This is a genomic window from Caballeronia sp. ATUFL_F1_KS39 (genome assembly GCF_023630985.1).
GTDB classification, from domain to species: Bacteria; Pseudomonadota; Gammaproteobacteria; order Burkholderiales; family Burkholderiaceae; genus Caballeronia; species Caballeronia zhejiangensis.
The window spans coordinates 111,395-166,147 of sequence record NZ_JALQDZ010000045.1; the positions used below are offsets into that span (position 1 = coordinate 111,395).

55 protein-coding genes and 1 riboswitch (1 of these 56 running past the window's edge) are annotated in these 54,753 nt (G+C 63.2%); of the genes, 35 read left to right on the forward strand and 20 right to left on the reverse strand.

Translation table 11 applies throughout. From position 1 onward, the window contains the following. A protein-coding gene (locus tag NCR93_RS24210) for a porin (protein ID WP_175982025.1) crosses the window boundary here: on the forward strand, positions 1-50 show its 3' end. It extends 1,063 nt beyond the left edge of the window; 50 of the gene's 1,113 nt are visible here — the last part of the coding sequence; its start codon lies beyond the left edge, outside the window; it ends in the stop codon at positions 48-50. A gap of 106 nt (positions 51-156) precedes the next feature. After that, positions 157-525, forward strand: a complete 369-nt coding sequence (locus NCR93_RS24215; protein ID WP_239294986.1) for a BON domain-containing protein — start codon at positions 157-159, stop codon at positions 523-525. Positions 526-585: 60 nt separating this feature from the next. Here the strand turns inward: NCR93_RS24215 and NCR93_RS24220 are convergent, their stop codons facing one another. Together NCR93_RS24220 and NCR93_RS24225 are read right to left on the reverse strand one after the other, a co-directional pair. Next, entirely contained in the window at positions 586-2,013 is a 1,428-nt protein-coding gene (locus tag NCR93_RS24220) for an aldehyde dehydrogenase family protein (protein WP_175982023.1), read from the reverse strand. Between the two features lie 26 nt (positions 2,014-2,039). After that, positions 2,040-2,948, reverse strand: a complete 909-nt coding sequence (locus NCR93_RS24225; RefSeq protein WP_250532294.1) for a TauD/TfdA dioxygenase family protein — start codon at positions 2,946-2,948, stop codon at positions 2,040-2,042. Positions 2,949-3,119: 171 nt separating this feature from the next. On the opposite strand from NCR93_RS24225, the gene NCR93_RS24230 reads away from it, so the two are divergent. Beyond that, positions 3,120-3,830, forward strand: coding sequence for a GntR family transcriptional regulator (locus NCR93_RS24230; RefSeq protein WP_008347350.1), 711 nt, complete (start codon positions 3,120-3,122; stop codon positions 3,828-3,830). Positions 3,831-3,836: 6 nt separating this feature from the next. Here the strand turns inward: NCR93_RS24230 and NCR93_RS24235 are convergent, their stop codons facing one another. Then, the gene (locus NCR93_RS24235; RefSeq protein WP_008347351.1) at positions 3,837-5,129 is read right to left on the reverse strand and encodes an MFS transporter; all 1,293 of its coding nucleotides are present in this window, start codon (positions 5,127-5,129) and stop codon (positions 3,837-3,839) included. A 316-nt stretch (positions 5,130-5,445) separates the two neighbouring features. On the opposite strand from NCR93_RS24235, the gene fae reads away from it, so the two are divergent. Further along, the gene (fae, locus tag NCR93_RS24240; protein ID WP_008347352.1) at positions 5,446-5,979 is read left to right on the forward strand and encodes a formaldehyde-activating enzyme; all 534 of its coding nucleotides are present in this window, start codon (positions 5,446-5,448) and stop codon (positions 5,977-5,979) included. Between the two features lie 10 nt (positions 5,980-5,989). Here fae and NCR93_RS24245 read toward each other — a convergent pair whose 3' ends face one another. Next, the gene (locus NCR93_RS24245; protein WP_239294984.1) at positions 5,990-6,469 is read right to left on the reverse strand and encodes an HVO_A0114 family putative DNA-binding protein; all 480 of its coding nucleotides are present in this window, start codon (positions 6,467-6,469) and stop codon (positions 5,990-5,992) included. After that, positions 6,466-6,825: a toxin-antitoxin system TumE family protein gene (locus tag NCR93_RS24250; RefSeq protein WP_239294982.1), complete on the reverse strand. Its 360-nt coding sequence runs from the start codon at positions 6,823-6,825 to the stop codon at positions 6,466-6,468. Before NCR93_RS24250 ends, NCR93_RS24245 begins: the two co-directional genes overlap by 4 nt. A gap of 396 nt (positions 6,826-7,221) precedes the next feature. Between NCR93_RS24250 and katG the strand changes: the two genes are divergently transcribed. Next, positions 7,222-9,486: a catalase/peroxidase HPI gene (gene katG / locus NCR93_RS24255; protein WP_175982019.1), complete on the forward strand. Its 2,265-nt coding sequence runs from the start codon at positions 7,222-7,224 to the stop codon at positions 9,484-9,486. Positions 9,487-9,558: 72 nt separating this feature from the next. On the opposite strand, the gene NCR93_RS24260 is transcribed toward katG, so the two are convergent. Beyond that, positions 9,559-10,314 (reverse strand): COG4705 family protein, encoded by a 756-nt coding sequence (locus NCR93_RS24260; protein ID WP_175982016.1) that lies wholly within the window; start codon positions 10,312-10,314, stop codon positions 9,559-9,561. A gap of 128 nt (positions 10,315-10,442) precedes the next feature. On the opposite strand from NCR93_RS24260, the gene NCR93_RS24265 reads away from it, so the two are divergent. Then, positions 10,443-11,267, forward strand: a complete 825-nt coding sequence (locus NCR93_RS24265) for an isocitrate lyase/PEP mutase family protein (protein WP_175982014.1) — start codon at positions 10,443-10,445, stop codon at positions 11,265-11,267. Between the two features lie 9 nt (positions 11,268-11,276). Here the strand turns inward: NCR93_RS24265 and NCR93_RS24270 are convergent, their stop codons facing one another. Beyond that, positions 11,277-12,092, reverse strand: coding sequence for a cytochrome c (locus tag NCR93_RS24270; protein ID WP_008347363.1), 816 nt, complete (start codon positions 12,090-12,092; stop codon positions 11,277-11,279). 161 nt (positions 12,093-12,253) lie between these two features. Here NCR93_RS24270 and pssA point away from each other — a divergent pair, with 161 nt between their 5' ends. Continuing rightward, positions 12,254-12,868, forward strand: a complete 615-nt coding sequence (gene pssA, locus NCR93_RS24275) for a CDP-diacylglycerol--serine O-phosphatidyltransferase (protein ID WP_033535860.1) — start codon at positions 12,254-12,256, stop codon at positions 12,866-12,868. A gap of 3 nt (positions 12,869-12,871) precedes the next feature. Here the strand turns inward: pssA and NCR93_RS24280 are convergent, their stop codons facing one another. After that, entirely contained in the window at positions 12,872-14,089 is a 1,218-nt protein-coding gene (locus tag NCR93_RS24280) for an MFS transporter (RefSeq protein WP_175982012.1), read from the reverse strand. 202 nt (positions 14,090-14,291) lie between these two features. On the opposite strand from NCR93_RS24280, the gene NCR93_RS24285 reads away from it, so the two are divergent. The 3 genes from NCR93_RS24285 to NCR93_RS24295 are packed head-to-tail and all read left to right on the forward strand — an operon-like array spanning position 14,292 to position 16,884. Then, positions 14,292-14,672 carry a response regulator transcription factor gene (locus NCR93_RS24285; protein ID WP_033535859.1) on the forward strand — a complete coding sequence of 127 codons (381 nt, stop codon included), beginning with the start codon at positions 14,292-14,294 and terminating at the stop codon, positions 14,670-14,672. 60 nt (positions 14,673-14,732) lie between these two features. Continuing rightward, positions 14,733-16,241: a sensor histidine kinase gene (locus NCR93_RS24290; RefSeq protein WP_175982010.1), complete on the forward strand. Its 1,509-nt coding sequence runs from the start codon at positions 14,733-14,735 to the stop codon at positions 16,239-16,241. Further along, entirely contained in the window at positions 16,231-16,884 is a 654-nt protein-coding gene (locus NCR93_RS24295) for a response regulator transcription factor (RefSeq protein ID WP_008347372.1), read from the forward strand. Before NCR93_RS24290 ends, NCR93_RS24295 begins: the two co-directional genes overlap by 11 nt. Here the strand turns inward: NCR93_RS24295 and NCR93_RS24300 are convergent. Beyond that, positions 16,881-17,093 (reverse strand): hypothetical protein, encoded by a 213-nt coding sequence (locus NCR93_RS24300; protein WP_175982008.1) that lies wholly within the window; start codon positions 17,091-17,093, stop codon positions 16,881-16,883. The two genes, NCR93_RS24295 and NCR93_RS24300, sit on opposite strands and share 4 nt — an antisense overlap. 411 nt (positions 17,094-17,504) lie before the next feature. Here NCR93_RS24300 and NCR93_RS24305 point away from each other — a divergent pair, with 411 nt between their 5' ends. From NCR93_RS24305 to NCR93_RS24355, 11 genes are all read left to right on the forward strand, one after another. Beyond that, entirely contained in the window at positions 17,505-18,191 is a 687-nt protein-coding gene (locus NCR93_RS24305; protein WP_008347376.1) for a response regulator transcription factor, read from the forward strand. A gap of 5 nt (positions 18,192-18,196) precedes the next feature. Then, positions 18,197-18,886, forward strand: a complete 690-nt coding sequence (locus tag NCR93_RS24310) for a response regulator transcription factor (protein WP_175982006.1) — start codon at positions 18,197-18,199, stop codon at positions 18,884-18,886. 457 nt (positions 18,887-19,343) lie between these two features. Further along, positions 19,344-21,764: a two-partner secretion domain-containing protein gene (locus NCR93_RS24315; RefSeq protein WP_250497425.1), complete on the forward strand. Its 2,421-nt coding sequence runs from the start codon at positions 19,344-19,346 to the stop codon at positions 21,762-21,764. Positions 21,765-21,820: 56 nt separating this feature from the next. Further along, a complete protein-coding gene (locus NCR93_RS24320; RefSeq protein WP_250532295.1) occupies positions 21,821-22,333 on the forward strand; it encodes a glycosyltransferase family 9 protein in 513 nt (170 codons plus the stop codon). 392 nt (positions 22,334-22,725) lie between these two features. After that, positions 22,726-23,160: a hypothetical protein gene (locus NCR93_RS24325; RefSeq protein WP_175982002.1), complete on the forward strand. Its 435-nt coding sequence runs from the start codon at positions 22,726-22,728 to the stop codon at positions 23,158-23,160. A 167-nt stretch (positions 23,161-23,327) separates the two neighbouring features. Further along, positions 23,328-23,966, forward strand: coding sequence for a response regulator (locus NCR93_RS24330; RefSeq protein WP_008347384.1), 639 nt, complete (start codon positions 23,328-23,330; stop codon positions 23,964-23,966). A 50-nt stretch (positions 23,967-24,016) separates the two neighbouring features. Further along, entirely contained in the window at positions 24,017-27,232 is a 3,216-nt protein-coding gene (locus NCR93_RS24335; protein WP_175982000.1) for a hybrid sensor histidine kinase/response regulator, read from the forward strand. A gap of 215 nt (positions 27,233-27,447) precedes the next feature. After that, on the forward strand, positions 27,448-28,350 hold the full coding sequence (locus tag NCR93_RS24340; RefSeq protein ID WP_008347389.1) for a DUF3034 family protein: 903 nt from the start codon (positions 27,448-27,450) through the stop codon (positions 28,348-28,350). Positions 28,351-28,352: 2 nt separating this feature from the next. Beyond that, entirely contained in the window at positions 28,353-28,772 is a 420-nt protein-coding gene (locus NCR93_RS24345) for a group I truncated hemoglobin (RefSeq protein ID WP_175981998.1), read from the forward strand. A gap of 2 nt (positions 28,773-28,774) precedes the next feature. Continuing rightward, positions 28,775-29,365: a methylamine utilization protein gene (locus NCR93_RS24350; RefSeq protein ID WP_239294978.1), complete on the forward strand. Its 591-nt coding sequence runs from the start codon at positions 28,775-28,777 to the stop codon at positions 29,363-29,365. Between the two features lie 13 nt (positions 29,366-29,378). Next, complete coding sequence (locus NCR93_RS24355; protein ID WP_175981994.1) at positions 29,379-31,721, forward strand: bifunctional diguanylate cyclase/phosphodiesterase; 2,343 nt, start codon at positions 29,379-29,381, stop codon at positions 31,719-31,721. A gap of 6 nt (positions 31,722-31,727) precedes the next feature. Here NCR93_RS24355 and NCR93_RS24360 read toward each other — a convergent pair whose 3' ends face one another. After that, on the reverse strand, positions 31,728-33,296 hold the full coding sequence (locus tag NCR93_RS24360; protein WP_175981991.1) for a sensor domain-containing diguanylate cyclase: 1,569 nt from the start codon (positions 33,294-33,296) through the stop codon (positions 31,728-31,730). 390 nt (positions 33,297-33,686) lie between these two features. On the opposite strand from NCR93_RS24360, the gene NCR93_RS24365 reads away from it, so the two are divergent. The 3 genes from NCR93_RS24365 (at position 33,687) to aroQ (ending at position 36,723) form a co-directional block, all read left to right on the forward strand. Continuing rightward, a complete protein-coding gene (locus NCR93_RS24365) occupies positions 33,687-35,105 on the forward strand; it encodes an MFS transporter (protein WP_175981989.1) in 1,419 nt (472 codons plus the stop codon). Positions 35,106-35,190: 85 nt separating this feature from the next. Then, the gene (locus NCR93_RS24370) at positions 35,191-36,249 is read left to right on the forward strand and encodes a Gfo/Idh/MocA family protein (RefSeq protein WP_279613052.1); all 1,059 of its coding nucleotides are present in this window, start codon (positions 35,191-35,193) and stop codon (positions 36,247-36,249) included. A gap of 36 nt (positions 36,250-36,285) precedes the next feature. Next, a complete protein-coding gene (gene aroQ, locus NCR93_RS24375) occupies positions 36,286-36,723 on the forward strand; it encodes a type II 3-dehydroquinate dehydratase (protein ID WP_175981987.1) in 438 nt (145 codons plus the stop codon). Between the two features lie 50 nt (positions 36,724-36,773). Here aroQ and NCR93_RS24380 read toward each other — a convergent pair whose 3' ends face one another. Both NCR93_RS24380 and NCR93_RS24385 read right to left on the reverse strand, forming a co-directional pair. Beyond that, positions 36,774-36,935, reverse strand: a complete 162-nt coding sequence (locus tag NCR93_RS24380; protein ID WP_250488321.1) for a hypothetical protein — start codon at positions 36,933-36,935, stop codon at positions 36,774-36,776. Between the two features lie 77 nt (positions 36,936-37,012). Further along, positions 37,013-37,273 (reverse strand): hypothetical protein, encoded by a 261-nt coding sequence (locus NCR93_RS24385; RefSeq protein WP_175981985.1) that lies wholly within the window; start codon positions 37,271-37,273, stop codon positions 37,013-37,015. Positions 37,274-37,615: 342 nt separating this feature from the next. Between NCR93_RS24385 and NCR93_RS24390 the strand changes: the two genes are divergently transcribed. Together NCR93_RS24390 and NCR93_RS24395 are read left to right on the forward strand one after the other, a co-directional pair. Next, complete coding sequence (locus NCR93_RS24390; protein ID WP_175981983.1) at positions 37,616-38,992, forward strand: amino acid permease; 1,377 nt, start codon at positions 37,616-37,618, stop codon at positions 38,990-38,992. A 49-nt stretch (positions 38,993-39,041) separates the two neighbouring features. Beyond that, positions 39,042-40,241 carry an amino acid aminotransferase gene (locus NCR93_RS24395; protein WP_175981981.1) on the forward strand — a complete coding sequence of 400 codons (1,200 nt, stop codon included), beginning with the start codon at positions 39,042-39,044 and terminating at the stop codon, positions 40,239-40,241. A gap of 4 nt (positions 40,242-40,245) precedes the next feature. Here the strand turns inward: NCR93_RS24395 and NCR93_RS24400 are convergent, their stop codons facing one another. Next, positions 40,246-40,617, reverse strand: a complete 372-nt coding sequence (locus tag NCR93_RS24400) for a hypothetical protein (protein ID WP_008347405.1) — start codon at positions 40,615-40,617, stop codon at positions 40,246-40,248. A gap of 121 nt (positions 40,618-40,738) precedes the next feature. Here NCR93_RS24400 and NCR93_RS24405 point away from each other — a divergent pair, with 121 nt between their 5' ends. From NCR93_RS24405 to NCR93_RS24415, 3 genes are all read left to right on the forward strand, one after another. Next, complete coding sequence (locus tag NCR93_RS24405; protein WP_175981979.1) at positions 40,739-40,987, forward strand: hypothetical protein; 249 nt, start codon at positions 40,739-40,741, stop codon at positions 40,985-40,987. A 52-nt stretch (positions 40,988-41,039) separates the two neighbouring features. Then, positions 41,040-41,363, forward strand: coding sequence for a hypothetical protein (locus NCR93_RS24410; RefSeq protein ID WP_175981977.1), 324 nt, complete (start codon positions 41,040-41,042; stop codon positions 41,361-41,363). A 158-nt stretch (positions 41,364-41,521) separates the two neighbouring features. Further along, positions 41,522-44,023, forward strand: a complete 2,502-nt coding sequence (locus NCR93_RS24415; RefSeq protein WP_175981975.1) for a glucose/quinate/shikimate family membrane-bound PQQ-dependent dehydrogenase — start codon at positions 41,522-41,524, stop codon at positions 44,021-44,023. Positions 44,024-44,063: 40 nt separating this feature from the next. On the opposite strand, the gene NCR93_RS31945 is transcribed toward NCR93_RS24415, so the two are convergent. Continuing rightward, positions 44,064-44,186: a hypothetical protein gene (locus tag NCR93_RS31945; RefSeq protein WP_268811544.1), complete on the reverse strand. Its 123-nt coding sequence runs from the start codon at positions 44,184-44,186 to the stop codon at positions 44,064-44,066. A gap of 129 nt (positions 44,187-44,315) precedes the next feature. Here NCR93_RS31945 and NCR93_RS24420 point away from each other — a divergent pair, with 129 nt between their 5' ends. Both NCR93_RS24420 and mntP read left to right on the forward strand, forming a co-directional pair. Further along, a complete protein-coding gene (locus NCR93_RS24420) occupies positions 44,316-46,016 on the forward strand; it encodes an outer membrane protein assembly factor BamB family protein (protein WP_175981973.1) in 1,701 nt (566 codons plus the stop codon). A 100-nt stretch (positions 46,017-46,116) separates the two neighbouring features. After that, positions 46,117-46,283: riboswitch (yybP-ykoY riboswitch) on the forward strand. Positions 46,284-46,291: 8 nt separating this feature from the next. Further along, positions 46,292-46,861, forward strand: coding sequence for a manganese efflux pump MntP (gene mntP, locus NCR93_RS24425; protein ID WP_008347414.1), 570 nt, complete (start codon positions 46,292-46,294; stop codon positions 46,859-46,861). Here the strand turns inward: mntP and NCR93_RS24430 are convergent. Continuing rightward, on the reverse strand, positions 46,827-47,258 hold the full coding sequence (locus tag NCR93_RS24430; RefSeq protein WP_008347415.1) for a DUF6632 domain-containing protein: 432 nt from the start codon (positions 47,256-47,258) through the stop codon (positions 46,827-46,829). The two genes, mntP and NCR93_RS24430, sit on opposite strands and share 35 nt — an antisense overlap. Positions 47,259-47,432: 174 nt before the next feature. Between NCR93_RS24430 and alr the strand changes: the two genes are divergently transcribed. Further along, positions 47,433-48,536, forward strand: a complete 1,104-nt coding sequence (gene alr / locus NCR93_RS24435; protein ID WP_175981971.1) for an alanine racemase — start codon at positions 47,433-47,435, stop codon at positions 48,534-48,536. A 31-nt stretch (positions 48,537-48,567) separates the two neighbouring features. On the opposite strand, the gene pdxR is transcribed toward alr, so the two are convergent. After that, the gene (gene pdxR, locus NCR93_RS24440) at positions 48,568-50,025 is read right to left on the reverse strand and encodes a MocR-like pyridoxine biosynthesis transcription factor PdxR (RefSeq protein ID WP_175981970.1); all 1,458 of its coding nucleotides are present in this window, start codon (positions 50,023-50,025) and stop codon (positions 48,568-48,570) included. An 86-nt stretch (positions 50,026-50,111) separates the two neighbouring features. Between pdxR and NCR93_RS24445 the strand changes: the two genes are divergently transcribed. After that, positions 50,112-50,738 carry an FMN-binding negative transcriptional regulator gene (locus NCR93_RS24445; protein WP_175981968.1) on the forward strand — a complete coding sequence of 209 codons (627 nt, stop codon included), beginning with the start codon at positions 50,112-50,114 and terminating at the stop codon, positions 50,736-50,738. Positions 50,739-50,741: 3 nt separating this feature from the next. After that, positions 50,742-51,365, forward strand: a complete 624-nt coding sequence (locus NCR93_RS24450) for a LysE family translocator (protein WP_175981966.1) — start codon at positions 50,742-50,744, stop codon at positions 51,363-51,365. 56 nt (positions 51,366-51,421) lie between these two features. On the opposite strand, the gene NCR93_RS24455 is transcribed toward NCR93_RS24450, so the two are convergent. Further along, positions 51,422-51,682 (reverse strand): PAAR domain-containing protein, encoded by a 261-nt coding sequence (locus tag NCR93_RS24455; protein ID WP_175981964.1) that lies wholly within the window; start codon positions 51,680-51,682, stop codon positions 51,422-51,424. A 16-nt stretch (positions 51,683-51,698) separates the two neighbouring features. After that, a complete protein-coding gene (locus tag NCR93_RS24460) occupies positions 51,699-52,013 on the reverse strand; it encodes a hypothetical protein (RefSeq protein ID WP_008347423.1) in 315 nt (104 codons plus the stop codon). 749 nt (positions 52,014-52,762) lie between these two features. Between NCR93_RS24460 and NCR93_RS24465 the strand changes: the two genes are divergently transcribed. Next, positions 52,763-52,945 (forward strand): SymE family type I addiction module toxin, encoded by a 183-nt coding sequence (locus NCR93_RS24465; protein ID WP_239295583.1) that lies wholly within the window; start codon positions 52,763-52,765, stop codon positions 52,943-52,945. Between the two features lie 36 nt (positions 52,946-52,981). Here NCR93_RS24465 and NCR93_RS24470 read toward each other — a convergent pair whose 3' ends face one another. Together NCR93_RS24470 and NCR93_RS24475 are read right to left on the reverse strand one after the other, a co-directional pair. Then, complete coding sequence (locus tag NCR93_RS24470) at positions 52,982-53,377, reverse strand: hypothetical protein (RefSeq protein WP_175981960.1); 396 nt, start codon at positions 53,375-53,377, stop codon at positions 52,982-52,984. Further along, the coding region (locus NCR93_RS24475) for an RHS repeat-associated core domain-containing protein (RefSeq protein WP_250532296.1) at positions 53,374-54,753 on the reverse strand (1,380 nt) is incomplete at its 5' end. The genes NCR93_RS24475 and NCR93_RS24470, both read right to left, overlap by 4 nt.

The following is a 54,753-nucleotide window of genomic DNA, read 5'->3' on the forward strand; positions in this document are numbered from 1 at the left end:
CGGGCGAGAATCAGACGCTCGTCGGCGTCGGCATGTCGCATCGCTTCTGATTGACAGCGGGCGCGCTTCGTCCGAACCTGCGGGCGCGGCGGAGTGCGCCGTTCGGCATTCATCGCATCGAGCATCGTTACAACAAACATGGCGGCAAATCACACTATGAAATTACTTCGAACTGCAAAGCTGATGATCGGCGTCGCCGCCGTCAGCGCATCGTTTTATGGCTACGCGCAGAGCGGCGCGTCGGCGCCCGTGAGCGCGTCCGCGCCGGCGATGGCATCAGCGGCGAATGGCGGCAAGACTTCGTCGAAAGCGGCGGATCGCGCGCTGCGCCGGAAGATCCTCACCGCGCTCGCCGACGCAAAGGGAATGCGCGCGGCCGGCATCACTGTGCGCGCCACCGACGGCGACGTGCTGCTCGAAGGCTGGGTTCCCGAAGTCGCGCAGATCGAGCAGGCGACGCGCGTGGCGCAGGGCGTGCCGGGCGTGAAAACGGTGCGCAACACGCTGACGCTCTCGACATTCTGATAGCGCTTGAACGTTCCTTCATGGCCCCGCGCCGGTTTGCGCCGACGCGGGGCGTTTGCATTACGCGCAGCCGGCGATCGACTTCGTTTCGAGGAACTCGGACAAACCGTGCTCGCCGAACTCGCGACCGTTGCCGGATGTCTTGTAGCCGCCGAAAGGCGCGTTCAGGTCGAGCGTCGCGCCGTTGAGCATCACCGCCCCCGCGCGCAGATGATCCGCGACGCGACGCGCGCGCGCCGCGTCGGATGACGACACGTAGGCGGCGAGACCGAAGTCGGTATCGTTGGCGATGTCGATGGCTTCGTCTTCGCTCGAATACGGAATCATCACGACGACCGGACCGAAAATTTCCTCGCGCGCAATGCTCATGTCGTTGCGCACGTTGGCGAACACGGTCGGGCGCGCGTAGAAGCCGCGCGTGAGCGTATCGGGCCGGCCGGGGCCGCCGGCTGCGAGCGTCGCGCCTTCGTCGATGCCGCGCTGGATCATCTGCTGCACGCGCTCGTACTGACGCCGATTCGAGATCGGGCCGAGTTTGGTATCGGGATGCGCCGGATCGCCGACCGTCAGCGCGTTCGCGGTCGCGGCAGCGATTGCAACGGCGTGGTCGTGCAGACGCTTCGGCACCAGCATGCGCGTCGGCGCGATGCACGTCTGGCCGGAGTTGAGCATGCAGAAGATCACGCCGTTCGATACGGCGCTCTTCAGATCGGCGTCGTCGAGGATCAGGTTCGGCGACTTGCCGCCCAGCTCCTGCGTGACGCGCTTCACGGTCGGCGCCGCTTTCATCGCGACATCGACACCCGCGCGCGTCGATCCGGTGATCGACACCATATCGACACCGCGATGGCTCGCGAGCGCCCCGCCGATGTCGGCGCCATCGCCGTAAATCATGTTGAACACGCCGGCTGGCACGCCCGCGTCGTGGAGAATCTGCGCGAAAAGTTCGGCGTCGAGCGGCGTGATTTCCGATGGCTTCAACACGATGGTGCAGCCCGCCGCAAGCGCGGGCGCGACTTTCGCCGCGATCTGATTGAGCGGCCAGTTCCACGGCGTGATGAGCGCCGCCACGCCGATCGCCTCGCGCACGATCTGCGTGCGTCCGCGCGTGGCGACGAACGGGAAGTCCTGCAGCGCGGTCAGCGTGCCGTGAAACTGGCCGAGTCCGGCGGGCGCCTGCTTCTCGCGCGCGAGCCATGCGGGCGCGCCCATTTCCGTGGTGATCGCGTCGGCGAGCGCGCCCATGCGTTCCTTGTACAGCGTCATGACGCGGCTCAGCAACGCCGCGCGCGTCGCGACGCTCGTGCGCGACCACGCGGGAAACGCGGCGCGCGCCGCTGCGACCGCGGCGTCGACGTCGGCGCTCGTGCCCATCGCCACGCGGCCGATGACGTCTTCCGTCGCGGGATTGACGATGTCGGCGAAATGCGCGCCAGCGGCCGGCTCGACCCAACGTCCGCCGATATAGAACTTGTTCAACTCTTTCACGGTTTCTCCATTGCGTGATGACGCGCTCAGACCGGGCGCTCACCGATGATCGTCGCGCGCATCATGCGGCGCGCGGCGGGATAGTAGTCCTGAACGGCATAGTGCTGCGTGGCGCGGTTGTCCCAGAAGGCGATCGTGTGCGGCTCCCATTTCAGGCGCACTTGATATTCCGGCGCGGCCGCTTGCCGGAACAGATAGTGAAGGAGGTCCATTTCGGCCAGCTTGAGATCGAAGCCGAAGCGATAGCCCGCGATCTCCGCGTAGTTGGAGAAATGCGTCGTGAATGCCTCGTTGACGAAGAGCAGCTTCTCGCCGGATTCGGGATGCGTGCGGACCACCGGATGCGTGACGGCCGGGTTTTGCGCGCGCACGGTGATGCGCTGTTCGGGCGGCAGCATCGAGCCGAAGAGCGGCATCAGATCGTGCACGGCGATGAGGCCCTCGAGACGCGCTTTGACTTCGGCGGGCAGGTTCTCGTAGGCGAGCGCCATGTTCACCCAGATGGTGTCGCCGCCGGTTGGCGGACATTCGACGCAACGCAGGATCGAGCCCATCGACGGCACTTCGCGCCACGAAACATCGCTGTGATAGATGTTTTCGCGGCCGCGCTTCTTGTCGGACTTGTCGAAGACGACGAGCTCCGGATGATCGGGATGATGCGCGATGACGGGATGCACTTCCAGGTTGCCGAACCGCTGCCCGAGCGCGACATGCTGCGCGGGCGTAATGTCCTGATCGCGGAAGAACAGCACCTTGTAGCGGATCAGCGCGCGGCGCAGCGCGAGATACGTCGGCTCGTCGAGCGGCTGGCGCAGGTCGATGTCGCTCACGTAAGCGCCGATCGCGGGCGTGGCCTGCGTGACGGTGAACGGCCAGATTTCGCCTGGAGCCGAATCGGAAGTGCGTGCTTCGATGGTCGAACCGGCTTGCTGCATGTCGATCTCCCGTTGATGCGGCGTCGCCAAAACAGGCGCCCGAGCCGCGATGCTCGCGAGCATGGTCGCACAACCTGTCATAACAGGTGTACCGGTTAAAACCCGTAGCCTGTCATGACAGCTACAATCGCCGTCAGTGTTTCGATCCACCGGACAAGATAAAAGGGCGCCATGACACAAACTCGTTTCAGGCAGATCGAAGAAGCGTTGCGGCAGCAGATCATCGCCAACGATCTCGCGCCGGGCGTCAAGCTGCCGTCGGAAGCGGAACTCGTCGAACAATATGGCGCGAGCCGCATCACGATCCGGCAGGCGCTCGCCGGGCTGCATGCGAGCGGGTTGATCGAGAAGATCAACGGGAAGGGAAGTTTCGTCACGCGTCCGTCGGAGCGCTCGGATCTCGGACAACTGACCGGTTTCTACGAAGCGGCGCGCAAGCGCGGCCAGACGGCCAACGGCGAACTGCTGTCGGTGCGGACGATCACGCCGCCGCCGTTCGCGATGGAAGCGCTCGGCTTAAGCGAAGGCGACACGCTCGTCTGCGCGACGACCTTGCGTCTGTGGGACGCCGCGCCTGTCGCCATGTTCATGGTGATGGCCGACCCGGCGCTCATGGACGCACTCGTCGCCGAAGACCTCGAAACGAACGACGTCACGAGCATTCTCGAAGAACGCCTCGGTTATCGGCTGAAGCATTTGGAAACCGAGAGCGCCGCGATCGCCGCCACGAAAGAGCACGCGCGGCGGCTGAAGGTGGATCCGGGCGCGCCGCTTCTGCGCGTCCGGTGCACGCCTTTCGACATTCAGGGCAAGGCGCTGTGCTGCGCCGAACTGCTGTTTCGCGGCGACCGCTTCGCGTACAAGGCGAAGGTGTCGCGCTAGCCGCGCTCAGGCGGCGCTCGTCGCGACCGGCTCGGTCGAAGCGCGCGGCGCGCGATCCGGATGCATCCAGCGCAGCGCGATGAGCGTGGCGACGATCAGCATGGCGGCGGTCGTCGCGAAGCCCAGTTCGTAGGCGTGGGCACTCGTGCTGCCGTGCGCCTGCACGATGCGGCCGATGACCATCGGCGCGATCGCCGCGCCCGTGCTCGCGAGCGCGGTGTGGATGCCGATGAGCGCGCCGCGCTGCGCATCCGGCACGACTTCGGACAGCACGGCGGGCGCGAGCGCGAAACACACGGCCGGCAGCGCGCCGGCCACCGCGAACACGGCGACCTTCTGCGCGGAGCTGAGGCCCGGCAGCATCAGCGCGAAGAAAAGGCACGCGGATATCGCGAACGCGGCGCACAGCAAACGCACGCGTGCGCTGCGAGACGACGCCCCGCGAGCGAGCATGCGCTGCGACAGCCAACTGAGCCCGAGGCTGAACGGCGCCGCGGTGGCGATCACGAGCGCGAAGCAGCGTCCGGACGCGATGCCGGAGAAGCCGAGCGCTTTTTCGAGGTAACTCATCAGCCAGGTCGTGTTGGCGCCGAGCATCCAGTAAGCGGCGAAACCGAGCATGAACACGCTGAGGACGGTCGGATTGCTCAGGAGCTTGCGATACGGCACTTTCTGAGGCGCGGCGTCGGCACTGGCGTTGCCGCGCGGACGCCGCGCAAGATTGCCCTCGCGTCCGACGAACAGCCACACGACGCTCCACAACGCGCCGACGATGCCGAGCAGGATGAAGTTCATGCGCCAGCCCCAGTGATGCGTGATCACCGGAATGAGCAGGCCCGCGAGCAGCAGGCCGACCATCGCGCCCTGATTGAGCAAGGCGACCGGCATGTTGCGCTTTTCGTCGGGAAACCATTTGTAGAGCGCGTGTACGGAAACGGGATAGAACGGGCCTTCCGCCGCGCCGAGCACCATGCGGCTCAGGAGAAACGCGGCCATGCTGCTGAAGAGCGCCTGCGGAATCTGCAGCACGGCCCACATGACGCCCATCGCGAGCAGCAGCCAGCGGGTCTGGATGCGGTTCGACAGAAAGCCGACCAGCACCGTCGATACGGCGAACAGCCAGAAGAAGCTTCCCGCGACGACGCCGAATTGCGCCGGCGACAGGTTCAGATCGCGCATCAGCGGCACGGCCACCATGCCGAGCACGATCTTGTCGAGGAAATTGATGAGGGCAAGCGCCGTCAGCATCAGCGTCGTCAACCACGCCGCGCGTGGCCTGTAACCGTCGAGTGAGTTCATGGGTCGGATCGGCTCAAAAATGCGGCGCCCGTTCGGGCCGCGGGGTGCGTTGTAGGTTTCGCCGCGCGCGCTCGCGCGGAGTGCAAGCTGCACGTCGCCACGTTAAGTGCGCGTGACGAACCGCACCCCCACCCGAAACAGGGAGGACAGGGAAAACGCCGTCCCGCACAGTGTGTCACGCGGCGGGCGCAGACTGTTCGCCGCCTCGTTGCCTGGATTGCCGGCGCGCCTGGCATCACGCGGATGGCATCGTCCTTGCAAACGGTTCTTCCTCCGGACTATCGAACCATCGTTCAGCCCTGAAAGGAGAGTGCTCATGAGTCTGGATCTGACCTTCCGCGCAGGCGAAGCAACCGTGCTGGCGGCGCCGGGACAAGCGACCGACGCGATGCCCGAAATTCTCATCGGCCGCGTCGACGGGCCGGTCGGCCACGCGTTCGCCAACATGATGGCGCAATCGAAAGGACACACGGCGATGTTCGCGATACGCGCGTGCAATCAGATGGTGCGCCCGGCGACGATGATCGTGCCGAAAGTGACGCTGAAGGACATGGCGAACATCGATCTGTTCGGCGGCGTGGTGCAGTCGGCAACCGCCGATGCGGTCGTCGATTGCCTGATAGAAGGCATCCTGCCGAAGGATCAGGCGAACGATTTGTGCATCATCAGTCTGGTGTGGATCGATCCGCGTTGCGCGACGGACGCGAACATCGACAAGAAGGACATGTACCGCACGAATTACGAAGCGACCAAGCTCGCCATTCAGCGCGCCATGAGCAACGAGCCGAGCGTGGAGGAACTCATCGCGAATCGCCACACGATCAAGCACGACATGGACGACTGGAGCTGAATTCCACGGTTCAGCGGTTTCCCGCCGGACGCGGCTCGCGCTTTCGTGGCGCCGCTCGCCGACGCGGGCTGCGCGGCGACGGTGCGCAATCTTCGCCGATGGCGGTGCCGGCGGATTTGTGCTGCGCGGCGGGCGGCGCGAGATCGGCCGCTTTCAAGGTGAAGTTGACGCGCACGGTGTCGTACGGAAACACGATGGCGCCGTGCTCGTCGTGTTCCAGCAAGCCGGCTTCGAGAAGCGCTTGCACGTCGCGATGCACGCCTTTCACGTCGCGTTCGAGCCGGCGCGACAGCTCGCGGATCGACATCGGGCCGGCGCCGGTCATCGCGCGGATGATTTGCCAGCGGGGCGTGGTGAAGGTGCGGAAGAGGAGTTCGGGCGTGGCGTAGGAGAAGAACCTTCCTGGGAACTTGCCGCTCTTGACCGTGGCAAGAACGCGCTCGCTGAACTCTTCCAGCGACGCGATGCCGATCGTGACGGTCTTCATCATCCTGACCTCCATCTGTTCCAGACTTGCACATTCGTGAAGAAGTCGGCGCATAACTGCTCGACCGACGTAAATTCATAAAGTGTCTCGACTTTCGCGAAGTGACGGTGATCGCCTTTGCCTCGCTCGTTGTCGTAACGCAGCACGCACTCGCCAGCGACGACATACGCAAGCCTGTATTTATATGAATGTGTGCATCCCGGAACAGGCTCAGGGACATGCCATATCGTTAGTTCGACGAAACCACCGGAAGGCAGCTCCTCTCGCGCACCCAGGACGAGCGGAGCTTTTCTGTTGGACACTCTGACAACGCCATAGTGTGTTGTCAAATGCTCCAACACCCGGCCGCCGCCCGCCATTCCCCGAACGGACGACTTGACACACCTTCGCTGCCAAGCTCGCGAGACGCTGCTAGACTGACACGCGCGTCGAGCTGCGCGCTTTCATGACGAAAAGAAGTCAGACGCGCCGCCCGCGATTCCGCACTGCAACATGCCCGCGCGACAAGAACGCGCCACCACCTTATAGCCGTCACCTATCGGCGGCATTGCAAAAATCGCATTCTATTGAGCGCCGCTCTCACGTATTTTTTAAGTTGCACAAGGCTGTCGGGATGAACCACGCATCGCCCGATGCACGCCGCGAAATCCCTTATCGGACCAGGTTCGTGCAGCGCCTCGCATGGATCTGACGCCATGGTAGTCAGTAGCACAAGAACTAGTACTAGTGGGTACGTCCTCGCAAGGAGATAACGCATGTCAAACGAATCGAAGTGCCCGTTTACGCATGCCGCCGGCACCGGAACGACCATCCGTGACTGGTGGCCGCGGCAACTGCGGGTAGATCTGCTGAGTCAGCATTCCGACAAGTCGAATCCGCTCGGCTCGGGTTTCGACTATGCCGAAGCATTCAAGAGCCTCGACCTCGCCGCGGTCAAGAAAGATCTCGCGGAGCTCATGACCGATTCGCAGGAATGGTGGCCTGCCGACTTCGGCCACTACGGTCCGTTGTTCATCCGGATGGCGTGGCATAGCGCGGGCACGTATCGCATCGGCGATGGCAGGGGAGGCGGCGGACGCGGCCAGCAACGTTTCGCGCCGCTCAATAGCTGGCCGGACAACGTCAGCCTCGACAAGGCGCGCCGCCTGCTCTGGCCCGTCAAGCAGAAATACGGACAGAATCTTTCATGGGCCGATCTGATCATCCTCGCCGGCAACGTCGCGCTAGAAACGATGGGCTTCAAGACGTTCGGCTTCGCGGGCGGACGCGAAGACACATGGGAGCCGGATCAGGATGTCTACTGGGGCAATGAAAAGACCTGGCTCGGCGGCGATGTCCGCTACGGCAAGGGCGCGGCCGGCAACGATGAAGATCAGGGCGTCATCACCGCCGACGAACAGAAGCACGGCGAGGAAGTCAGCCGCACCGACGGCGGCCGCAATCTGGAGAATCCGCTGGGCGCGGTGCAGATGGGCCTGATCTATGTCAATCCGGAAGGCCCGGACGGCAATCCCGATCCGCTCGCGGCGGCGCATGACATCCGCGAGACTTTCGCCCGCATGGCGATGAACGACGAAGAAACCGTCGCGCTGATCGCCGGCGGCCATACGTTCGGCAAGACGCACGGCGCGGGGCCTTCCGATAACGTCGGTCCGGAGCCGGAATCGGCGGATCTGGAAAACATGGGCCTCGGCTGGAAGAACAGCTACGGCAGCGGGAAGGGCGCGGACACGATCACGAGCGGCCTCGAAGTCACCTGGACCACGACGCCGACGAAGTGGGGCCAGGGATTCTGGGAGAACCTTTTCGGTTACGAGTGGGAACTGACGAAGAGTCCCGCGGGCGCGAATCAGTGGATCGCGAAGGATTCGACGGAAACCATCCCGCACGCGCACGACCCGTCGAAGAAGATCAGACCGACGATGCTGACGACGGACCTGTCGCTGCGCTTCGATCCGGAATACGCGAAGATTTCCAAGCGCTTCTGGGAGAATCCAGACCAGTTCGCCGACGCCTTCGCCCGCGCGTGGTTCAAGCTGACGCATCGCGACATGGGTCCGAAGGCTCGCTATCTCGGGCCGGAAGTGCCGGAGGAAGAACTGCTGTGGCAAGACCCGATTCCGGCGGTGGATCATCCGCTCGTCGGCGATCAGGATGTCGCGGGGCTCAAGCAGAAGGTGCTGGCGTCGGGGTTGTCGATTACCGATCTGGTGTCGGCGGCGTGGGCATCGGCATCGACGTTCCGGGGCTCCGACAAGCGCGGCGGCGCGAACGGTGCGCGCATTCGTCTCGCTCCGCAGAAGGACTGGGAGGCGAACAGGCCTGAACAGCTCGGCAAGGTCTTGTCGACGCTCGAAGGCATCCAGAAAGAATTCAACGGCGCGCAAGTGGGCGGCAAGAAGATCTCGATGGCCGATCTGATCGTGCTGGCGGGCAACGCGGCGATCGAGAAGGCGGCGGAGAAGGCGGGCCACACGGTCACGGTGCCGTTCACGCCGGGCCGCATGGACGCGTCGCAGGACAAGACAGACGTGCTCTCGGTCTCGGCGCTCGAACCGGTCGCCGATGGCTTCCGCAACTTCGTCAAGTCGAACGTGCGCGTGCCTGTCGAGACGCTTTTGATCGACAAGGCGCAATTGCTGACGCTGACCGCGCCGGAGATGACAGCGCTCATCGGCGGTTTGCGCGCGCTCAACGTGACCGCCGCAGACAACGCGCACGGCGTCTTCACCGACAAGCCCGAAACGTTGACGAACGACTTCTTTGTCAACCTGCTCGACATGAATACGGAGTGGTTGCCGATGTCGTCGCGCCGCGATGTGTTCGAAGGGCGCGATCGCAAGTCGGGGCAGCGCAAGTGGACCGCCAGCCGCGTCGATCTGATCTTCGGCTCGCATTCGGTGCTGCGCGCGCTCGCCGAAGTCTATGCGAGCAGCGATGCGAAGGAGAAGTTCGTCAGCGACTTCGTCGCGGCGTGGACGAAGGTGATGAACCTCGACCGCTTCGATCTGAAGAAGTAAGCGGCCAGGCTCGTAGAAGCTGCAGGCAACGCGGCGGTCCTTCGGGGCCGCCGTTTCTTCTTGCAACGCGCTTCAATGCGCGACGCGCGCGGGCCGCTGCTTGAAGAGAAATCCGCACACGACGATGAACATCGCGAGCGCGATCGACGCGCCGTAGCGGCTCATCGCGAGACCGCCGTTCGCGACCGGCTTGTCGAGAAAATCGCCGACTACGGCGCCGAGCGGCCGCGTCAGGATGAACGCGCTCCAGAACAGCAGGGTGCGCGAAACGTTCGTGAAGCCATACGCGAGCACGATCAGCAACAGCGCGCCGCCGAAGATCGTCGCGGCGCCCGTGTAGCCGAAGCCCACGGTGTCGGCGGTCCAGTCGCCGAGCGCGGTGCCGAGGGTCTGCGAGAACATGATCGTGACCCAGTAGAAGGCTTCCGCTTTCGGCGATGCGATCGTCGATACCGAGACCGATCCCATCGCACGATGCCACACCGCGAGCGATGCGATCAGCAACGCGAGCAAGATCGCGCCTCCGCCTGCATAGCCGATGCCGAGCGAGCGGTCCGCGAAGTCGGCGAGCGTGGTGCCGACGGTCGTCGTCGCGATGATCGTGATCCAGTAGAGCGCGGGCTGGAATCGCTCCGCCTTGACTTGCGCAATCACCGCGACGACGAACACGGCCGCGAAGATGAACGTGCTCACCAGATAGCCGAGGTTCATCGACATCGAGAGTGCGTCGCCGCCGGTTTCGCCGAGCGTCGTCGCCGCTATCTTGATGATCCAGAACGCCAGGGTCAGTTCGGGGACCTTGGCGAGTGCATTTTCTGTTCGCTCCATGTCGTCTCTCATGCGAGGAAAGACTCGAGCGTAGGGGTAGGGGCTTAGGAGAGGCTTAGTACGAGCACCATTTCGCCCCTTCGCGTATCGTCGACGTTCCGACCCGTTCATCCACAAGGAGCCACGCCATGCCCCGCACCGTCGCCGAGAAACGCGCCGCTTTTCGCGCGCTGCACGAATCCGGCTGCTTCATGTTGCCGAATCCCTGGGACGTCGGTTCCGCCCGCTATCTCGCGACGCTCGGCTTCAAGGCGCTCGCGACGACGAGCTCGGGCTTCGCATGGTCCAAAGGTCACGCGGACAATCACATGCAGCGCGACGCCGTGCTCGCTCATCTGCGCGAAATCGTCGAGGCGACGGATTTGCCCGTGAACGCCGACTTCGAAAGCGGCTTCGGCGCGACGCCCGACGAAGTGGCTCAAAGCGTGATGCTCGCGGTGGAGGCGGGCGTCGCGGGCTTGTCGATCGAGGATTCGACCGGCGACGCATCCGCGCCGCTCTTTGCGCTCGATGTCGCCGTGGCGCGCATGAAGGCGGCGCGGCGCGCGATCGACGCAAGCGGCGGCGACACCTTGCTCGTCGGCCGCGCGGAAAACTTCTTCGCGGGCAAGCCCGATATCGACGATGCCATCGCGCGTCTCAAGGCGTATTCCGATGCCGGCGCCGATTGCCTCTACGCGCCCGGCATCAAGACGCGCGAGCAGATCGAAGCCGTCGTGAAGGCGGTCGCGCCGAAGCCGGTGAACCTGCTGATCGGCGGCGTGTCCGAGTTCACGCTGAGCGACGTCGCCGCGCTCGGCGTGCGGCGCGTGAGCGTCGGCGGAGGGCTTGCGCGCGTCGCGTGGGGCGGGTTCATGCGCGCGGCGCAAGGACTTGTCGATGGCCGCTTCGACGGGTTCAAGGACGCCGCGGCGGGCAACGATCTCAACGCGATTTTCGACGCGCGCGCGTAACGTACCCGGCTACTTCTTGCGCTTCGCCATGTAGCCGAGATACGCGATGACCGCATCGAGATCGCTATCGCTGATCGCGTTCTTGTCGAAGCCGGGCATCTTCATGTCGGCCCACGCGCGAATCGACTTCGGATCGCGGATGTACCCCTTCAGCGCCCACGGCTGAAAATATTCGGTCGGATTATGCGGACGATTCAGGTCCGGGCCGACCGACGCATCGCCCGCGCCGTTCAGCTTGTGGCAGACCATGCATTGCGTCGTGAAGACGGTCATGCCGCGACGTATCGGCGAATTGGCGGGCACGCTCTTGTCGACGGCGATCTGCGGGAAGCGCGCGGCGAGCGTCGGCGCAATGCGAATCGCGTCGACCTTGAACGGCCACTGCTCGCTCGTGACGCCCGACGCGGCCGGATCGATCCACACGACATAGAACGGACCGACATCGCCGCTGCCCGGCACCTGTGGCCAAGGGTCGTCCGCCGGCTCGATCGCGAGCCACGGTTCGGCGCGCTTCTTCGCATCGCCGAACAGCAGCTTCGCGGAAAAGTGCGTGACGAAACCGTCGGTGGCCGTGACCTGAAGCTCCTTGCCCGCGGGCAGTTCCGTGATGCCGAGCAGCGCGCGCAAGGGCACGGCGCGATACGTCATGCTGCGATGAAACGTGACGTCGTTCGGCACGCGGATGATCGCGGCATCCGGGCGCGCGAGCAATTGATCGGCCGTGAGCGAGCGCTCGCCGCCGACGTTGATCGTGAGCGATGCGGCCATCGATGACGCGCAGGCGAGCATCAGGCTCGCGAGCGCCAGGGCGCGTTTGAACATCATCGTCGCGGTCCTCCTTTGCGTGCGGTGATGATACTGCCTCACGCCGTTTGCCACGATGCGTGGCATGCGGAGTGCTAAGGGAAAGAGGGCGCGATGATAGACTTGAAAGTCTCGCGGCGCTGGCCATCGGCGCTGCCCGAACGTCACGAAAACAGAAACGAATGAAAGCCAAACGATTCTCGATGATCCGCGATTTCCATCTGGCCGACTGGTTCACGCTGGGCAACGCGGTGTGCGGCACGGGCGCGCTTTTCTCGTCGATGTCCTATCTCGACGACTCCGATGTGCTGCATATCTATCTCGCTTGCGCGCTCGTGTTCGCGGCGCTCGTGTTCGACGTGCTCGACGGCCGCATCGCGCGCTGGCGTCAGAAGGCTTCGCTCTTGGGCAAGGAGCTGGACTCCCTCGCCGATGTGATCTCGTTCGGCGTCGCGCCGGCGATCATCGGCTATGGGTTCGGCATGCGCGGCCTCTACGACCGCGTGATCCTGGCCTATTTCGTCGCGTGCGGCGTGTCGCGGCTCGCGCGCTACAACGTCACGACCGAAGAGATGTCGGGCGCAAGCGGCAAGGTCACGCACTTCGAAGGCACGCCCATTCCCACATCGTTTCTCATCGTGCTGCTGCTGACCATCGGCGCGTGGTCCGGCGCGATCGGCGAAAGCATGTGGCTCGGCACGGTGCGTCTCGGCGGCTTCACGCTGCATCCGCTCGTGCTGATCTACGCGATCTCCGGCTCGCTGATGATCAGCCGCATCCGCATTCCCAAGCCGTGAGGATCAGGCGCTGGCCGAAGCCGCGTGATGCCGCCCGATCAGCAGAAAGTGCGCGAGCGCGATGAGCGGAAAGCACGTCGCGACGCTCGCGACGAGCGTCCAGCCGCCGTGCTCGTAAAGCTGGCTCGCGAACGCCGAGCCGAATGCGCCGCCTATGAAAATGCTCGTCATGTAAACGGCGTTCAGCCGGTTGCGGCTCGCGGCGTGTAGCGCGTAGATTTCACGCTGGCCGAGCACCATGTTCATCTGCACGGCGAAATCGAGCACGATGCCCGTCACGACAAGCGCGCCCACGCCCCACGCGGGATGAATCACCACGGGAAGATACGCGATCGCCGCGAGAATCAGCGCGATGAAGGTCGCGCGCACGGTGTGGCCCGCATCGGCGAGACGCCCGGCGATCGGCGCGGATGTCGCCCCGGTCGCGCCGATCAGCGCGAAGATGCCGATGGCCGTCTGCGAAAGCCCGTAATGACGCGTCAGTTCGATCGGAATGCCGGTCCAGAAGAGACTGAACGATGCGAACATCAGCCCTTGATAAAGCGAGCGATGACGCAGCACCGGCATCGTTCGCACGAGATGCCCGAGCGAGCCGATGAGCTGAAAATACGTCGCCTGATGATCTGGCTTGCGGCTCGGAATCGTGAACGCGAGCACGCTCGTGACGCCGATCATCAACACGGCGGCCGCGCCGAACATCGCGCGCCAGCCGAAGTGGCCCGCGACGAGACTCGATATCGGCCGCGACAGCAGAATGCCGAGCAACAACCCGCTCATGATCGTGCCGACCACTTTGCCGCGCGATTCGTCCGGCGCGAGATGCGCGGCGAGCGGAATCAGAATCTGCACCGCCACCGACGAAAAGCCGATCACGAGCGAGATCAGGAGAAACCAGCCGGGCGTGTGCGTGAACGTGGCCGCCGTGAGACTCGCGATCGACACGAGCGCGGTCGCGATCATGAGCTTGCGGTTTTCGAGCAGATCGCCGAGCGGCACGATGAAGAACAGCCCGAGCGCATAGCCGATCTGCGTGAGCGACACGATCAGGCTCGCCGTGCCGCCCGCCATGTGCAGATCGGGCGCGATGAGTTCGATGATCGGCTGCGCGTAATACAGATTCGCGACGATCGCGCCGCAGCAGAAGGCGAAGAGCGCAATGAGGCCGCGCGTGAGTTCGACGTGCTTGCCGCCGTCGCGTGTGGTCGAAGCTGAAGCCGGCATGTAAACAGACCCTGAGGTAGCAGAACGGGACTATACGTTGTCGGCGCATTTCCCGCAGCAAGGGCTCACGCCGTTTCATCAGATGAAAGCGTGCGCTTCGGACCTATACCTTCATGTTATTTCGCGGCACGAGGCGCGTGCGTAAGATGGCTTCCAATCAGGCGTGGATCAGTTCATTGCGCGCCGAAACAGGACAACGCCCTTGCAATCGCCTTCCAGAGTTTCCGTGATCGACGATGACGAATCCGTCCGCGTCGCCTCTTCCAGTCTGCTGCGCTCGCTCGGCTGGGAGGTCAGCCTGTACGCGTCGGCGGAGACGTTTCTCGACGCAGATCCGCTCGACGGCCTCGCGTGCATCATCACCGATCTCAACATGCCCGGCATGTCCGGCCTGCAACTTCAGCAACGTCTGCACGAGCTGAATCTGAACGTGCCGGTCATGTTCATCACCGCGTTCGCATCCGATGCCGCGCGCCGTCAGGCGCTCGACGGCGGCGCGGTGTGCTTTCTCAGCAAGCCCGTCGATGGAACCGCCGTCGCCGATTGCCTCGAACGCATTCGGCAAGGATTTTTGAAGGATTAGAATGCTTCGCGTAATCTGGCGCGGGCCCGGACCTTTCCAACGAACGCCGATGATTGATTGATGGAGACATTCCAGAGCGCGCCGCGCGCGGTGCGTCACGATACGCGCATCGTGTCGATGCTCGCGGCGGCCATCGCGCTCGCCGTGTTTCTGATCGACGCGCTCACGCCGCTCGATATCGCCATCGCGGTGCTGTATGTCGTCGTCGTGCTGCTGATCGCATCGACGGGCAATCGCACCGCGACGGTCGCGACCGCGTGGGGCTGCGTCATCCTCACGCTCGTCGGCTTCATTCTTTCGCACGACGAGAACGTCTCGGGCGGCGCGCTCGCACGCTGCGCGGTGAGCCTGCTCGCAATCGGCACGACCGCCGTTCTCTCGCTGCGCATTCAGGCCACGACGATGCAGCGCAAGCGCATGGAAGCCGAGTTGCAGCGTCAGCGCGATGCATTGAAGCGCAGCGAAGCGTTCCTGCTCGATGCGCAGCGGCTTTCGCTTACCGGCAGCATCGCGACGCGTCTGCCCGCCGGGACGATGTGGTGGTCCGACGAGGCGTATCGCATCTTCGATTATCCGCGCGACATGACGCCTTCCATCGATGCAATTCTCGCGCGCTCGCATCCCGACGACATCGCGATCGTGCGCGGCGCGCATGAAGCGGCGCTGTCCAGCGTGCGCGATATCGATGTCGAGCATCGGCTGCTGCTGCCGGATGGAACCGTGAAGCACGTTCATTACGTGGCGCATCGTGCATCGAGCGAAAACGACGGCGGCGAATACGTCGGCGCGCTGATGGACGTCACCGAAACCAAGCTCGCGCAGGAAGCGCTCGCGCGCTCGACCGCCGAACTCGCGCATGTGACGCGCGTGACGATGCTGGGCGAGCTGGCCGCGTCGATCGCGCACGAAGTCACGCAGCCGATGGCCGCGATCGTCACGAGCGGCGGCGCCGCCTTGCGCTGGCTCAATCGCGCGCAACCGGATATCGCGGAGGCGCAGCAATCGATCGCGCAGATGGTCCGCGACGCCAAGCGCGCGAGCGAAGTCATCGCACGCATTCGCGCGATGGCGAGAAAGCGCGACAGCCAGCCCGCGACGCTCGAAGTCAACGAGATCGTCGGCGAGACGATCGAGCTCGTGCGGCGCGAACTCGCGCGTCATCGCGTGGATGTGCGCGCCGATCTCGCGACGCCGTCGCCGACGGTGCGTTGCGACCGCGTGCAGTTGCAGCAGGTGCTCATCAATCTGATGATGAACGCGGCGCAGGCGATGTCCGCCGTGAACGGGCCGCGTGTGTTGCGTGTGGCGACGCGCGAGAGCGACAGCGATCCCGGTTACGCTCAGATCGTCGTGCAGGATTCGGGCACGGGCATCAGCGACGAGAACGCGCGGCGTCTGTTCGATGCGTTCTTTACGACGAAGGCCGAAGGCATGGGCATGGGCTTGTCGATCTGCCGTTCGATCATCGAGGCGCACGGCGGCAGGATATGGGCGGAATCGCCCGATGAAGGCGGCGCGCGTCTGCTTTTCGTGCTGCCCGAAAACGAGAGAAGAGACGATGAGCAATGACAAGCACGCCGCGATGGTCTACGTGGTCGACGACGACGAATCGATGCGCGATGCGCTGCGCATGCTGCTGCGTTCGGTCGGACTGAACGTGACGACGTTCGCGTCCGCGCACGAGTTCCTTGCGCACGACATGCCCGAAGTGCCGAGCTGTTTGATCCTCGACGTTCGGCTGAAAGGGCAGAGCGGTCTCGCCGTGCAGGAGCAGATGGCCGCGAGCCAGCTCGGCTTGCCGATCGTCTTCATGACGGCGCACGGCGACATAGCGATGACGGTGAAAGCGATGAAAGCGGGTGCGAAGGATTTTCTCGCGAAGCCGTTCCGCGATCAGGACATGCTCGATGCCGTCGCGCAGGCGCTCGAAGCCGATGAAGAACGGCGCGCGGCGAGCCGCTCGGTCGCGGACTTGCGGCGCGCGTATGAGTCGCTGACGCCGCGTGAGCGCGAGGTGATGGCGTTCGTCGTGTCGGGTCTGATGAACAAGCAGATCGCAGCGGAGATGAATCTGAGCGAGATCACGGTGAAGATTCATCGCGGCCAGGCGATGAAGAAAATGGCCGCGCGTTCGCTGGCCGATCTTGTGCTGAAGGCCGAAGCGCTCGGCGTGAAGATGCCGCAAGGCGCATCGACGCCGCCGCGCGCCTAGCGGTTTTGCATCATCGAGGGCGCGGTTTCTTCGCTCAACGCGATGCGTTCGAGCGGCAACTGCGTGTCGTAACCGGCGCGATCGAGCGCGCTCCAGTCGTGCGGCGCGCTCAGCGAATACCACGTTCCGAACGCCAGAACGGCGGCGCAAGCGGATAACAGCCTGCGTGTCGATGTATCGCCCATGATGCGCTCCCGATGCGTGACCATGACGTCAGCTTAGAGAAGCGCATGCGCGCGCGCCATTCTACGAACGGCTCGGCGTGCTTATACGAACGTTTGATGCAAGCAAGGCAGGTCTTCGCCATTTCGAAATCGATCGATATATCGGCGCCCGGATCGCGCGTAATCTCCCGTCGTAGTTTTAAGTCTGCCCCCGTTCAGCCGCCGTTGCGTTAGCCCGGCGGCTTTTTTTCGTGTGTACGTCCGCTATCCGCAATACGGTGATGCGCCTTGCTCGGCAAACCATCGGCTTTCATGACGCAAGTCGAACGTTTCGTCCTTCCCGGTTCGTTTCAAAGTCGTTCTATATCGAGCCGAAATCCCGGTCGATATTGTTCATCCGGATCGTTATCCATATTCAGTACGGTTGAGCTAAGCAGATTTCGGGGAGATGAAACGATGGCGAAAGACATTCGAGTCGCAATAGTCGACGATCATCCGATCGTCCTGTGCGGCCTCAATAAAGCATTACTTGAAGCGGGATTCAACGTACGTGGCGTGGAAAGCAGCGCCGACGGTTTGATGAACGTCCTTGAAAATGAAGCGTGCGATGTGGTCGTGGCCGATTATTCGATGCCGGATGCTTCCTCGTTGGACGGCTGGCAATTTCTGACCGCCTTGTCGAGCAAATACCCGAAGTTGCCCGTCGTCGTTTTCAGCGAATTCGACGATCCATTTCTCGTGGGAAGTCTCGCGCAACGCGGCGTCGCTGGCGTGGTCAGCAAGCGCGAAAACATGTCTGAAATGCTTGTCGCGATCCATACGCTCTTCGCTGGCGGGCGCTATTTGTCTCCCGTCGCGCAATCGGCAGTAGAGCGCTTCAATGTGTCGCCGGAGTTGAGCCGCTTCACCGCGCTCACGCGTCGGCAGATGGAGATCGCGGGCTTGATGCTATGTGGTCTTTCTGTATGCGAAACGGCGCGCCTGCTCGATCGCCGAATGAATACGATCAGCTCTCAGCGTGCGGCGGCTTGCAAGCGACTGGGGTTTTCCCGGGAATCCGAGATGTATCGCTTCGCGGCGAGTCACGGATTGTCGTTGGAGCGTTCGCAAATCGGCGTCGAATTCGACGCGATCCGGGGGTAAATGTCATGACTGGCAAACGCGAGAAGCTGAAGGTCGTTATCGCGGATGATCATCCACTCGTCGCATTTGGTCTCCACAAGGCATTGGATGAGGCCGGCTGCGATGTGGTCGGCACGACGCACGACGTCTCCGATCTGATGGATTTACTGGCACACCGCGAATGCGATATTTTGATCGCCGACTATTCGATGCCTGGCAGAGGATCGCCAGACGGATGGCGATTCCTTTCCATTGTTTCGCGCGAATTTCCCGATCTGCGGATTCTTGTCTATACCGAATTTCATGAGCCGTTTCTCGTTGGATCGCTCGAGCAACGCGGTGTGGCAGGGATCGTGAGCAAATCCGACGAGATGTCCGAGGTGTTGACTGCGGTGCGCGAGCTCGAGCGCGGCGCGTCATATCTGTCGCCGACCGCGCGCGCGGCTTTGTATCAGTACCGGAGTAATCCGGAGCTACAGCGCTTCGGGATGCTGACGGCGCGCCAGATGGAGATCGCCGGGCTCATGCTGTGCGGCATTTCAGGCCGCGAGATAGCGAGTTTGATGCAACGTCGCAAGAGCGCGATCAGCTCGCAGAGTATCAAAGTACGCAGCTTGCTGGGCTTCGACCGGCTTTCGGAGCTGCATCGCTTCGCATCGAACCTTGGATTGAAGCTGGACCGGTTCGGTCCGGGCGACCTTTCCCACGCAGCCTGATTCGGGCGGCGTGCCGATGCCCGGTCTATCCAGACCGGGCGCACGCGTTTCGGCGTCGCGTACAGAAACGGCGCGTTTCTCCCACGATCCCTTATCGGTGTACCGGGCTGGATGGCGCGCATCGAGGTGCGCGCGCCGCTAACTGCCGGCTGTCTCGAAGTTCACGCTTTGTCGATTGGGGAACATTCTGAATTCCATCGACGCTTGGCCCGCCGGGCCTTTGATCCACGGTACCCGCTCGGGCAGCCGTGAGGGCATTCGAATTTCTTCTATATGGCGACGCGGCGTCGATCAATAGCATTCGATCCGTGGAGTTGGTCTGCTTTCTGGCACCGGTTCCTGAGTGTGAAAAAGGTGCGCGACTGCGCGTGCGTCGAGCTGAGCGAATTCCTGTCACACGTTGCGCCGTACTCGATATCCGGGACGGCTAAATCTCATTTACTAGGTTTATTTTCGGATGAACAAGAATCGGTTTCGTCGTGTTTTCAGTAAGCGTCATGGCATGCTGGTCGCCGTTGCGGAAGACGTAACAAGCCAGGGCAAGGCGCCCGGCGAAGGCAACGCTTCCTCCTCTTCTCCTCAAAGCGCGAAAATGGGCGTCATTGCAACGATGACGGCCTTTGCGCTCGCGATGTTCGCATCGACCCCTGCGACGAGCTTCGCGCAGGCACTGCCGACCGGCGGTCAAGTCACCGCAGGTCAGGCTTCGATCTCGCAGAATTCCAACACGATGACCATCAATCAGGGCACGCAACGTGCCGTGATCGACTGGAACTCGTTCAACGTCGGCCAGGGCAACACGGTCCAGTTCAATCAGCCGAACGCACAAGCGCAGGCGCTGAACCGCGTGACGGGCGCGGGCGCTTCCAACATTCAAGGTTCGCTCTTGGCCAACGGTCAGGTGCTGATCCAGAACGCCAACGGCGTGCTGTTCGGCAAGGGCGCGGTGGTGAACGTCGGTTCGCTGCTGGCGACGACCAAGTCGATCGACGCGAACCAGTTCATGTCGGGCGGTCCGCTGAAGCTGTCGGGCACGGGCAAGAACGCGAGCGTGGTCAACGACGGCACGATCAACGCGCAAGGCTATGTCACGCTGATGGGCGATCAGGTGCGCAACACCGGTTCCATCGATGCGGGCAAGAACGGTCAGGTCGCGCTCGCCGCGGGCGACAGCGCGACGGTTGCGCTCGCCAACGGTCAAGGCATCCAGTTGACGCTGAACAACGCGACGGCCAACGCGCTCGTCGAGAACAGCGGCACGATCAAGGCGGACAACGGTTCGGTCCTGCTGACCGCGCGCGGCAGCAACACGCTGCTCAATAGCGTGGTGAACATGTCTGGCGTGGTGAAGGCGGGCACGGTGGTGGCCGATGCGGGCAACACGGGCGACGTGACGGTGTCGGGCAAGATCGATGCATCGAACATGAGCGCGGGCGGTCAGGGCGGCACGGTGGTGCTCTCGGGCAACCGCGTGGGCGTGTTCGGCAACGCGAGCATCGACGCGAGCGGCGACAAGTCGGGCGGCAAGGTCATCATCGGTGGTGACAGCCTGAGCAAGCTCTCGGGCACGCAAGCACAAGGCATGCTGCAGGACGGCGTGCAGTTCGCGGACTTCACGCAAGTCGATAGCGGCGCGACGATCAAGGCGGACGCGGCGCATGGCGATGGCGGTTTCATCGAGACGTCGGGTCATAGCCTGAGCGTGCAGGGCAACCTGAGCGCGGCGGCGCCGAACGGCAAGGGCGGCGAGTGGCTGATCGATCCGACGGACGTGACCATCAGCACGGGCGCGGATGCGAACTACACGGGCGGCATGAGCGGCTTCACGCCGAGCGGCAACGCGGCGACGGTGAACAACCAGTCGATCAGCAACGTGCTGAGCGGCGGCACGAACGTGACGATCACGACGGCGAGCTCGGGCACGGCCACGGGCAACATCGTGCAGCAGGCGGGGGCGGATATCGTCAAGACGAGCGGCACGGACGCGACGCTGACGATGCTGGCCAATGGCAGCATTCATCTCAACGGCAATATCACGTCCACGGCGAACAAGCTGAATCTGAACCTGACCGCTGATATGAGCGGGAACCACAATGGTTCGGTGACGGTTCAGGGTGCGAATACGAATCTGAATGGCGGCACGCTCAGCGCCTCTGGCAATACCGTGAACGGTAGCGGCCTGGCCGGTGCCAATGCGGTGTATCTCGCGGGCAATATCACAAACGTAGGTGGTGGTTCCATCAAGGGTACGGCCAATACCGGCGTCGGAGTAACGATTGCTCCGGGTGCGCGGCTCACGCAATCAGGCGCGGGTATCTGGAACATTACCGGCGTTTCGAACAGCGGCATTGGAGTCAGCGCTGGCGCACCGGGAAAGTCTACGAAGTCAGCGATTTCCGTTGCGGGCAACGCAACGTTGAATATCAACGGGACCAGTGAAAGCGGGACCGGCGTCTTTGTGATTGCCGATGTCGCCGCAAATCAAGGCGCTACGATCAATATTTCTGGAACTTCCAATAGTGGGGTCGGGCTTGGCATCGACAGTACAGCCGCCACGACCGGCTATTCTTTTGGGTCGACGTTGACTTCGGACGATGAAGCCACGATCAACATCAACGCCCGGTCGAACACCCAAGTCGGCATGAGCGACTGGGACGGCGCTTTCGTCGCAAGGGGAAATTCAACGATCAATCTGGACGCGGCGTCCAATACGACTTGGGGCGCACAGGGCTATTGGAGCTCCACTGCCACGGACAATGCGCACATCAATCTGAATGGGAGCGGCACCACCGGGCTGTGGTATCAAGGCAGTGTCAACGCGTCGGGTAACGGCGTGGTTAATCTTACGGGTATCCGCACGCGATTCCGGCTCATTTGACGCTCGATCTCGAAGCGTTGCCAAAAGCAGTGCCGTATCTTCGTGCGCCGTCCGCTGTGCCTTCGAAGCTGCCGATCGTCGCGCCGAACAAGCTGAAAGTGGGATTGGTGTTCAAGGGCAATCCCACGCATGAGAACGATCGCGCGCGCTCCTTGCCCTCGCTTGCCGTGCTCGACGATCTGCTCAGGATTCCGGACATCGAGTTCTTCAGCCTGCAGAAGGGCGCCGGAGCCGACGAAGCCGCCGACTACGCGCAGAAGCACGCGAACTTCCACGATGTAGGCGCGCAAGTCACGACGATGGCGGAGACGGCGAAAGCCATCGAGTCACTCGACGGCGTGCTCACGGTGGATACGTCGGTGGCGCACGTCGCCGGTGCGATGGGCAAGCGCGTGTGGATGATGCTGCCGTTCTACGGCGACTGGCGCTGGCACTACACCCGCGAGGACAGTCCCTGGTATCCGACGATGCGTCTCTTCCGCAAGCGTCACGGTTGCGACTGGTCGGAAGTGGTCGCGCGCATCGCCGGGCATCTGAAGATGCTAAGGGCCGATACCACGTGCGTCTGAGAAATTCATAAGACATCCTCAAGACGCGAGTCTGCGGGATGTCTTGCGTCCTGTGCCCAATCACCGAAGACTCCGCGATAGACCCTCTCGCGCTTCGGTGTTTTCGTCTTCGGAAATGACGAAAAAAACGATCTCCCTACATAAGTTCGCAGATCGAAGCAAGACCATTCCCGCATGAATCGTGCGGATATTTTGACCATATCGGGCTTTCGATATTTTTCTATATCGAGCGGAGAGCCCGTCGGCTAAATTCGACCATCGTTGTGGCAGGGCGCAAGTCACGAGCGATGGGCACTCGCTCTGCCTGCGTGCTGGCCTGAGTAAGCACTGTCTTCCTTCGGATCCTGTATGAGCCGGGGTCGACCGTCGTGCCCATTGCACTGAATATCGCCATGTCAATTCTCGAATTTCTGAGCCGAAAATTTCGGCATTACTGCGCAATGGCCGGGCGCGCGTCGTCGATTCTCACGTCGGTTTATTTCGGCTTGTCGTTTCTGCTTCTGGCAGCGCTAGGGGTATCGAGTTGGAATTTGATCGTGCCGATTGCTTTGGTATTCAGCCTTTCGATGATCATCTTTGCTTGCATGCTGCTATCCGAAAGCCGTAAGTACGAACGTGAGGCCAGGCCGCCGGTGACATCGATTCCGCTCGACCAGCTCGCGAGTTCGCTTCGTGGAAGCAATGAGCATGAGCAGCGCGGGTCAGGATGCACAAACGTCCGCGCTGCAGACAAAGTGCGTGCGGGACGTGAAGCCGGTGTCGCCGGGAAGATTCGTTTCGCCGGGCGAAACGCACTTCTGACACCGCCGATGTTTCTCCCGGATTGAGCACGTCCTAAAATCCGATAGGCTTCCTTTGCGGGATAGCTCAGGCCCGCCCGACATTCGTGAGTTGCTTTTACATCAATAAATGAGCCGTACGTTTCGGGTTTTGACTCGAAGAGCGGCAACTCAAAAACGGTTGTTATATGAACGCACGAGGGGACAAGATTCGGATGGTTTTGGCGGACGATCATCCGATCGTGCTGTTGGCTGTAGCCGACCAATTCTCGAAAATTCCGGGTTTTACGATCGCCGCCATGGCTCATTCCGGCGCCGAGTTGCTTCGCGTACTCGAAAAGGAGCCGGTCGACCTTATCATCACCGATCTCGTGATGCAGGGAGAAGACGAGACGGACATAGACGGCTTGCGGCTGATCAGCAAGCTCAAGCGGTCCTTTCCGAACATACCCGTCATTGTGCTGACCATGATGACGAGCGGCGGCATCTACCACGAATTGTGCAAGCTGGGCGTCGCTGCGATCATGAGCAAGGAGGAGCCCGCCAGCGAGCTCAGCCAGGTCACGCTTCGTGCATTGAGCACGAAAGAGACGATCATTTCGCCAAAGATTCAACACCGTCTGGCGCGCGATGGATCGACCCTGCAGGACCTCGCGCGCGAGCAGCCGCTTTCGCCCCGCGAACTGGAAGTGGTGCGCCTCTTCGCGCAGGGCCTTTCGGTGACTGAAATCGCGCGCACGCTGAACCGATCCGTGCCGACCGTCGCCACGCAGAAGCGATCGGCCATGCGCAAGCTGCATGTGGAGAACCACGTCGATCTCGTCAAATACGCGGCCAGAGCAGGACTAGCCTGATGGAGCATGTTTTCGCCGCATCGCGAGATTCTCCTCTGCAGATGCTGCGAATGCTCGAGGACAATCTCAAACGCGAGCGACGCATTTTCGCGGTCGCCATCGGCTTGCTGATTTTCTCTTCGATGTGTGCCGCTTTCGCGGCCATCGTTTTTCTGGTCAATAGTACGCTCAGGACCGAGCTTGCCGACGTCCAGTCCGTCATGCGCGGCGTGAATATCGGTATCTTCAGTCGTTACAACATGCTGAAGACGGGCGAGCTATTCCTCGAAGTCACCCCGCAGGACTACCATCCATCGCCCAACGGTCCTCGGGCCGCGCTGCCGTGCGCGCCCTTACCTTCGGACAGCGAAGACGCATCGATGAGCCGGATTTGCAGCGCGGCACTGCGTGCTATTCCCGACGGGAGCTTGCCGTTCTCCCTGCAATTCGCACGGTTCGACGGAAGCGCGTCGTATGGTTTTGAATTTTTCACCAAGCGCGACGCCGATGAGGGACCCGGCACCGAACGATTGCGCTCACTCGTCGATACCGCCAAGGCCACCATGAGTTCTCGCGGCCTCGATCCCGTAAGCGTCGCACGAGAACATAGCGTTCTATGGTTCCGTGCACCGGCCCTGCTGGGTTTCGAGAGTTCGACGATCGTTATGTTCATGGTGGTCGAGAAGAACGATCGACCCGTTGCGTTTGTCTTCACGAAGGTCGATGTCGAGCGTGTGCTGAAATTGGTCCGGCCCGCCGCCCTCAATTCGGAAATAACGATCTTTAGCGACGATGGCACGGTGCTGGCGGGCGATGCATCGGGAGACGCGCGATTCGTCGACAAACATCTCGAGAAGGGGCCGCCTGGCGTATCCCACTGGATCATGGGACACGGATGGGGCGCGCGAATGGAACCGCTTGGGCTCGGCGTCGGCCACATTGTCGTTTCCTTGCCGACGGCGACCAATCTCGCTGTCAAGCGTACGGAAGTGTCGGTTATCGTTCTGGTGGAAGCGGCGCTCTCAACTATGCTCGTGGCGTTATACCGATACTGGAACTACCGCTTCCTGACGCGTACCTATGAGCAGGCTTGCCGCGCGGTGGAAGGCGAGATTCTAAATCATCTGCAGGTGCAGGTGACGCCGGTCGGTTTGTGCATTGCGCTGCGTAGCGATTTCAGCGCCATTGCCGCGAATCAGGTCGCGCGTAACCTGCTCGACCTCGATGCCAGCGCGATGCATCTGCCCGCCGCGCTATGTGTGGCCTTCCATCAACACGGCATGACCTTGCCCGCAAAAGGCGACGCCGCCGTGATCTGGCAATTCGAATGCACGCTGGAGAAAGCGGACCAGTCGTCGCGTCACCTGAAGATTTCCTACACGTCGGCGGTCGTCAACAAAACCGATGTGCTGTTCTGCGCCATTGCCGACATCACGGAGCATCACGAAGCCGAACGCCTGCTGCGCGAAGCGAAGGAAACCAGCGACGCCGCCGCCAAGGCCAAGCTGAATTTCTTCGCTTCGATGAGCCACGAGATCAGAACGCCGCTGTCGTCGCTCGTCGGCAATCTCGAACTCGTCGCCAGGGGCCCGCTGGCGGCGGAACAGGAAGCCCGCGTCGGTGCGATGCAGGCGTCGGCGGGCGCGCTGCTGCAAGTTGTGAACGATGTTCTCGATTTCTCGAAGATGGACGTCGGGGAAATGCGTCTCAGCGAAGAGCCGGCGTCGATACGCGACATCGTCATGCGCGTGATGGTCGGTCATTCGCCCATCGCGAATCGCCAGGGCTTGCGTTTGTTCGTCGTGATCGACCGCGAGTGCCCGTCACGCTTATGGCTCGATCCGATTCGCGTCGCGCAGATACTCAACAACCTCCTTGGCAACGCGCTCAAGTTCACGTATTCGGGCAAGGTCGTCGTGCGTGCGCGCTGGGTCGACGGCGCGCTCGCACTGAGTGTGGCCGATTCGGGCATTGGCATTCCGGAAGCGCAGCGTCAGATGCTCTTTCAGCCGTTTGTCCAGGGCGACGCGCACCGGCTGACTCAAGCGCGCGGCACCGGGCTCGGGCTCTCGATCTGCGAGCATCTGTGCCGGCTGATGAAAGGGCGCATCGCGCTTGAAAGCACGGAGGGCGTCGGCACGCGCATCACCGTCACGCTGCCGTTGCAAGTGGCTGAGTCGTCGCCGGACGAAGCCGATGCCTTGCTCGTCGGCCGGCCCGCCATCCTGTATCGGGCGAACGAGCATCGCGAGTGGTTCGACGCACTCTTCGATGCAGAGCGCAGTTCGATCACTTACATCACGAACGAGGGCGCGGCGGCGAACGTGGAGGGTTGCGACTATCTCATCGCGACCGACGAAATCTCGGATGACGAGATCGATGCGCGATGGACAGATCGCGCGCGCGTCATCCGCGTGACGCAGGACGGCCCGCTCGTGCCGGTGGCGAGAGAGAACGGCGAAATAGCCGTCAGCATCTTCGCGGCCAAGGAGTTCCGGGAAGCGGTGCAGATTGTCAGAGACGGGAGGCATCACGCGATCTCCGCGTCGCCCATTCGGTCGGCGCCTCTGCAACCCGCTTCGGCGAATCCCGGCGCGACAGTGCTGATCGCCGAGGACAATCGCCTCAACCGAGGTTTGTTGCGCGACCAGTTGCTGACGCTCGGCGCATCCGTGATCGAAGCAGCCGACGGCGAGGAAGCGCTCGATCTGCTGCGCAAGAACCGCGTGGACCTCGTGCTGACCGACATGGACATGCCGAAGATGAACGGCGCGCAACTCCTGGCGGCCGCGCGTGCCCTCGATCCGTCGATGCGTGTCTATGCGGTGAGCGCGAGTGCGAGCGCGACCGATGTTCAACGTGGTCGCGACGCCGGTTTCACCGACTATCTGACAAAGCCGGTTGCGCTCTCCGTGCTCGCTGACGTGTTGCGCACGTTAGCCGTCGATGAAGGAAACGCATCGGCCGATGATGCGTCGCCGCCACGATTGCCGACGGTGCCGGCGCCGTATGTCGCCGCCTTCGTCCAGCAGATCGGCGAAGACATCGCCGCGCTCGACGCGATCTGCTCGCAGCGCGACGCCCCGGCGCTGCGCCGCTGGGCGCACAAGCTTGCGGGCGGGCTGTCGGTGCTCGGCCCGTCCATGCTCTTCGATGAGTGCGAGGAATTGCGCGCGACGCTGAGGGAGGCGGGCAACTGGGTCGAGGACGTCGAGACATACGTCTCGCTGATTCGCTCGGACCTTCTCGAACTGCGCGACCTGCATCGCGACACGATCCACGGTTAGGCCGACGCGCTGACCCATCCCGGATTGCAAACGTTCGGCCCGCAAAAACTGACGAACGGCCGTCAAGTTCGACCGTCAGCGGCCGTTTACACGCATATGAAAAGGCGCCGCCTACCTGGCGAGTGACCTTCCCAGAGCGCCTGGCTCGCCGCGACGCGTCGCGCGGCACCCCGAGGCGGCGACGGCAACCCCGACAACCGCTCGATGTCTCCCGCATGCGTCAGATTTACTCAAAGATGCGCCTCGCCAGTCTGGCCGTGGCGTCGCTCGTTTCGTTCTCGTCGTCCGCTTTCGCCGACGATCCGCCCGCCGTGCCGCTCACCGGCGGCAAGCTGCTGCTGACGGGCGGCGTCTCGGAAGTCGAAGGCGCGGCGGGCGGCGGCCTCACGCCGTGGGCCGTCATCGGCGGATACGGCACCGCGCGCCAACTCGGCGCGAACGCGCACGGCACCTACATCCGCACGCAGGATTACGCGCTCGGCACGTGGGGCCTGACCGTCGGCGTCGCGAATCGCGTCGAGCTGTCGCTCGCGCGTCAAAGTTTCGATACGCGCGATGCCGGCGCGAAACTCGGCCTCGGCGAGAACTTCAAGTTCAATCAGAACATCTTCGGCGTGAAGGTGCGGCTGCTCGGCGACGCCGTGCTCGATCAGGACACGTGGATACCGCAAATCGCCGCGGGGCTGCAGTTCAAGCACAACGAACAGGGCGATATCGTGAAAGCGGTCGGCGCGGCGAGCAATTCCGGCACCGATTTCTATCTGTCCGCGACGAAGCTGCTGCTCGCGCAAAGCCTCCTCTTGAACGGCACGCTGCGCTTCACGAAGGCGAACCAGTTCGGCCTGCTCGGGTTCGGCGGCGACAAGTCGAACGCGTATCACCCGGAATTCGAGTCGTCGGTGGCGTATCTGCTGACGAAGAACGTCGCGATCGGCGGGGAATATCGGATGAAGCCGAACAATCTCTCGTTCGCGCGCGAGCAGGACGCGTACGACGCGTTCGTCGCGTGGGCCCCGAACAAGCACGTCTCGCTGACGGCGGCGTATGTCGCGCTCGGCGACATCGCGACGGTGAAGAATCAGCGCGGCCTCTACGTTTCGATGCAGGCGGGGTTCTGACGATGAAAATCCGCCACGCCGCAATGCTGGCTCTCGCGCTCGCCTGCGCGAACGCGCACGCCGACGACGCGCTCTACGAACAGTTCGGCGAGCGAGCAGGGCTGACGAAGATCGTCGACGACATGTACGACAACGTGCTCGCCGATCCGCGCACCGCGCCGTATTTCGACAACGCGCCCGTCAAGCGCATCAAGCAGAAGCTCGTCGAGCAGATCTGCGTGCTGCTCGACGGCCCGTGCGTCTACACCGGCCGCCCGATGCGCCGCACGCACGAAGGACAGAGCATCGACCGGGCCGCGTTCAACGCGCTCGTCGAAGACTTGCAGGCCGCGATGGACAAGAACGGCGTGCCGTTCCACGCGCAAAACAAACTCCTGGCGAAGCTCGCGCCGATGTACCGCGACGTGCAAGACCGCGAATGAACATGCTCAAATTTTTCATCACGCTGCTGGCGTTCGGCGCGACGATCGCCCACGCCGGGAGCGTGCGCGTGCAAGTGGTCGATCAGGCCGGCGCGCCCGTGCCCGACGCCATCGTCTATGCGCTGCCCGTCAACGGCAAGCCGCCCGCGACGAAGCCCACCAGCGCGGTCATCGATCAGATCAAGCGGCGCTTCGTGCCGATGGTCTCCGTCGTGCAGACGGGCGCGTCGGTGGCGTTCCCGAACAAGGACAACATCGAGCACGACGTCTATTCGTTCTCGCCGCCCAAGCGCTTCGAGCTGAATCTGTATCACGGCATTCCCGCGAATCCGGTCGTGTTCGACAAGCCCGGCCTCGTCGTGATGGGCTGCAACATCCACGATTCGATGGTCGCGTATCTGCTGATCGTCGATACGCCGTGGTTCGCGAAGACCGACGCGCACGGCGCCGCGACCATCGACAATCTGCCCGCCGATGCGTACAAGGTGATCGCGTGGCATTTCCGCCAGAGCGATCCGAACGCGCAGCCGACGCAGAAGGTCAACGCGGACGGCGCGGCGAAATTCGCGCTGCAACTGCGCCCCGCCGAATAGGACGCCCGTCACGATGCTCTTTCACAGCCTGCGCGCGCGAATCGCGCTCGTCTTCGTCGTGCTGATGCTCGTCGCGCAGGCGGCGGCGTTTCTCGTCATCAACTCGGTGATTCTGAAGAACGCGCATCGCAACGCCGAAGAGCAACTGTCGGTGGCCGAGCGCGTATTCGCGCAGATTTTGCGCGGCAATAGCGAACAGTTGACGCAGGCGGCGAGCGTGGTCGCGCTCGACTTCGGCTTTCGCGAAGCGGTCGCGACGCACGACAGCAAGACGGTCGCGTCCGCGCTGCGCAATCACGGCGACCGCGTTCATGCGGACGTCGTGATGCTCGTCGATCTCGACGGCAAGCTGATCGCCGATAGCGGCGGCGTCGGGCGCGAAGGCATGGCGTTTCCGTTCCCGAAGCTCATCAGGACCGTCGCGACGAAGGGCGATGCGTCGTCGTTCGGCATGATCGGGCCGCGCGCGTATCAGCTCGTCGCGGTGCCGGTGAAGGCGCCCATCGCGATCGCGTGGGTCGTGATGGGCTTCGCGGTCGACGATGCGCTCGCACGCGATCTGAGCTCGCTCACGTCGCTCGATGTGTCGTTTCTCACCGTCGGCGACGACGGCAAATGGGGCGTGCTCGCAAGCTCGCTCCCCCACGACGCACGCGACGCGCTGACGGATCAGGCGCAACTCGCCGCGAACGGCTACGCGACGCGCGTCATGCGGCTGCACTCCGAAGGGCGCACGGTCGCCGTGCTGCTCGAACGCTCGCTCAACGAGGCGCTCGCGCCGTTCAAGCGCCTGCAGACGACGCTGCTGCTCATTACGCTGCTCGGCGTGCTCGTGTCGATCGTCGGCAGCGTGCTGATGGCGCGCTCGGTCACGCGGCCGATCGCGGCGCTCACGCAGTTTTCGAAGCGCATCGGGCAGGGCGATTACGCCGCGCCCATCGAGATTCGCCAGAACGACGAAATCGGCGAGCTGGCGCGCGCGTTCAATCAGATGCGCGACGGCATCTCGGAGCGCGAGAAACGCATCACCGAGCTCGCGTACATGGATCGGCTCACCGGCCTGCCGAATCGCGCGCTCTTCAACGACCGCCTGCAGCAGGCGATCGGCGCGGCGACGCGGAGCAAGCGCCCGCTCGCGGTGATGATGATGGACCTCGACCGCTTCAAGTACGTGAACGACACGCTCGGGCATCCGATCGGCGACATGCTGCTGTGCGAAGTGGCGAAGCGCCTGCGCGCGGCGCTGCATCGCAAGACCGATACGGTCGCGCGTCTGGGCGGCGACGAATTCGCCGTCCTTCTGCCGACCGACGATCTGGCGTCCGCGCGTTTTCTCGCCACGCGCATGCTGAACGCGCTCGAAGAGCCGATCACGATCGAAGGGCAACTCGTCGATGTGGGCGCGAGCATCGGCATCGTCACGTTTCCGCAGAACGGCACGGACATGAACGTGCTGCTGCGCCGCGCCGATATCGCGATGTACGTGGCGAAGCGCTCGAATCTCGGCTACGCGCTCTACGACGAACGTCACGACCAGAACAACGCCGAGCGTCTTTCGCTGATGAGCGAGCTGCGGCAGGCCGTCGAGCACGATCAATTGACGCTCTACTATCAGCCGAAGGTCGATCTCGCGACGCATCGCGTGAAATATGTCGAGGCGCTCGTGCGCTGGGATCATCCGACGCGCGGCTTCGTCTCGCCCGACCAGTTCATCCCGTTCGCGGAGCAGACCGGCTACATCAAGACGATTTCGCGCTGGGTCGCCGACAAGGCCATCGCGCAATGCGCCGCGTGGCGCAGGCAGGGCATCGAGCTGGCCGTGTCGGTGAACGTGTCGGCGCGCGAGCTGATCCAGTCGACGCTGCCCGAAATCTTCCAGGGACTGCTCGACAAGCACGGCGTCGCGCCGGAATCGATCTGGATCGAGATCACCGAGAGCGCGATCATGGACGACCCGAATCACGCGATCGAGACGCTCGACCGGCTGCACGCGCTCGGCATTCGCCTGTCCATCGACGATTTCGGCACTGGGTATTCGTCGCTGTCGTATCTGAAGCGCATGCCCGTGGATGAGCTGAAGATCGACAAATCGTTCGTGATGGGCATGTTCCAGCACAAGGACGATGAAACCATCGTGCGCTCGACAATCGATCTCGGGCACAACATGGGACTGAAGGTCGTCGCGGAAGGCGTCGAAACCGAAGAGATGCTGGAGCGGCTGAAGGCGCTGCGCTGCGATCTGGCGCAGGGCTATCACCTGAGCCGGCCGCTGCCCCCCGCGAAGCTCGAAGCGTGGCTCGACGCGTGGCGCGAGTCGAACGAGCAAGCGCTGATCGCCGGGCCGGAAGAGGCGTAGGCTCGCTTACCAGGCGCGGCCGCGGTCGTTCGCGACGGCTTGTTCGTCGCTCGCGATGGAGTCGCCGTCGCGATCGGCGAAGCGATAGGTGCCGCGTTCCTCCGATTTCGCTTCGTACAGCGCGGCATCGGCGCGCTTCAATGCGCTTTCGAACGACTCCGCCGGACGCGCCAGCGCGATGCCGACGCTCACGCCCACGCGCACCGTCTGCCCGGATTCGAGCGTGTACGGCGCCGACAGCTCGCCGATGATCTTGCGCGCGAAAACCACGTTGGCCGCGTGCGCGATATACGTGGCGACGATCGCGAACTCGTCGCCGCCCAGACGCGCGACCAGCTCGCCGCGGCGCATCGCGTTGCGCAGGCGGTCGGCGACGAGCTTCAGCAGTTCGTCGCCGGCATTGTGGCCATGCGTGTCGTTGACGTGCTTGAAGCCGTCGAGATCGACGTACATCACCGTCACTTTCTCGCGGCCCGCGCCGCCCGCCATCAGACGCCCGGCCTGGTCGCCGAGATAGCGCCGGTTCGGCAGGCCCGTCAGCGAATCGTGATGCGCCCATTGCAGGATTTTCGCTTCGGCCTTGCGGCGCTCCGTCACGTCCTCGATGATGATGACCGCGCTGCCGTCGGGCACCGGATTGCGGCTCAGTTCGAGATGCCGTCCGTCGCGCAAGGGCAGGTCGAGCGTCGGATGGCCGCTTTCGAGCCATTGCGCGCATCGCTCGGCAAGCTGCGCGCGCGGCGTCTCGCCGAATTTCGCGAGCGCGGCATAGCCGATGAACTCCGGCAGCGACACGTTCAGCCGCAGCATGTCGATGGTCGCGCCGAACAGCTCCGCCGCCTTGCGATTCGCGATCACCACCCTGCCCGACGCATCCACGGTGCAGAGGCCGTGCGGCATGTGCGCGAGCGCCGCGTCGAAGCGCGTGGCGATTTCGGCGTGGCTTTCCTTGGCGGTCATCAGCGCGACGAGGCCGCGATAGTGCCGCTGCACGACCGCGCACATCGCGGCGATATAGAGGACGAGCGGCGGCACGAGAATCCAGTAGCCGGACGGCCCGAACAGCCCGCCGACGCCGATCGGCAGCGCGCCGAGGCACACCTGCGCGATCGCCAGATGCGGCGTGCCCGCGTTGCGCGACGCGACGCCGCCGAGCAGGCCGGCCGTCACCATGATCGCGAGCGACGCGAGCACGGCGTCGCCCGAGATCACGCAGCCCATCGCGCCGAGGCCCGTCACGAGACAGGCCAGCAGCCCGAACGGCGCATAGCGCGCGGCCCACCGGCCGGGCTGCGGCGCGTCCGTGCGGCTCAACGCGCGATATCGGCCGACGATCGAAAGGCGGGTGGCGAGCAGAAGCGCGTCGGCGGCGAGCCAGAGCATCGTCCAGAGGGACGGCTGGCGTCCGAGCGCGATCATCGCGACGAACGCGCCGGAGATGCCGGACAGCAGCAGCGGGCGGATGTCTTCGACAAGCGTCGACAGCAGCGATGCGCGAACGGCAGGCGTGATCCGTCCGTCCGCGGTCGCCGGCGTGGCCAGAATCGAATCGATCAAGGACGGATTGCCTGACATACGCAAGACCGGGCCGGCGAGAGGATGAATACGAAGGCGGCGGTGATGCGATCACCGCCGGTAATCGTGTATACGGCGGCGTCTGCGTGTTCTTTAGGCAAGACTTAGCGGCGGCTCAGGCGTGGTGAGCGTCGATTATTCGCTGAGAGCGCATTCTGACTTTCCTTCGAGCCGGATTATGTTTTCGCGCGGACATAGTAATTTAGGGCTCAAGTCTTTCAACCTGGCCTGACGCCGGGTTTTGCCTCATCGAAAGCTTTCGTTTCAGAGACGATCATGTTTGATGTCCTGCGCGCCATGCCGCGAAGGCGTCGTCGGTGAGGATGAAAGAAGCAGTTTCGCGGAAAGATGGCCACAGAAACCGTCGGGCGATTCATAAAAGGAGACGTCATGGACACGAACTCTCTCTCACCCGGTGCAAAAGGCGGGTCGCACGCCGAGCACCACAAGCAGACGAAGAAGGCGACCGCGAGCGGCTGGATCGGCTCCGCGCTCGAGTACTACGACTTCTTCATCTACGCGCAAGCCGCCGCGCTGATCTTTCCGCAACTCTTCTTTCCTTCGGGCAATCCGAAAGTGGCGATCGTCGCGTCGCTCGCGACCTACGGCGTCGGTTACGTGGCGCGTCCGATCGGCGCATTCGTGCTCGGTCATTGGGGCGATACGCACGGCCGCAAGACCGTGCTCGTGCTGTGCATGTTCCTGATGGGCTTCTCGACGATGGCCGTCGGACTTTTGCCGACGTATCACAGCGTCGGCATGCTCGCGCCGACGCTGCTCGTGATCCTGCGGCTCGTCCAGGGCTTCGCGGTCGCGGGCGAAATCTCCGGCGCGAGCTCGATGATTCTCGAACACGCGCCATTCGGACGCCGCGGTTTCTTCGCGAGCTTCACGCTGCAAGGCGTGCAGGCCGGACAGATTCTCGCCGCCGCCGTGTTCCTGCCGCTCGCGTACTACATGCCCGAGGACGCGTTCAATTCATGGGGCTGGCGCATTCCGTTCCTGCTTTCGGCGTTCGTGCTGGTTGCCGGCTACATCATCCGGCGCGAAGTGCACGAGACGCCCGCGTTCGAGAAGGAAGGCGAGAAGGGCGCGGTGCCGCGCTCGCCAATCGTCGACGCCTTCAAGTACAACCTGGCCGACATGATCCGCGTCGTCTGCATGGCGCTGATGAACGTGATTCCCGTGGTCGCGACGATCTTCGGCGCGGCGTATGCGGTGCAGGCGGCGTACGGCATCGGCTTTCACAAGAGCGTGTATCTGTGGATTCCGGTCGTCGGCAATATTCTCGCCGTCATCGTGATTCCGATCGTCGGCAATCTCTCCGACAAGATCGGGCGCAGGCCGCCGATCATCGTCGGGGCGATCGCCTCGGGGCTGCTGTCGTATCTGTATCTCTACGCGATCAGCATTCACAACGTCGGCATGGCGATCGTCGCGTCGCTCTTGATGTGGGGCATCGTCTATCAGGGCTACAACGCGATCTTCCCGAGCTTCTATCCCGAACTCTTCCCGACGCGCACGCGCGTCTCCGCGATGGCGATCTCGCAGAACATCGGCACGACCATCACGGCGCTGTTGCCCGCGCTGTTCGCGAGCGTCGCGCCGCCCGGATCGACGAACATTCCGGTCATGATCGGTTCGATCACGCTCGCCGTCACGGTCATCTCGGCGATCGCCGCGTGGAGCGCGCGGGAGACGTACCGGATTCCGCTCAACCAGCTCGGCGAGCCGGACGCGCGGCCGGTCGAGAAGTCCGAGTACGACCGCCTGCGCGCGGAATCGGTCGCGAACGCGCGCACTTCCTGAAGCTCATGTCCTCTTTCCTTGCTCAGGCGGCGCGCGACAGCGCCGCCGGGGTGAACTCGCGCTTTTTCAACACGGTGAAATCGAAGTGAATACAGACTCAGGCAAGACGCGTATCGCGGTGGCGGGCGCGGGCTATATCGGTCAGGCGCACATGGGCGTCGCGCAGGCGAGCACGACGTGCACGCTCTCGGCCATCGTCGATCCGGCGCCCGCCGCCGTCGACATCGCGCAGAAGGCGGGCGTGCCGCTCTACAAAACGCTCGACGAACTGCTCGCGAAGGATCGCCCGGACGGCATCGTGCTCGCGACGCCGAATCAATTGCACGTCGAACATGCGCGCGTGTGCATCGCGGCGGGCGTGCCGATCCTGCTGGAGAAGCCGATTGCGCCGACGGTCGAGGAAGCGCAGATGCTCGTCGATGAAGTGGAGCGTTCCGGCGCGAAAGTGCTGATCGGCCATCATCGCGCGCACAGCCCGATCATGGCGCGCGCGAAGCAGGTCATCGACGAAGGGCGGCTCGGCAAGCTCGTCGCGGTGATGGGCAGCGCGGTGTTCTTCAAGCCCGACGAGTATTACGCCAGCGCGCCGTGGCGGCGCGAGCCGGGGGGCGGGCCGATCCTGCTCAACATGATCCACGAGGTGCACAACTTGCGGATGCTGTGCGGCGATATCGTCGCGGTGCAGGCGTTCGCATCGCACGCGACGCGCGGCTTTCCCGTCGAAGATACGGTCGCGATCAATCTGCGTTTCGCGAGCGGCGCGCTCGGCACGTTCATGCTGTCCGACACCGCCGCGTGCCCGCGAAGCTGGGAGCAGACGTCGCAGGAGAACAAGGCGTATTCCACGTATCCCGACGAAGACTGCTACGTGATCGCGGGCACGTTCGGCTCGCTTTCCGTGCCGACGATGCGTCTCAAGTCCTACGCGAAGGCCGAAGATCGATCATGGTGGAAGCCGTTCGACGAAGACGTCGTGGCGATGCAGCGCGACGATCCGCTCGCGCATCAGATGGAACATTTCGGGCGCGTGGCGCGCGGGGAAGCCGAACCTATTGTCAGCGCGCGCGACGGACTGCAGAATCTGCGGATCACCGAGGCCATCGTTCTTGCCGCCACGAGCGGCAGGATCGTCGAGACCGCCTGAATCTTTTCAATTCCCCTTCCAGTTCAAGGAAATCACATGGCAACGATCCTGACGCTGCACGGCGTCAACCTCAACATGTTCGGCAAGCGCGACCCGAAGCAGTACGGCACGGCGACGCTCGCGCAAATCGACGAGCAGATGGCCGCGCTCGGCAAGGAACTCGGCGTCGAGGTGGAGTGCTACCAGACGAATATCGAAGGTGAGATGTGCTCGCGCATTCATCGCGCGTTCGAAGAAAACGTCGATGCGATCGTCATCAACGCGGGTGCGTGGACGCACTACAGCTACGCGATCCGCGATGCGCTCGCGATCCTGAAGGCGCCGATCATCGAAGTGCACATGTCGCATGTGCACGCGCGGGAGGAGTTCCGCCACAAATCGGTGTTCGCGGAAATTGCGCGAGGGCAAATTTCCGGTTTCGGCGTCGATAGCTACTTGCTGGGCTTGCGCGCAGCAGTCGCCGCGATCAAATAAGGCCGATGCCTTCACGGCGAAGCGTGTGGGCGCTTCGCCGTGTCATCGGGTCAGGCCGGGCGACTGAAATCCTTCGACGCGGGCGCGACCGGCTCGCGTTCGCTCTGCTTGCGCAGCGGTTCGTGATTGCGTTGCGCCGCGCCGCGGATGAACAACACCGCACCCACCGCGCAAACAGCCCAGACCACCGCGATGATCGTCAAGTAGCTCATATCCTTCTCCCCGATGCTCCGAGCGCGGGCGGCTTTGCCGTCACCGCTGCCCGCCTTCTGTTGGCCCTGTTGGTCCGTTACGTTTGCGACGCGGGCAGCGCCAGCAAACGTCCGATCAGCTCTTGCGCGAACGCATGCTGCTCGGTAATGGTCTCTGCATCGTCGTCGGTGGCGTTCGGATCGCCGTGCAGCTTCCCGGCGAGACGCATGATGTTGTCCGACACCGACTGCAGCGCGCTCAGCAATTCCGCTTGTGTCGCCGCGCTGTCCTGCGATCCTTCGCCAAAACGCTGCGCCGTTCGATGCGGCCTGGCGTTTCCTTCCATCGTCCGATACATGGCGACCCCCGTCGTGAGTGGATGATGCGATTCTCACGCCGCGACGCCTCGAGTAATCCTCCGAACAAGCCCTGATTCCGGCCTCAATTCGTTTGATGTCCGTTTCCGCGATTCGGAGCACGGCTGCTATACGCCCGCCCATCAAGGCTTTGCGGCCGCCGGGCGGTAAAATCGCAGATCCGTCCGCTGATAATCGGCCTTTTTTGCAGCGGCTTGTGGGGTCATCCGCACGAAAAAACAACAGTTTCTTACCAAAAAGCAGACTAAAAGATCGGATCAAACGATACGCGCGATCGTTCGATCTATGAACGCAGTAATTTTTGCAGTGCAACAGACATCGACATGGCTTCACCCACGACGAACGAAACACCCTCGCCGCACACACTCAAACGCGGACTCAAGAGTCGCCACATCCAGTTGATCGCGCTCGGCGGCGCGATCGGCACCGGGCTTTTTCTCGGCGTCGCGCAGACGATCAAGCTCGCCGGGCCATCCGTGCTGCTCGGCTACGCGATCGCCGGGCTGATGGCGTTCTTCATCATGCGTCAGCTCGGCGAGATGATCGTCGACGAGCCGGTCGCCGGTTCCTTCAGCCATTTCGCCGATAAATACTGGGGCCACGCCGCCGGTTTCATCTCCGGCTGGAACTACTGGGCCATTTACATTCTGGTGAGCATGGCGGAGCTGTCGGCCGTGGGCATCTACATGCAGTACTGGTGGCCGGGATTGCCGATGTGGATATCGGCGCTCGCGTGCTTCGTGATCGTCAACGCGATCAATCTGACGAGCGTGAAGTCCTACGGCGAGACGGAGTTCTGGTTCGCGATCGTCAAAGTGGCGGCGATCGTCGGCATGATCCTGTTCGGCGGCTGGCTGCTCGCGTCGGGCAAGGCGGGGCCGGAAGCGAGCGTCGCGAATCTTTGGCGGCTCGGCGGCTTCTTTCCGAACGGCGTGCACGGGCTCGTCATGTCGATGGCCGTCATCATGTTCTCGTTCGGCGGGCTGGAGCTCGTCGGCATTACGGCGGCGGAAGCGGAAGACCCGTCGCGCAGCATTCCGCGCGCGACCAATCAGGTCATCTATCGCATCCTGATTTTTTATGTCGGCGCGCTCGGCGTGCTGCTTTCGCTTTATCCGTGGGACAAGGTCGCGACCGGCGGCAGTCCGTTCGTGCTGATTTTCCGCGAGATGAACAGCACGGTCGTCGCGAACGTGCTCAACGTGGTCGTGCTGACGGCCGCGCTCTCCGTGTACAACAGCGGCGTCTATGCGAACAGCCGCATGCTGTACGGCCTCGCGCAGCAAGGCAACGCGCCGCGCGCGCTGCTCAACGTGAGCGGACGCGGCATTCCGCTCGCGGCGCTGGCGGTGTCGGCGCTGGTGACGGCGGCGTGCGTCGTCATCAACTATGTGATTCCGGGGCGCGCGTTCGGCCTCTTGATGGGACTCGCGGTGTCGGCGCTCGTCATCAACTGGGCGATGATCAGCATCATCCATCTCATGTTCCGCCGGCAGAAGCGCGCGAACGCCGAAGCGACCTCGTTTCCGAGCTTTCTGCATCCGTTCACGAACTACGTCGTGCTCGCGTTTCTCGCGGGCATCGTCTGGGTGATGTACGAGATTCCGGATCTGCGCCTGTCCGTGTACCTGATTCCGGTCTGGCTGGCCGTTCTCGGAATCGGCTACTATCTTAAAACTCGAGCCGCGCGCGGAGACTGACGCGGCCGCGCTTGCTGATCTCTCGTCCTCTCTCGTCCTATAAGTCACCATGTTCGAACATATCGATGCTTACCCCGGCGACCCGATCCTGTCGCTGAACGAAAACTTCCAGAAAGATCCGCGCACCAATAAGGTCAACCTGAGCATCGGCATTTACTTTGACGACGAAGGCCGTCTGCCCGTGATGCAGGCCGTGCGCGAGGCGGAACTGTCGATCCTGAAAGACCTCGGCCCGAAACCGTATTTGCCGATGGCCGGTTTCGCGCATTATCGCGACGCCGTGCAGGCGCTCGTGTTCGGCAACGACAGCCCGGCGCGCGCCGATGGCCGCATCGCGAGCGTGCAGACGCTCGGCGGATCGGGCGCGCTGAAGGTCGGCGCGGATTTCATCAAGCGCTACTTTCCGAAGTCGCAAGTGTGGGTGAGCGATCCGACGTGGGAGAACCATCGTTTCATCTTCGAGCGCGCGGGTTTCGAAGTGAACACGTATCCGTATTACGACGAAGCCACCGGCGGACTGCGCTTCGATGCGATGCTCGACGCCATCGACAAGCTGCCCGCGAAGAGCGTCGTGCTGCTGCACGCGTGCTGTCATAACCCGACGGGCGTCGATCTCGATCAGGCGCAATGGGTGAAGATCATCGACGTGCTGCAAAAGCGCGATCTGCTGCCGTTCGTCGATATGGCGTATCAGGGCTTCGGTTCCGGTCTCGACGACGACGCGTTCGCCGTGCGCGAACTCGCGCGCCGTGGCGTGCCGGCGTTCATCGCCAATTCGTTCTCGAAGAATTTCTCGCTGTACGGCGAGCGCTGCGGCGGCCTGCACGTCATTTGCGACGATGCCGCCGAAGCCGATCGCGTGCTCGGCCAGCTGACGAGCGCGGTACGCGCGAACTACAGCAATCCGCCGACGCACGGCGCGAAGATCGTCACGCGTGTGCTGAACACGCCCGAACTGAAACAGTCGTGGGAAAAGGAACTCGCGTCGATGTGCCAGCGCATCGCGCGCATGCGTCAGGCGATCCACGACGGACTGAAGGATCACGTTCGCGGCGAGATGCTCACGCGGTATATCAAGCAGCGCGGCATGTTCACGTACACGGGTCTGGTCGCGGATCAGGCCGACCGGCTCAAGGAGGAATTCGGCGTGTACATCCTGCGCTCGGGCCGCATGTGCGTCGCGGGCCTGAACGACAGCAACGTGCAGATCGTCGCCGATGCCATCGGCAAGGTGCTGGCGGCGAAGTAGATCGCTACATCGCGGGACAGGACAGCACTTTCTGCGGCGGAAGGCTGCCCGGTCCCGTATCGACTTTCGTGCCGCGCGGCGGCGTCAGAATGAGCCGCACGGCACTCGTGCCTTCGTTCGCGAGCACGTAGATATCGCCGCTTCCTTCGGGCTGCCAGTACACGCGATACACCTCGCCGTCCTTGTACACATGCAGCGCGCCGTGCCGCACGGCGCCGCCCCGCCAGAAATTCACGCTTTCCCCTTCGCGCAGCGCGATCATGCCGTCCTGCCCGTTCGTGGCGCTTTCGAGCGTGCCGCAGACGGCGTCGTCGGCGCGTGCGTGCGTGCAGACGGCCAGCGCCGCTGCGCATAGAAACATCGTTTTGCGATTCATCGGCTATCGACTCCCGGAAAAAGCGCGTGCGCCGTCCCGCGCTCCTCGCAAGATACGCGCCGACGTTCCTCCGCGCGTGTGCTACTTTGAATGGAAGCAGCATTCGATCATGGAGGGCGACATGACTGTGATCGCGCCGGACGAAAGAGCGGATTTCCTCGCGATTCTCGCGCGCCATCGGCTCGACGAGAGCGATTTTCTGGTGCACGAAGGCGGCGCGTCCGATGTCGTGGACGATGTTTATCCGTTGCAGGGCGTCGTCACCATCACGCGACGTTCCACGTTGAAGGAACGCGAATATCGCATCGGACACGGCACGCAATGGACCGCCGCGTTCGAAAAAGACTTGAACAAGGGCGTGTTCAGATGAACGGGCACGCGCAAGCAGTTTTTTCACGCACTTTTTTGAAGCGGAGCAGGCGATGAGACCGACCGAATTCAAATCGTTCAAGGCGCACGTCGCGATGATGCTGCGCGATCTGCCGCGCGGCGTGACGGCAGATCTCAGCGATGTCGCCGTCGCGTACTGGAACGGCACGCAAGTGGTCGGCGCCTATTTGCGCGACAACGGCCGCCTCGACGAAGACTTCGATTTCGACGAAAACGCCTGGGGCGTCTGGCGCGACGATTTCCTCGCGTGGTTCGATGCGCCGCGTTTCTCCGAACGCGCCGATCTGAAGGCCGCGTTCGTCGCAGGCGTCATGCCCGCGAGCGCGCACGGCGGGCTCTGGCCGCGGGCGCTGTGATTTAAGCTTCATTCGGCAAGTCATCCGTAAGCACGCCTCGCACGCGCCCGTTCCCCGCCGAACGGCACAGCGATTGCTCCGTTCCTCCACGCGACAGCGTCCGAACCACGACCGCGCGACGGCCGTGTTCCGCCTTTCATCGTCACGGAGGATTCAGCATGGCTGGCAACGGCAGACTCAGTCCGCTCACGTTCTTTACGGCCATTGTGTTTATCGTCATCGGCGTGTTGCTGGCGGCGGGCGGAGCGTATCTCGTTGCGCTCAAAGGATCGTGGTACTACGTGATCGCGGGTGCGGCCATCGTGCTGACCGGGCTCTTGTTGTTGATCCGGCGGCGCTCCGCATTGCTGCTTTTCGCGCTGTTCCTGTTCGCCTCGACGATCTGGGCCGTCGTCGAAGTGCGTTTCGATTTCTGGCAACTGATGCCGCGCCTGTGGATCTGGCTGCTGCTCGCGATCTGGCTGCTGATTCCGTTCGTGCATCGCGGCGCGTTGTTCGGGCCGCCTTCGACATCGCGCGCCGCGCGCACGCCGCTCGCCGCCGCGATCATCCTCACGTTGCTGCTCGGCGTCGGCACCTGGTTCAATCATCCGCACGACCGGCCGGGGCGCATCGACGTGAACGTCGCCGCCGACGCCAATCAGCCCGATGCCAACGCCGCGACCGGCCGCGCGGCGGGCGACTGGGTCGACTATGGCGGCTCGCCGCTCGCGCAGCGTTACGCGCCGCTCGCCCGGATCACGCCGGATAACGCGCATCGGCTAAAGGTGGCGTGGACGTATCGCACCGGCGACATGCCCGGCCCCGACGATCCGACCGAAACCACCGACGAGAACACGCCGCTCAAGGTCGGCGACACGATTTTCCTGTGCACGCCGCATAGCAAGGCGATCGCGCTCGATGCCGCGAGCGGCAAGGAAAAGTGGCGTTTCGATCCGCGGATTCAGAGTCCGATCGGGTTCAAGCATTGGGAGCACATGACTTGCCGGGGCGTCGCTTATTACGATGCGTCGATGCATCCGATGCCCGCTGCCGCCGCGCCCGAAGCCAGCGCGCCCGCCGAAGCCGATGCGGCCTCCGCGCCTGCCGACGCATCCGCGCCCACGGAAGCGTCCGCGCCCGTGCGGACGCCCGCGCAAACCACGGCGCAGGCCGAATGTCCGCATCGCCTGTTCCTTCCGACCGCCGACGCCCGCCTGATCGCGCTCGACGCGGACACCGGCAAGCCGTGCGCGAGCTTCGGAAAGAACGGTGCAATCGATTTGCGCGCGAATATCGGGCCGTTCACGCCGGGCGGCTATTACTCGACCTCGCCGCCGGCGGTGTTCCGCAATCTCGTGATCGTCGGCGGTCATGTGACCGACAACGAATCGAACAACGAGCCGTCGGGCGTGATCCGCGCGTTCGACGTCAATGACGGCCATCTCGTCTGGAACTGGGATCCAGGCAATCCGGACGCCACCGAACCGATCGCGGCGGGCGGCACTTATGTGCGCAATTCGCCGAACATGTGGTCGATGTTCAGCGTCGACGAAAAGCGCGGCATGATTTTTCTGCCGATGGGCAACCAGACGCCCGATCAGTGGGGCGGCGAGCGCACGCCACAGGCCGAGAAGTTCGGCGCGGGCGTCGTCGCGCTCGATGCCGCGACGGGCAAGCTGCGCTGGAACTATCAGTTCACGCATCACGATCTGTGGGATATGGATGTGGGCGGGCAGCCGACGCTCGTCGATCTGCAGACGGCGCAGGGCACGCAGCCGGCGCTGATCGCATCGACGAAGCAGGGCAGCATCTACGTGCTGAATCGCGAAACCGGCCAGCCGATCGTGCCGATCAGCGAAGTCGCGGTGCCGGGCGGCGCGGCGAAAGGCGATCACACCGCGCCGACGCAGGCCGTTTCCGCGCTCAACTTCAACCCGCCGCGCGTGACGGAGGCGGACATGTGGGGCACGACGCCGTTCGATCAGCTTTGGTGCCGCATCAAGTTCAGGAGCCTGCGCTACGACGGGCCGTACACGCCGCCGTCGGAGCAGGGGTCGCTCGTGTTTCCGGGTAACTTCGGCGTATTCGACTGGGGCGGGATTTCCGTCGATCCGGTGCGGCAGATTCTGATCGCGAATCCGGACTACATGGCGTTCACGTCGAAGCTGATTCCGCGTGACAAGATTCCCGAGGACAACGGCGAGAAGAAAGGCAGCGAAACGAGCGGCATCAAGCTCGCGCGCGGTACGCCGTTCGGCTTTGAGATCAGCGCGTTTCTTTCACCGCTCGGGATTCCGTGCCAGGCGCCGCCGTGGGGCTACATCGCGGGCGTCGATCTGCGCACGCAGAAGATTGCGTGGATGCACAAGAACGGCACCATCGTCGACAGCGCGCCGCTGCCGATTCCGATGCCGCTCGGCGTGCCGAGCCTCGGCGGGACGATCGTGACGGCGGGCGGCGTCGCGTTCCTGACGGGCACGCTCGATCAATACGTGCGCGCCTACGACGTGCGCGACGGCAAGAAGCTGTGGGAGGCGCGTCTGCCGGCGGGCGGTCAGGCCACGCCGATGAGCTACGCCGATGCAAGCGGCAAGCAATATGTGCTCGTGACGGCGGGCGGTCATGGCTCGCTCGGCACGAAGGCGGGCGATTATGTGATCGCCTATACGTTGCAGTGAATGCGAAAAAAAGCGCGGGAATTTCCCCCGCGCCTGCACGTTACGTCCGGCGATAAGCCTCGGCCATGAGCGCGCTGACCTTGGCGCGCGCGCTCAGCGCATTGCGGACGGCGGCGACGATGAAGGAAACGAGGGCGATCGGCGTGGCAGCGATGATTCCCATGATGAACTCCGTACTAGGGGTAACTAACTAGGTAATAACCCTAGGTTAGCACATTATGACGCATTGCAACAAATATCTTTCGGGGAATTGACCGTACGCAAAGGCGAAACGCTCTGAAGGAGCATCCACATGAAGACGCACTTTCCGGCTCGTATCGCGGCGGTCGGCGCCGTTGTGCTCATCGCGGCGATCGTCGTCGCGTGCAGTGGCGGTTCCGGCGATAGCGCAACTTCGTCTGCGGCGAGCGGCGGCGCGCCGGCGGCGGCATCGAGCCCGTCGGGGGCATCGAGCCCGGCGGCGGCATCGGCGCCTCTGGCTGCGGTGTCGAAAGATGTCGTCACCTGGCACAACGACATCGCGCGCACCGGACAGCAACTCGCGGAAACCGTCCTCACGCCGGCGAACGTCAATCAGCGTACTTTCGGCAAGCTCGCGCTCTTTTCCGTCGATGGCGCCGTCGACGCGCAGCCGCTCTTTCTGGCGGGCGTACCGATCGCGGGCGGTACGCGCAACGTGCTCTACGTCGCGACGGAAAACGCCAGCGTCTACGCTTTCGACGCCGACAGCGGCGCGGTGCTGTGGAAAGTCTCGACGCTCGGCAGCGGCGAGTCGCCGAGCGACGACCACAACTGTCATCAGATCACGCCGACAATCGGTGTCACGGCGACGCCGGTCATCGACCGGACGCGCGGCCCGAATGGCGCGATGTATGTCGTCGGCATGTCGAAGGATGCGTCGGGCGCGTATCACCAGCGCATTCACGCGCTCGATGTCGCGACGGGCGCCGAGCTCTTCAACGGCCCCACCGAAATCCGGGCGACGTATCCGGGCAACGGCGCGGGCAGCCAGAACGGCACGCTGACGTTCGATCCCGGCCAGTACGCCGAGCGCGCGGCGTTGCTGCTGCTGAACGGCGTCGTCTACACGGCGTGGACTTCGCATTGCGACTTCATGCCGTACACCGGCTGGGTCATGGGCTACGACGCCGCGACCCTGCAACAGGCGAGCGTGCTGAACCTCACGCCGAACGGCCAGATGGGCTCGATCTGGATGAGCGGCGCGGGCCTCGCATCGGACGGCCAGGCGATCTTTTTCCTCGACGCCAACGGCACCTTCGATCCGACGCAAAACGCGCAGGAGATGCCGATCAACGGCAACTTCGGCAACGGTTTTTTGCGGCTGGAAACGTCGCCGCTCAGGGTGCAGGACTATTTCGAGCCGTCGAACACGGTGCAGGAGTCGAACGAGGACGAAGATCTCGGTTCCGGCGGCGCGATGGTGCTGCCGGACTTCACCGATGCGGGCGGCACGGTCCGGCATCTGGCGATTGGCGCGGGCAAGAACTCGACGATCTACGTCGTGAACCGCTTCTCGATGGGCAAGTTCGATTCGAACGCGGACCACATCTATCAGGAACTCGTCGGCCAGATTCGTGGGGCGATGTTCGGCGCGCCCGCGTATTTCAACAACACGGTCTATTTCGGCGCGGTCGGCGACAGCATTCGGGCGTTCGCGGTCAGCAACGCGTTGCTTTCGGCGACGTCGACGAGTCAGACGTCGAATGCGTTCGGCTTCCCCGGCGCGACGCCGAGCATTTCCGCGAACGGCACGGCGAACGGCATTCTGTGGGCCGCGGAGAACGGCGCGACAGGCGCGCTGCACGCCTACGACGCGGCCAATCTCGCGCGCCAGCTCTACAGCAGCAACGACGCCGGCACGCGCGACCAGTTCGGTGCGGGCAACAAGTTCATCACGCCGATGATCGCGAACGGCAAGGTGTATGTCGGCACGAAGAACGGCGTCGCCGTGTTCGGGCTGTTGTCGAAATAGGATCGGCGCGCGAACGCGGCGCCGGGCGTGACGCCGCGAGCGCGCCGCAACTAGCCGAAACGCCGTGGAACGGTCGCGAAGTCATGTTAAGCTCTCGGTTCTTCGCTGGGGAGTAGCCGGCTTTCCTGCACAGGGAAAGCGCTCATGTCAACACGCTCGGTCGTTCAGGCCGTGGCATGAGCAGCCATCAAAGGTTGGCAAGACCATCGACAGAATTCGCGACCGGTCGGGCGCGCGTTCTGTCGTTCCATCTTGCCCGACCAGAGCGCTACTCGATGAATCTCGCCTCCACAATTTTTCTAGCCTTCGCCATGTCCACCGACGCGTTCGCCGCAGCCGTCGGCAAGGGCGCGACCCTGCACAAGCCGCGCATCGCCGAAGCGTTGAAGACCGGCGTGATCTTTGGCGTGATCGAAGCCCTGACGCCGCTCGTCGGCTGGGCGCTCGGCAGGGCGGCCGCGCAGTATGTCACCGCGTGGGATCACTGGATCGCGTTCGGCCTGCTCTTCCTGCTCGGCGCGCGCATGATCCGCGAAGGTTTCAGCAGCGTGAGCCACGAAGCGGAAAAGCCCAATTCGCATTCGTTCTGGGTGTTGGCGCTCACCGGTTTCGCGACCAGCATCGACGCGATGGCGGTCGGCGCGGGCCTCGCGTTCATCGATGTCGATATCTTCTCGACGGCCGCGACCATCGGTTTCGCGACGATGCTGATGGTGACGGTCGGCGTGATGGTCGGCCGGCTCGTCGGCGCGACGATCGGCAAGCGGGCGGAAATCGTCGGCGGGCTGATTCTGATCGGCGTCGGCAGCGTCATTCTGGCCGAACATCTCGGCCATCTCGGCTGAGGATGCGCGCCTTGCCGCCGCGCGGCGTGAGAATCGCGAGCACGGCGGCGACGATGAAAAGCGCGGGCACGTCGCCCGCCAGATGACCGAGGTGGCGCCCCGCGCCGCCGAACGACTGCACGGCCATGATCGCGCCGTGCACGACGCTCGACCACACCGTGAACCAGATGAGGCTCAGATGCCTCATCGGCTCGCGCGATGCGATCAGCAGGAAAACGCCGAGCGTCGCGTAGATGCCGACGATCATCATCGCGTATTCCGAATGGCCTTCGTGGCCGGCATCCCACGCCCATCCAGAAGGCCAGAGCAGCATGAGCGGATAGAAGGCGAAGAGCGCGATCAGCCCGACGACGGCGAGCACGATGCGCAGGCAGGCGAGGCGACGGGCGTCGTTCATGGCGGCTCCTTGGCGGCGCGACATGAGCGACAAGATACCGCGAAGCGCACCGCGAAAGCCATCGATGGCGGCAGGCGTTTCCACCAAAAATCGGCGCAAATAAAATAACAACGACTGCCATTAGGCCGATACGATTCATCATTCCACTGCCTTCAACCACAAATCCAGCACGTCATGCCACGTCCGATTTCCGCGCGCATCCATCTCGACGCCATCCGACAGAATCTTCAACTTGTCAAACGCACGGCGCCGTCGTCGCGCGTGTGGTCCGTCATCAAGGCGAATGCTTATGGTCACGGCATCGAGCGCATTTATCCGGCGCTCGATGAAGCCGACGGCATCGCGCTGCTCGATCTCGATGAAGCCGTGCGCGTGCGCGAACTCGGCTGGAAAAAGCCGATTCTTTTGCTCGAAGGCGTTTTCGAGCCCGCGGATGTCGAAACGGCGGATCGTCACCGGCTCACGGTCACGGTGCATTGCGACGAGCAGCTTGCGTTGCTGAAGGCGGCGCGGCCGAACGAGCGCATCGACATACAGTTGAAGATGAACTCGGGCATGAACCGGCTCGGCTATCGGCCGGGCGAATTCGTCGAGGCTTGGAAAAGGGCGTCGGATATCGCGGCGATCGGCTCGATCGGCCTGATGAGTCACTTCGCGAACGCCGACGAAGGCGCGATCGACTGGCAGATAGACGAATTCGAAGCGGCCACGCGCGATCTTCCCGGCACGCGCTCGCTGTCGAATTCGGCGGCGGTGCTGTGGCATCCGCGCGCGCATCGCGACTGGGTGCGGCCGGGCACCATCCTCTACGGCGCCTCGCCGACGGGCTGCGCGCGCCACATCGAGCATTTCCCGTTGCGCGCGGCGATGACGCTCGAGAGCCGCATCATCGGCGTGCAGACGCTCGCGGCGGGCGAGACGATCGGCTATGGCCGCACTTTCACCGCGGATCGCGCGATGAAGATCGGCGTGGTCGCATGCGGCTACGCGGACGGCTATCCGCGTCACGCGCCGACGGGCACGCCCGTCATCGTCGATGGCGTGCGTACGCGCATCGTCGGACGCGTGTCGATGGACATGCTCACCGTCGATCTCACGCCGTGTCCGGCTGCGGGCATCGGATCGCCGGTGGAACTATGGGGCGAACGCGTCCGGGTCGATGAAGTGGCCGAACCGTCCGGCACGATCGGCTACGAGTTGATGTGCGCGCTCGCGCGGCGCGTGCCCGTCGCGATCGACGCGGGCGTTTCGAATCGGGCAGAAGCGCATTCGGCATGACGCTCACGATGACGCGTCTCGAAGGCAGTGCTTACGTTCGAAAATGCGCGATCACATCGGCGAGGATTTCGATGCCTTTGCGGATCTGCTCGACCGGCACGCTCGCATAGCCGAGGATGAGCCCGGCCGTCCGGTTCGACGTGCCGCCGCACGGCGCGACATGAAGCGGCGACACCGGATAGACGCCCACGCCCTTCGCATGCGCGGCGGCGACGAGCGCGGCTTCGTGCGCCGCGTCGATGAAGGGCAGCCACAGCGTGACGTGCAATCCGGCAGCCGTGCCCGTCGCGTGCGCGCGCTTCGGAAGAAGATCGGCGATGGCGTCGAGCAAGGCCGCGCGCCGCCGTTCGTATTCGCGCCGCACGCGCCGCACGTGACGCTCATACGCGCCGCTTTCGATTAGCGCCGCGAGCACGCGCTGATCGATGACGGCCGAATGACGATCCGCGAGCCGCTTCGCCTGACGGAACGCCGGCACGAGATCGTGCGGCAGGATCATGTAGCCGAGCCGCAGATGCGGCGAGAGCGCCTTCGAAAACGTGCCGATGTAGATCACGCGGCCATTCGTATCGATCGATTGCAAGGCGTCGATCGGGCGCTGGCCGTATCGGAACTCGCCGTCGTAATCGTCTTCGATGATCCACGCGTCGTGCCGTTGCGCCCATTCGAGCAATTCGAGACGGCGGCCGATCGGCAGCACGCCGCCCAGCGGAAACTGGTGCGATGGCGTCACGTACGCGAGCCGCGCGCGTCCATCGGCGGGAAGGCGGCGCGTATCGAGACCGTGTTCGTCGACGGGCACCGGCAGCGCCACGCCGCCCGATGCCTCGAAGCAATGCCGCGCGATCAGATAGCCGGGATCTTCGAATGCGAAGGCGTCGCCGGGATCGAGCAGCAGGCGCGCGCAAAGATCGAGCGCCTGCTGCGTGCCGTTCACGACGACGATCTGATCGCTATCGCAGACGAGCCCGCGCGCGCGGCCGAGATACGCCTGCAACGCGCGCCTGAGCGACGCATCGCCTTCGGGCGCGACGTAATAGAGGCTATGCGGTTGATGCAGCAGTTCGGCCTGATACGCGCGTTTCCAGATCAACGAAGGAAAGTCGCGCGCGGACACTGCGCCGTACAGGAAGTTGATGCTGCCTTTCGTCACTTGCGCGAGAACGGGCATCGGCAGTGTAGAAACGCGCCGGCCATAGGCGGAAAGCGCGGGCGCGGTGCGTTCGGCGCGCGCGGGAATCGGCGGCGCGAGCGGCATCGGCGGCGTGGCGACTCGCGCCACGCGTCCCGCCGACGTGACGAGAAAGCCCTCCGCCGCGAGCTGTTCGTACGCTGCCGTGACAGTCGTGCGCGAGACGCCGAGATCGGCGGCCAGCGCGCGCGTAGAAGGTGCGGGAGCGCCGGCGGGCAACGTGCCATCGGCGATCTGGGCGCGCAGCAGATCGTAAATGCGCCGTCCGGTGCCGATGGCGTCTTTCGACTGGACCATGAAAATTGCTCGAAACTGGATCTTCTTATTGTGCCTGTTTCGGGCGATAGTGACGGGGTTCCGCCACTTTCCATCGGGCATCCAGGATGTATATTCCGCCGCATTTCGCCGAGACTCGCCCTGAAGAGCTGCATCGGATCATTCGTGCGCATCCGCTCGGAATGCTGGTGACGCACGACGCCGCCGGTCTCGACGCCAATCACATTCCGTTCGAATTCGATCCGGCGCAGGGCGAGCATGGCTTGCTGACGGCGCACGTCGCGCGCGCCAACGACGTGTGGCAGCGTTGCCCGGGCGGCACGCCCGTCATGGTGATTTTTCGCGGCGCGGAGGGTTATGTCTCGCCGAACTGGTATCCGAGCAAGCATGAGACGCATCGGCAAGTGCCGACGTGGAACTACGAAGTCGTGCACGCGCACGGCGTGCTCACCGTGCGCGACGACGAGCAGTTCGTGCGCGGTCTCGTCGCGCGTCTGACGCGGCGGCACGAGGCGAACGAGCCGAAGCCGTGGAAGATGGGCGATTCCGAGCGCGAATTCATCGATGGGATGCTGCGGAATATCGTGGGCATCGAAATCGCGGTGACGTCGCTTGTAGGCAAGTCGAAACTGAGTCAGAACAAGGAAACGCGCGATCGGATCGGCGCCGCGGATGCGCTCGACGCGCGGGGGAAAGGGGAGCTGGCACGGGTGATGGGGCGGGCGGGAGACTAGTTCATGGCTTTTATTGCTTTTCTGATCGCGGCGATCGTTCTCGCCATTACGCCCGGTCCGGGCCTCGCGTATGTCGTGGCTCGCACTGTCGCTGGTGGTCGTTCCGAAGGCATGGCGTCGTGTCTCGGCACGGCGGTGGGCGGTCTCGTCCATGTGGCCGCGGCGGCGCTCGGGCTATCCCTGTTGATCGCGCGCTCGGCGACGCTCTTTAGCGTCGTGAAGTACGTCGGCGCGGCGTATCTGATTTATCTGGGCGTTCGGCTTCTGTTTCGCGAAGGCGAAGCGGGCGGCGTCGCGCCGGTTGCATCGCACGGTGCGCGGCGTGCGTTTCGCGAAGGCGTCCTGGTCGAAGCGCTCAACGTCAAGACGGCGCTGTTTTTTCTCGCCTTTCTTCCGCAGTTCGTTTCGCCGGGGCATGCGCTGATTCCGCAACTGGCGATGCTCGGGAGCATTTGCGTCGTGCTTAATACGCTTGTCGACGTGGGCGCGGTGCTCGCCGCTTCGCGTCTGCTGAAGTCGAGCGCCGCACGCGTCGCGCGCGCGAGGATGCTCACGCGGACCTCGGGCGTCGTCATGCTGGGATTGGGTGGATATCTCGCGTTTGCGCGGAGGGCGATCCCGAGTTAGGGAACCGGCCTCACGCGATTATCTGTTGCTCGCATGACCTTCCCTGAAGTGGGCTTCTAATCAATACTGCCGTGACTTTCGACGGCAAGCACACGGCTGCCGCAGGCGGTCAGATGCCCATCCAGCGCGACGCCATTGCCGTTCGTGTCGATCAACATATCGGAACACTGAATGATCGGGTTCGTGCCGTGTTCGGGGCATGTCACCAAGTCGCCCATTCTCGCGACCCCGCGGCCCTTGATGTCCATCGTGTCGGAGCCCGTGATGATGCGGCCGCCGTGGGTGGTCGCGTCGCCTACGCATGCTATTGAAGTCATTTTCGTTATCGTGCGGTTAGAGGTTTTTCCAGATCGGTTCAGCGCTTGCGCCGGACAATTCGAAGATGAAGAATTTCACCGCGTCGAAATAGTCGGTGAATATGCAAGGATTGAACGAGGCGCCTCGCTCGTCGACGCATACGACCCAGTAACCATCTTCCTCGGACAGGCGCAACTCTCCAAACCCGATATGCGGGTCGTCACCTAAGCGGTAGGAATCACGCCTGATACCGCGAGCGCCAAGTTCAGCGGCGATGGCGTCGAGTAGCCTTTGCTGGTCGATGCCTTGACCAACATGAATCTCGTACGCCTTCTTGAGATGAATATCCATCGATCAACTCCTTTGTTCATCGTCGTCTCAGGAAGGCCCGTAGCTTTTCTTGCTCGACGCTAACGACATGTTCACCCACGGCAAGACCACCGGGCAGACGTGTATCTTACGGACGCTCCGTCCTTCTGGCATGTTTCCATTGTCGAGTCTCTCTAGCGGCCTTCGATGATTCTTCGATTGCGACGATTCGATTCGTCTACCTTGACTTGAATATCCCGATCGGCGGCAACGGCGTTGAGTCCGCCCGTAAGGCCAATCAGGTCCTTCGATATGAATCTGCCCGTCGCCGGATCATCGTACGGATGCCGGTTGTAATGAAGCCCCGTCTGACTTCGCCTGGACACAAACTCCTCGCGCGCAGGCCGCAGTCCCTTATCCAGCAAGCCGTCCAGCTCGACGAGCTCATGCACGAGAGAATTTTTTTGTAGACGCGATTCTAGACGCTCATCGGTAGCCCGAACTATGCGACTCGTCCGAGTAACGCTTGCTCGTTACCCGCAGTGGCTGACGGCGGCCGCAGGCCGACCGCAGACGCGGCGGAACTTGGCCGAAGCACACCGATGCGCCACGTTCGCGCAAGTCTTCGCCCACCGCGCCCGAATCCGTCAAGGCCGCGCAGCGCCCGAAGGGCTTGGTCTTGACGGTCATCGGTTCACCACGCTCGTTTTTCGTCGCTCTTGGCGCGCGGATGGCGCAGTTCCGCGAAGCTCGCGAATCTTAAAGCACGTCCACACGATACGGAACGCTTCGTGACCGTTCAGCAGTCGCAGCGCGAGAGCCGCTCGACCAAACCCTACTGGCAGCGAACCGAGCCGCCGTGTTTTCCGCGGCTCAAACTCGCCGGGCCATGGATCGAGCAGGCAGGATTCACAGCAGGGCAGCGCGTCAAGGTCAATGTTGAACATGGGCGGCTGATCATTACCGCCGAGTAGACGAAGGGCCGCGTAGCGGCCCTTCGAACTTAAAGATTAGCGATTCTCGACGTTGTATCTAGCTACTCTTGAGACGTCTTCATCTGGGTCATCGAAGAGCCCGCGGACTATCGATATAGGTGCCTTTTTGTTTGAGGCGATGCCTTGCCGAACCACTGGATCCGGATCTCTCGCGAGGAGCTCAAACAACTCCACCGATAGTTTCCGCTTTACGGCAACGCTACGTCTGACATCAGATTCAAACTGGCAGAGCTCCGTCAATATTTCCAACGGAACAGTCTTGTTATGAGCAACCCATTTCCTGTAGCCCGGGAACCTCGAAATCACATCTTTCCAGACAGATACAGGAGCCTCTTCGTTAGCGGCTCGGTCGTACTCTTCCTTCATGAGACTATCTCTTAGCGCTATGAATTCTTCAGCAGACTGGATCATCTTGAGTCCTTGCACTGCAATGAATCAAGATTAACGTTTTTCCCGGTATCGCTCTTATGTTTACTCATGTAGTCGCCGTAAACATCGGCGTCAGCGACCCAAGCTCCATTCTTATCATAGACTTTCCAAGCGCTATTGCCATGCCCGGTTTGATCTTCGGACCACCACATGCCCGTGCTCGGATCGCGCAAGTATTTAGCGTAACCAACGCCTGATACATTGCCTGCGCAAACTCGATCAAATCGATTTATTTCCCATTCCTTTCTACAAGAGCACTTAGAATTTTGATTCGGCTTGTTTGACGTTTGCTTTCGTCCCGCTATCGCAGGAGTCTTCGATAAGCCAAACGGATCAACCCACTCGATCGGGTTCGGCGCATACTGATACGCGTTGAGTCCACCGGCCAGCCCAATCGGATCCTTCGAGATGAACCGCCCGCTCTGCGGATCATAGTACCGATGCCGATTGTACGTCAGTCCCGTCTCGTCGTCCGCGTATTGGCCTTGGAACCGGATAGCGTTATCCGCTTCGGCCGGATCTGTCTTGCCATAGGGCGTTGGTTTCCTTCCGCCCCACGCCTTATACCGCGCCAGCCACACAACCTTACCCGACTCGTCGAGCAACTCCTGCGGCGTGCCAAGGTGGTCATTCTGATAGAACACCGTCGCATGGCGGCTCTTCGCCGGAACCTGAACGAAACCGCCATCCGTACCCGTCGCGAGGAACGCAGGTTCGACCAGCTTTTCGTCGAGACGAGCGAGCGGCACGAACGTCCCCGGTTCGTGCAGATAGAGCGACGCGCGCGTCCACTGATGGCTCACGTCCAACGTATGCATGCGCTGCGCGACCGGCAGCGAATACGCGTCCTGCGCGTCCTCTCGCACTGTCTCATAGCGGGCATTCGCGGACTTGCGCTCGCGTCCATATTCGCGCGGCAGCTCGTCAAAGCGCTCTTCCATGAGCAGCACATCGCCGTCCCATGTGAAGACGGTTAGCTCGGTTGCGCCTGTCGCGCCTCTGACTTCCTTCGCCACGCGCCGCCCGAATGCGTCGTAGGTATAGCTTGCGGCAACATCGAACGGCGCAGTGCCAGAAATCCACCGAGTAGAACCATCCGTGTTCCTCTCACGTCGATCGATCTCGTTCGCCGCTGGCGGCTTCCCGTAGCGCTTGGCCTCCGTGAGCCGGTTTTGCTTGTCGTAGGCATAGACCCACGTCACGCCATTAGGCTCGGTCTTGCGGCTCAGGTTGCCGCGCTCGTCATACGCGTAATGCGTGCGGTTCAACTCCTTCAGCACGTTGCCGATGCACTTCGGCAACGACTGTTCCCATGCATGAAGCTTCTTATCATCGTCGGAGCGGCGTTGATCCCACTG

Bases quoted from the DNA above. Each gene is read 5' to 3' on its own strand.
- NCR93_RS24340 (WP_008347389.1), top strand. From the start codon at position 27,448: ATGCGTCAGATTTACTCAAAGATGCGCCTCGCCAGTCTGGCCGTGGCG.
- NCR93_RS24310 (WP_175982006.1), top strand. From the start codon at position 18,197: ATGACTGGCAAACGCGAGAAGCTGAAGGTCGTTATCGCGGATGATCAT.
- NCR93_RS24395 (WP_175981981.1), top strand. From the start codon at position 39,042: ATGTTCGAACATATCGATGCTTACCCCGGCGACCCGATCCTGTCGCTG.
- NCR93_RS24250 (WP_239294982.1), bottom strand. From the start codon at position 6,825: ATGGCGGGCGGCGGCCGGGTGTTGGAGCATTTGACAACACACTATGGC.
- NCR93_RS24400 (WP_008347405.1), bottom strand. From the start codon at position 40,617: ATGAATCGCAAAACGATGTTTCTATGCGCAGCGGCGCTGGCCGTCTGC.
- NCR93_RS24215 (WP_239294986.1), top strand. From the start codon at position 157: ATGAAATTACTTCGAACTGCAAAGCTGATGATCGGCGTCGCCGCCGTC.
- mntP (WP_008347414.1), top strand. From the start codon at position 46,292: ATGAATCTCGCCTCCACAATTTTTCTAGCCTTCGCCATGTCCACCGAC.
- NCR93_RS24235 (WP_008347351.1), bottom strand. From the start codon at position 5,129: ATGAACTCACTCGACGGTTACAGGCCACGCGCGGCGTGGTTGACGACG.
- NCR93_RS24290 (WP_175982010.1), top strand. From the start codon at position 14,733: ATGGAGACATTCCAGAGCGCGCCGCGCGCGGTGCGTCACGATACGCGC.
- NCR93_RS24410 (WP_175981977.1), top strand. From the start codon at position 41,040: ATGAGACCGACCGAATTCAAATCGTTCAAGGCGCACGTCGCGATGATG.
- NCR93_RS24265 (WP_175982014.1), top strand. From the start codon at position 10,443: ATGCCCCGCACCGTCGCCGAGAAACGCGCCGCTTTTCGCGCGCTGCAC.
- NCR93_RS24360 (WP_175981991.1), bottom strand. From the start codon at position 33,296: ATGTCAGGCAATCCGTCCTTGATCGATTCGATTCTGGCCACGCCGGCG.
- pssA (WP_033535860.1), top strand. From the start codon at position 12,254: ATGAAAGCCAAACGATTCTCGATGATCCGCGATTTCCATCTGGCCGAC.
- NCR93_RS24230 (WP_008347350.1), top strand. From the start codon at position 3,120: ATGACACAAACTCGTTTCAGGCAGATCGAAGAAGCGTTGCGGCAGCAG.
- NCR93_RS24270 (WP_008347363.1), bottom strand. From the start codon at position 12,092: ATGATGTTCAAACGCGCCCTGGCGCTCGCGAGCCTGATGCTCGCCTGC.
- NCR93_RS24420 (WP_175981973.1), top strand. From the start codon at position 44,316: ATGAAGACGCACTTTCCGGCTCGTATCGCGGCGGTCGGCGCCGTTGTG.
- NCR93_RS24355 (WP_175981994.1), top strand. From the start codon at position 29,379: ATGCTCTTTCACAGCCTGCGCGCGCGAATCGCGCTCGTCTTCGTCGTG.
- pdxR (WP_175981970.1), bottom strand. From the start codon at position 50,025: ATGGTCCAGTCGAAAGACGCCATCGGCACCGGACGGCGCATTTACGAT.
- NCR93_RS24325 (WP_175982002.1), top strand. From the start codon at position 22,726: ATGTCAATTCTCGAATTTCTGAGCCGAAAATTTCGGCATTACTGCGCA.
- NCR93_RS24345 (WP_175981998.1), top strand. From the start codon at position 28,353: ATGAAAATCCGCCACGCCGCAATGCTGGCTCTCGCGCTCGCCTGCGCG.
- NCR93_RS24450 (WP_175981966.1), top strand. From the start codon at position 50,742: ATGGCTTTTATTGCTTTTCTGATCGCGGCGATCGTTCTCGCCATTACG.
- NCR93_RS24245 (WP_239294984.1), bottom strand. From the start codon at position 6,469: ATGATGAAGACCGTCACGATCGGCATCGCGTCGCTGGAAGAGTTCAGC.
- NCR93_RS24295 (WP_008347372.1), top strand. From the start codon at position 16,231: ATGAGCAATGACAAGCACGCCGCGATGGTCTACGTGGTCGACGACGAC.
- NCR93_RS24455 (WP_175981964.1), bottom strand. From the start codon at position 51,682: ATGACTTCAATAGCATGCGTAGGCGACGCGACCACCCACGGCGGCCGC.
- aroQ (WP_175981987.1), top strand. From the start codon at position 36,286: ATGGCAACGATCCTGACGCTGCACGGCGTCAACCTCAACATGTTCGGC.
- NCR93_RS24225 (WP_250532294.1), bottom strand. From the start codon at position 2,948: ATGCAGCAAGCCGGTTCGACCATCGAAGCACGCACTTCCGATTCGGCT.
- NCR93_RS24470 (WP_175981960.1), bottom strand. From the start codon at position 53,377: ATGATCCAGTCTGCTGAAGAATTCATAGCGCTAAGAGATAGTCTCATG.
- fae (WP_008347352.1), top strand. From the start codon at position 5,446: ATGAGTCTGGATCTGACCTTCCGCGCAGGCGAAGCAACCGTGCTGGCG.
- NCR93_RS24300 (WP_175982008.1), bottom strand. From the start codon at position 17,093: ATGGTCACGCATCGGGAGCGCATCATGGGCGATACATCGACACGCAGG.
- NCR93_RS24315 (WP_250497425.1), top strand. From the start codon at position 19,344: ATGAACAAGAATCGGTTTCGTCGTGTTTTCAGTAAGCGTCATGGCATG.
- alr (WP_175981971.1), top strand. From the start codon at position 47,433: ATGCCACGTCCGATTTCCGCGCGCATCCATCTCGACGCCATCCGACAG.
- NCR93_RS24385 (WP_175981985.1), bottom strand. From the start codon at position 37,273: ATGTATCGGACGATGGAAGGAAACGCCAGGCCGCATCGAACGGCGCAG.
- NCR93_RS24260 (WP_175982016.1), bottom strand. From the start codon at position 10,314: ATGGAGCGAACAGAAAATGCACTCGCCAAGGTCCCCGAACTGACCCTG.
- NCR93_RS24335 (WP_175982000.1), top strand. From the start codon at position 24,017: ATGCTCGAGGACAATCTCAAACGCGAGCGACGCATTTTCGCGGTCGCC.
- NCR93_RS24445 (WP_175981968.1), top strand. From the start codon at position 50,112: ATGTATATTCCGCCGCATTTCGCCGAGACTCGCCCTGAAGAGCTGCAT.
- NCR93_RS24380 (WP_250488321.1), bottom strand. From the start codon at position 36,935: ATGAGCTACTTGACGATCATCGCGGTGGTCTGGGCTGTTTGCGCGGTG.
- NCR93_RS31945 (WP_268811544.1), bottom strand. From the start codon at position 44,186: ATGGGAATCATCGCTGCCACGCCGATCGCCCTCGTTTCCTTCATCGTC.
- NCR93_RS24430 (WP_008347415.1), bottom strand. From the start codon at position 47,258: ATGAACGACGCCCGTCGCCTCGCCTGCCTGCGCATCGTGCTCGCCGTC.
- NCR93_RS24390 (WP_175981983.1), top strand. From the start codon at position 37,616: ATGGCTTCACCCACGACGAACGAAACACCCTCGCCGCACACACTCAAA.
- NCR93_RS24365 (WP_175981989.1), top strand. From the start codon at position 33,687: ATGGACACGAACTCTCTCTCACCCGGTGCAAAAGGCGGGTCGCACGCC.
- NCR93_RS24305 (WP_008347376.1), top strand. From the start codon at position 17,505: ATGGCGAAAGACATTCGAGTCGCAATAGTCGACGATCATCCGATCGTC.
- NCR93_RS24280 (WP_175982012.1), bottom strand. From the start codon at position 14,089: ATGCCGGCTTCAGCTTCGACCACACGCGACGGCGGCAAGCACGTCGAA.
- NCR93_RS24460 (WP_008347423.1), bottom strand. From the start codon at position 52,013: ATGGATATTCATCTCAAGAAGGCGTACGAGATTCATGTTGGTCAAGGC.
- NCR93_RS24415 (WP_175981975.1), top strand. From the start codon at position 41,522: ATGGCTGGCAACGGCAGACTCAGTCCGCTCACGTTCTTTACGGCCATT.
- NCR93_RS24330 (WP_008347384.1), top strand. From the start codon at position 23,328: ATGGTTTTGGCGGACGATCATCCGATCGTGCTGTTGGCTGTAGCCGAC.
- NCR93_RS24405 (WP_175981979.1), top strand. From the start codon at position 40,739: ATGACTGTGATCGCGCCGGACGAAAGAGCGGATTTCCTCGCGATTCTC.
- katG (WP_175982019.1), top strand. From the start codon at position 7,222: ATGTCAAACGAATCGAAGTGCCCGTTTACGCATGCCGCCGGCACCGGA.
- NCR93_RS24350 (WP_239294978.1), top strand. From the start codon at position 28,775: ATGCTCAAATTTTTCATCACGCTGCTGGCGTTCGGCGCGACGATCGCC.